Below are 55983 nucleotides of genomic sequence, written 5' to 3' on the forward strand. Positions count from 1 at the left end.
CCCTGTCGTAGGATCTTGACAACAGGTCTTCTTTGGTGAAGGAACGATGCATGAACACAAGCGGCCCGATGCGGTAAAACTCCTTGAAAGGCTTATGCTCCATCCTGCATGACTACTCGCAGATGTCCTCGATCTTCAGATCGGTGATGATGTAGGTCGGCATGGCATCTCACGATTCATACATGTATGGCCGGGCCCGAGAATACAGGGTCGCCGTAGAACACATGGGCGGGATATTGTGTCTTTGTGTGAAGTACATGATGGCAATGCGAAAATCCGATGCTGTCATGACTGTCATGCCGAATGAATCCGCCAGACACATCTACACATATGCCTCTTGCAGAAGATTCTAACTTTGTATAAACATTCATCATGCTCAATTTCTCATAAGGATTTGAAACGATCATCTTAGCAAGATTGTAATCGATCGGCGATATTGAAATGTATATCTCGTTTTCAACTGGCATGCATGCGAAATATTATCTTCCGTTTTCTTTGTCCTTGTAATTAACATCGCTCATGTTGATGAGTTTTATCTCCTGACCGCCGTACCCGTCGACCGGCAGGCGGAGGATCATTTCGGTCCCGTCATCCCGGATTATGTGCGGTGTCGACAGATCGTCCTCGGCCTCATCGCGCAGCTCCTGCAGGAGCTTGGCGAACTCCATGATGTCGTATGCCAGAAGGCCCACGCGTATGATGGCGGTGGCCCACCCTATGAACGGAATGGCGCTGAGGGCGGTCGCCTTGAGGACCTTCTTCACGATCTCATTGGCCAGGGCCTTCTTGATCTTCTCCTTGAGCACCGAGGAGGAGATCTTGTCGACCACTTTCTTCAGATACTTCACGTTGCTGTTGATGTTCTTGACCGCGTCCACGGTGGCATTGCCGATGAGGACGGGCCCGTCGGCATCCGAAACGAAGATGCCGTCATAATAGTAGGCGGAATCCCTGTCGAACTCCTCTTCGGAGATGTTGTCGGAGAAGCTCATGACCTCTTTCCCGCCGCTGTAGATATGGGCATCTATGGAGACCGAACGCCGGCTGTCATCGACTGCCGCGGTCGCGTAGATGTACGCATACTCGCCGCAGTCTTCGAACAGAAGGTCGATACCGAGTTCTGAAGAGAGGATCGTTCTCTCGAATTCGAAGAACCTGTCGCCGTCGGAACGCTTCATGGAGTCGAACTCGAAATCCGCCGAAGCAAGGGTCTGTTCAGGCGCTCCGGCGTCGTTCCTCCTGTCGTCCAGCATGAACAATACGGAGGAAGATACCAACAGAATGATTGCAATGACTGCGAATATGGCGTTTTTTATGCGTCATTAATCTAACAATAATAATCTATGTAATATATTAAATGAACATATACAAATAATTTAAACATTCTTCCTCTTATAAAAAACCATACGAGCCACATGGTTCACAAAGTGAAGTCCCAGACACTGGAAAAGAGAAAGCGCCTCTGCAATCCAGAAACGTTCGATACGGCCGTCCGAAAGCTGTTGAGCAGCGGCAGAAAGGATCGCATGCAGTATAAGCAGAGAGCACCGGGGCAAACAGGGACAATAAACATCGGGACCGCACGTAGATTCAGCCTACCTCATGGCCATCGGATTATGCATGAATGTGGCGATAAAGCAGGGATCGTGCAGACGGGCCGCGATCGGAACCTCGGTGGGATCTCCCCCGTAGGAGCCTTCTTTTACGAGCAGACCGTAAGGGCCGCCATGGAATCCACGAGCAGAGGGGCCCTTGGAAAAGCCCTCGCCATATATACTGCGGGAGAAGATTATGCCAAGGACTCAGAGGCCCTGAAATTGTTCGAGCAGGCCTCGGCCGAAGGGAACGCTAAGGCGGACTACTATCTGGGACAGATGTATGAAAAGCCAGGGCACCGAACAGGACTTCGATAAAGCGTTCGAATGCTATTCAAAGGCCGCGGATGCCGGCGACTCCGATGCGGTCTTCTCTATCGGCCTCCAGCACTACTACGGCCATCATGTGCCACAGAGCTATCGGGAGGCGCTTAGGTGGTTCATGAAAGCGGCCGAGATGGGGAACGCCAAAGGATGGTTCAATGCCGGAGTCATGTACGAGCAGGGGCTCGGGACGGATTCGGACATCCGGAAAGCGATCGACTGCTATACGAGGTCGTCGGAACTCGGCTATGACAAGGCGGACTACAACCTCGGGATGCTTTACAGGACCGGCAAGGGCGTGGAGAAGGATGATGCAGAGGCGTTCAGATGGTTCATGAAAGCAGCAGAACTCGGCATGACCAAGGGCATCTTCAATGTCGGCCTGTCATACTACCGCGGCCAGGGCGTTCCTCAGAGCGATTCCGAGGCCATGAAGTGGTTCATGAAGGGCGCGGAACTGGGCCACACCAAAAGCGAGAACATGGTGAAGATCCTCCGCAATCAGCACAAGATCATCAGCATAGGCCTCAGCTGAGCCCTGCTTGTAAAGTTTTGAAAGAAGACGGAGGGCCTGAGGCCCTCCGCCCCTTTCACTGGAACATCGAATCGTCGACGCTCTCGTTCTGGAAGTAGTAGTCAGAGGACTGCTGCTTCTGGGCCTCGGAGATGTCGCTCTTGATCCCCTGCTGGAACGAGCCGTACCTCTCCTTGATCTGGTCCTCGATGGGCTTGGAGCGGGCGAGGGCGCGCTTGACCTGGTCGGCGGTGATGAGGTCGGTCTTCTCCATGACGGCGATGTCGCCCGCCGCGCGGATGAGCCCTCCGAGCTCCCTCAGCCTCAGCGTCAGGGCGTTCTGCTTCCCGTCCTTGGCCGCCCTCCTCTTGCCTTCGGCGATGATCTCCTCGACCGCACCGATGGAGGCATCGGGTATGTGGCCGTCCATGGCGATCTCCTGGGCCACGAACTGGGCGTACTTGGCGCGGTTGTGGCTGGTGTAAGGCATGGTGGTGTCCACCAGGACCTCGTAGCCGTTGCCGATGATCCTCGACCTGAGCGGGGAGAGGATGTTCTGTAGGTCCTGCATGTTGCAGGCCGCCACCAGGATGAAGTCGCAGGGGACGGCGTCGACCTTGACGCTCGCTCCGGACGACTGGGGGTTCCTGCCGGTGATGGGGAACTTCTTGTCCTGCATGGCGGTGAGGATGAAATGCTGCAGAGGCCCGAGATGGGAGATCTCATCGACGAACAGGACTCCCTCGTGGGCTTCATGTATGGCCCCGGGGATCACCCTCTGGTAAGCGGGCTCGCCGATCTTGGCGTTCCCGCCGTAAGGATCGTGGCGGACATCGCCGAGGAGCTCGGTCTCTGATGCGCCGGTGGCGAGGACGAACGGGTCCCTGTCGAGCTTGACCAGGACCTTGGTCTTGGACTTGCTCTGGAGGTTCTTCCTCTTCTCGAGCGCCTTCTGGTCGAGGATGCGGATCTGGTCGTCGCCCGCCCTCTCGAACACGACGGTCTCCTCGGAGCCGTCGGCCAGCTGACGGGTGGTGTTCACCCGCTCCTTCCCGGCGGTCATCTCCGGCATGGCGGACCCCAGCATGTCGAAGATGCCTCCGAACATGTTGTTCCCGGTATGCTCGATCTTGGTCCTGCCGCAGTTGGGGCAGTTGATCTCGCTCGGGGAAGAGTACGATCCGCAGGCCTGGCAGTAGTAACCGAGCCTCTGGGCGACGTTCTTGGGGGCGTCCTCGCGCGCGATGAGCTCCCCACGGACTCCTTCCTGGTCTTCTCCTCCGCCCTGACGGTCTTCTCATCGAGGACGTCAGGAACGGCCTCTCCGGGTTCTCGGGGTTCTGCGCCACGCGGATCTCCTGGGTGGGCTTGGGAAGGTTGAGGGCAATCGCATGGGCGATCATCGATTTCCCGGTGCCCGGAGGCCCGACGAGGAGGAGGTTCCTCCTCTGGACCGCGGCGATCTTGGCGAGGGATATGGCCTCCTCCTGCCCCAGGACCTGTCCAGGGGATCGGAGGGAATGAGCACCTCGGCGGTGCTCTCCATGCTCTCGACGTCCTCCCATACCTCGACGGGACGTTTGGTCTTGGCGACTGCTGATGACGTCATCGCCAAACCTCAGACGAGGTCCTCCCTGGTCCAGACGGTGACGTCTGTCGGGAGCTTGGAGATCCTGCCCTTGCGCTTGCAGACCAGCACGGGGATGCCCTTGCCGGAGGCGATGTCGATGAGGTTCTGCGAGACCACTCCGTCGTAGACTATCGAGGCCACGCCGGCGACGTCGTTCCCTTTGAGATAGTCCGCGAGCTCCTTCACCGTGACCTTCTTGACCTCGTTGCCCTCGGCGTCGAGGAGGACGGAGTTCTTGGTGCCGGTGATGTCGGTCAGTATGTCCCTGAGCTTCTCCTGCTCAGGAGTGAGGACCTTCTCCGCCTTCCTGGAGCTCTTCCTCGGGCGGAGTTTTCTGGGCTCCTCCGGCTCAGGCTCGGCGGCGGGCTCGGGTTCGGCCTCGGGCGCTCCGCAGGGGCCTCCTCTGTCTCTCCGGCAGGCTTCTCCGCCTCCGCTTCGGATGCTTCCTCGATGCTGTCTTCTTTGTCCTCTGCGGGAGCAGGCTCCTCTTTCGGGACCTCTTCCGCAGCGGGGGCCGCCGCGTCCGCGTCGGACGCATCGGTCGCGCCGACGGTCTCACCGTTCTCGGCGGAAACGATCTCCACGGGGATCTCCTTCTCGGGGACGTAGGGCTCGGTGTCGGGGGCCTCCTCGGTCAGCTTCCTCTTGGCGGGGAGGGTGTCGACGGTCATGCCGGCGACCTGCTCCTCCTCGTCCCTCCTCTTCCTGTACCTGTCGGCGGCGTCGGCATCGAACCTGTCGCCGTTCCTCGCGCGGCGGGAGCGGCCGTCGTCCTCGTAGCCGCGGTGCCTGCGGTCGCGGCGCCCTTTCCTGCGGCCGTCGTCCTCGTCCTGCTGGGCGGGCTCATCGGGCTCCTCCGAGGACTCGATCTCCTTCTCGGCCTCCTCGGAGAGCTCCTTCTCCTCGTAGTTGAGGCCGTTGATCTCCATGTACTCGTCGCCGGGCACCTTGTTGCGCAGGCACTTGACGAGCTGCTTGGGGGACAGCTCCTCGACCTCGTGGGCCCTGGGGGCCCTGGCGACATAATCGATCTCCGAGGTCTGGAAGAGCTCGCGGAGGATGAGCTCCCCTCCCCTGTCCCCGTCCACGAAGGCGGTGGTGACCCTCTCCCTGGAGAGGTCCTGCACCGATTTCGGGATGTTGGTGCCCTCGACGGCCACGGTGTTCTTGATGCCTGCCCTGAGCAGGTTGAGGACGTCCGACCTGCCCTCGACGATGATTATGGCATCGGAATCCTTCAGAGAGGGGCCTGCGGGCAGGCGCTCCTTGCCGAAGGTGGTGATGTCCTGCATCTGCACGCTCTCGCGGATGCTCTTGGTGAGGTCGTCGCTGGTGCCCTTGGCCTGCTCGACCAGGTCCGCCAGCAGCTCCTTGGCCCTCTCGACGATCTGCTCCCTCTTGGTGACGCGGACGTCCTCTATGCTGAGGACCTTCACGTTCGCCTTGCAGGGGCCGACGCGCTCGATGGTCTCGAGCGCGGCCGCAAGGAGCGCGGTCTCCACCTGGTCGAGGCTGGTGGACATGGTGAGCACTCCCTCGGACTTGCCACCTTTGGAGGCCACCTCCACTTCTATCCTGCCTATCCTTCCCGATTTCTGGAGGTCCCTGAGGTCGAGGTCGTCGCCCAGCAGGCCCTCCGTCTGGCCGAAGATGGCGCCGACCACGTCGGGCTTGTCGACGATGCCGTCGGCGTTCACCTTCGCCTTCACCATGTATTTAGTTGCATTGGGGTCCAATCCGTACATTGAAACCGCTCCGGTACCGATGCAAAACCCCGGATCCCCTCCTTACCGGCGGTACGCCTGCCTCATGCGGCCTTGCGGCGTCCGCGCGCGCCCTCATTCGGCCGATACCGGGCCTTCGGGCGCCTGATTCAATCCCGTTCGGATTGTGGATTATGCCCCTCTTCCCGGCGCTCGGCTCGGGTAAGGGGCGGCTGCACGGGAGCGTATCTCCGTGCGGTTCTAGTGACAGTGACAGTGAGCGGGGAACAGGGTTCCCTCGGTTGTGAGGGGGAACGCTGTCAGCCCATTTATATTTAATCGGAGGGCCCTGCAGGGGCCTTCCCGGGGCCCCCGAGGACGACCTTGGAGGCCCCAGCGGCGGCCAGGTCGGCGGCCGCCGAAGGGTCGCAGGTGAAGTAGATCACCTGCATGCGGTCCGCCAGGGAGGCGAGGGCCCTGCAGGCCCCGCGGCGCCTGTCGGGATCGAAGGTGGCCATCACGTCGTCGAGCAGGAGCGGGGGGCGCTCGGAGCACATCCCGAGGGCGACGGCGGCCTTCAGCGAGAGGAGGACCTGGTCCCTGAGGCCGGAGCTCCACATCGTCGAATCCTTCACGGCCCCGGTCCGGGTGTCCTCTATCGTTATCTTCCCGTTCCCGATGTCCCCGTGCAGGCGGTAGCGGCCGCCGGTCATCAGCGACATGAGCCTGTCTGCCTCGGAGAGCACCGCGGGACGGTGCTCCGAGAACATCCTCTCGGAGGCGCGGTCGAGGATCTCCTGCTCGAACCTCAGGACGCCCCAGCGGCGGACCGCCTCGTAGAGCCTGTTCTCGGCCTCGGAGCGGGCGGTGATGGCGTCCTCGGTGCGGACGGCGCCCTCGATGTCCCTGATTGCCTGCTCGACCTGCCCGCGCTCCCGGCTGAGCCTGACCAGGTCCTCCGCGGCGGAGCCCGAGGCAGGGGCGGATACCTCTGCGGGAGCGGCCTCCGGCCCGACGGCCGCCTCGAGGGCGGATGCCTGCTGCCTCACAGAATCCAGCTCCGCCAGGTCCTTCCGGGCCTTCGCATAGCCTTCCTCCCCGCCGAACCCGGAGTAGAACAGCTCGGCGGACATCTCCGCCTCCTTCAGCCTTTGGAGCATCCCGCGGCGGCGGTGCGGGCGGCCGAGAACGCCTCGGCGTCCGAGAGCAGGGACCTCAGGCGGGCGATGTCCGCCCGGCGGTCGGACGTCCTGACCATGCCGATGCCGGACGCGACCGAGTCGAGGAGGGGATCGGCCCCGGGGCGGGGACCCGATGCGGAACTGTACGCGGGGCGCAAGGGCCTTTTCCTGAGGCCGATGAGGAGGAGGACCGCACCGACGGCGGCGGCGCCCGCCGGATAGATCTCCCCCGTAACGGCCGCCAGCAGGGCCCCGGCGGCCATCAGGACGGCGCCGAGGGCCATGAGCGCCGTCCCCGTCTTCTTCCCGGCACTGCGGGCGGCGGGAGCGGGCTCGGGAGGGCGGTACGCCGCCAGGTTCTCTATGTCCCTGGCCCTGGCGAGGACAGCGTCCGGATCGACGGCTCCCATGCTCCTCCGGCAGGAATCAAGCTTCCTGCCGGCCTCCTCCGAGGCCGCGCGGGCCCTTTCCAGGTCGCTCCTGAGCACGCTGTCGTCCTTCCCGCGGCACCTCTCCGCATATGCGAGCTCAGACTCCCTCTTCCTGAGCTCGGCGAGCTTCGCGCGGGAATCGGCCTTGGACTTCTCCACGGCGGCGGCCTCCGACGCTTTCTTCTCTGCATCGGCGGCGGTCTCGGCCTCTGAAATCTCCTTCTCGAGCTCCTTCCTGCGGGCTATGAGGCCGTTGTACGCCCCGTCGCCGTCCGCCGCGTTCTTCAGGGCCTCGGCGCGGGCGGCCTTCTCGGCGAGATCGGCCTCCAGGACCGCGATCTTGGAGTTCCTGCTCCGCCGGAGGTCCGGGATGTACTCCGTCCTCTCCTCCTCCAGGGCGGAGCGCACCTCGGGGAGGGCCCTGCCGCCGGGGACGGTCAGGAACCTGTCCCTGATCCCGCCGTCCAGCAGGGGGCGGTCGTCCCTCAGGCTCTCGCTGTCCACCGAGTAGACCGAGACGTAATCCTTCCCGGAGATCCCGAAGACGCTGTCGAACGTCCCCGCGGTCTTCTTCCCGTCGCGCTCCGCCGTCCTTCCGGTGCCGTCCGACAGTGTGACCAGCAGTTTCCCGGAATCGGAGGCCTTCTTCTCCGGATACTTCATTGGGTTCTTATCGAACAGGCAGTCGGTGATGAACGAGCGGAGGGTGGACTTCCCGGCCTCGTTGGGCCCGGTCACGACCGTCAGCGGGCCGAACGATATGTCCTCGTCCTTCAGCGACCCGTAGGAGCGGATGAGCACGCGGTCGATCCTCATCAGGCTCCCTCCAGACGGCCGGCGAGCTCGGCCAGGGCCTCGTCGAGCATGCTCCTCAGCTCCCCCTTGTCCCGGAAGTACGCCATCCTCCCTGCGGCGTCGGCCGCCGGGCCCGAGCCGCAGAGGATGCCCATCAGGTCGTCGTCCAAGAGGGAGGAGAGGTCGTTCTTCGCGCGGACCGCCTCGGAGAGCATGGTGCCTCCCGATCCGCTGCTGAGGTCGACGTCCGGCATGACGGAGACCTCCCTGAGGTCGGTCCCGCAGCCGGCACGCTCCGAGAGCATCTTCGCGATCCCCTCCGGATCGGAGCGCACCGCCCTGAACAGAGGCCCGCGCCCGGTGAGGTGCAGGCAGGCGATCCCGCCGCGGGGGCACTGCGGGACGGCGGAGTCCAGGAGCTGCCTGAGGTCGGTCTTCCCGGTGATGTCGGCAGTGACATCTTTCCAGAGCACCTCCTGCGTCGGGACGAACTCGGCCGACGGCGTCCCGGCGCTGACGGAAACGAGGTAGCATCCTTTCTCCCCCGTCTCCCTCGGGTTCCTTCCCTGTATGTTCCCCGGGTAGACGGCCATGGGGGAGGAGGCCCTGACGACCTGGCGCTTATGGATGTGCCCCAGGGCCCAGTAGTCGACGTTCCTGCCCGCGAGGTCCGCGGACGAGCACGGAGCGTACGAATAATCCTCGGCGAAACCGTCCACTGAGCAATGAACGATGCCGATGGTGAACATCTCGGGCGTCCCGCGGACGGCCGTGGCGAGGTTGCGGGACTCGTGCTGCTCCGAGTAGCTGGCGCCGACGACCTCGACATCGTGCCCGCGGATGCTCATCCTGAACCTGCTCCCGTTCGGGCCGAGGACGTGCACGTTCGGAGGATAGGCGATGCTCGAATCCCATGTCGAGGCGAAATCATGGTTCCCGCGGACGACGAAGCAGGGCTTCCCGAGCCTCTCCATCTCGGAGGCGAAGAACAGCCTCGTGCGGAGGGTCTCGCAGACGTCGTCGTAGACGTCGCCGGCGATGACCATGAAGTCCGCCCTGCCGGCGGCGAGGTCGACGATCCTCCGGAACGAGGAGAACACCGCCTCGTACAGCCTTCCGCCGAGCTCCGGCGAGGCCGAGGTGAGCGCATCGAACCTGCTCCCCAGGTGCAGGTCGGCGCAGTGCACGAAAGTGAAGTCGCATCCCATGGCGGAACATTCGAGGTCGCATCATAAAAAACATGCGATTTTGCATAACTTTTTAATGTTATGTTTTGAAACCTGTTCGATGATCCTGCCGCTGCCCAGGAGGAGTGAACTTCCAGAATCTGGAATTCGATCCGATCCCCCTGGAATTTCATGGCAGTGCCCAGTGAGGCCGCCTCATTATTTTGATGGGGAGCGATCAAGCAAGGTTCCGTATTCTGATAAACGGATATACAGTTCCGGATTCATTTTGCGGTATGTATCAGGATCATAAGGGTACATGAAGAACCATAGATGATACCCCTCGATCTGCCCCAGATTCCTCGCCTCGTCGGCGGTTATGGTTTCCCCCACTTCGGTCTGACCGGCCACAGGTTCGCCGTCCCTTTCCGGATCGAACGGCCTTACAGCCACTATAGCACGGAAATCCGAACCGATCCTCTCCAGGAGATCGCCGGCGGTCATCTTCTCCTTCGGGACCGTCCAGAGATCCCATCCGCTCTTTACGGGAGTGCCGCGGCACATCTCGTCGAAGATGCGGGCGAGGAACTCATACGTCCCGCCTTCGCGCCTGAATATGAACATCGCGTCCATGTCCATCAGGCCGGACTGGAGGTTCCTGATGCCATTCGGGGACACAGAGATATCGATTGTGGGATGGTAATGCGAATCCCATCCGTCGTCGTCCATGTGTATCGCGATGTATCTCCCATCTCTCAGGTACCTGCAGATGAACGGCAGCAGGAAACAGCATCTGTGCATGCTGTCATAGATGGTGGAAACGGCCCGGCCCGTTCTATCGTACTCTGTCGCGGCACACATGTAGACATGAAGATCCGCCGTGTCGATGCCGAAGTCTACCTTATCGAACTCTTTTGCAAGCATGCCGTTCTTCATGCTGTCGTAGCACCTGAAGATCAGCGGACCCCAGCGATATAACGGATTATCCCCCTTCTGAGCGAATTTCAAAGGGAGGAGTTCACAGTGGCCCTCGATCTTCCTGTCTGTGAATATCAGCGCAGCCATGTTATGACACAATTTGTTTAGAATTTGACAGGATAAAACTATTTTTACGTCGAAACTGCTCGCCTTGATTCTGCTGAAAGGCCTCCCGGATCTTCTTGAAACCGCTGAATGATGAGAGGATCGGGCCTGCGGAAACCTCCGCCGAAGATCAGCAGAACAGGCAGTTCATAGGATTTTTCCGCTGTCTGCAACGGTGCGGATAATCAATCCAATGATTAGATGTTCAGATAACACTAATATTCTTCATCCATTCCTGTTCCTTGATGGATTGCATCAAGGCTCAGATCGCGAAGGAGCTGGCGGCCGGGAACATCGGCTCCAACAGGGAGTGCCCTTATCACCCGTGCCATTTCACCGGACAGAACTGCTCCTTCTGCTACTGCCCCTTCTATCCATGCGAGGACCCCGACCTCGGCTATTCCGTGAAGGACCGCCGCGGGCGCGACGTATGGTCCTGTGAGGACTGCCTCTTCATCCACCGGAACGTCGTCGCCGCCTTCACGATGCAGAAGGCCAAGGAGCTCGGCCTGGAGGCCGGGGACCCCCGCTTCCGCACCGAGATCCTCCCGGAGGCCAAGAAGAGGTTCTTCCGGATGGGCAGGGCGATCATGGTGGTGGGCGCGACATCCGATGCCGGCAAGTCGGTGACCGTGGCCGCCATCTGCCGGATCCTGCACCGGAGAGGGTACATCGTCGCCCCGTTCAAGTCGCAGAACATGAGCCTGAACTCCAAGGTCACTCCCAAGGGCGCGGAGATCGCCATGATCCAGGTCCTGCAGGCGCAGGCGGCCGGCCTGAAGAACGCCAACGAGCACATGAACCCGATATTGATGAAGCCCAAGGGGAACTCGATCTCCCAGGTGATCGTCGAAGGGAAGCCCGTCGGCGACTTCACAGCGTCGGATTACTATTCTGTGTTCATACCGGGCGAAGGGACCGAGGCTGTCAGGAGGAACGTCGGGTTCCTGAAGAAGCGCTGCGACTACGTGGTCATGGAAGGCGCCGGCTCCCCTGCGGAGATCAACATCTACGACCGCGAGATCGCCAACATGAAGGCCGCTGAGATCGCCGATGCCGACTGCATCCTGGTGGTCAACGTGAAGTGGGGCGGGTCCTTCGCATACGCGCTCGGCACGGTGAAGCTGATCCCCGAAGAGGACAGGGAGAGGATCAAGGGGATCATCCTGAACAACATCGAAGGCAGGACCGACAGCTTCCGCAGAGGCGCGGAACAGCTGGAGGATCTGTGCGGGATACCGGTCATCGGCATAATCCCGCACCTCGACGTCGCCCTGCCCTCCGAGGATTCCGAAGCGTTCCGTTCCGGCGGGTCCCGCGGGCACGGCAGCGCCGTTATCGCGGTCATCAAGTTCCCCAGGATCGCTAATTTTACCGATATCGACCCCCTGTGCGCCGAGGATGCTACCGTCATCTTCGCGGAAACCCCCCGCTGAGGTGCTCTCCGCTGATGCGGTCATCCTCCCGGGGACGAAGAACACCGTGGACGACCTGCAGTGGATGAAGGACGACGGCATCTTCGATGCCCTGAAGCAGGTCAGAGGGAAGGTCCCCATCCTGGGCATCTGCGGCGGCTACCAGATGATGGGCAGGATGCTGCACGACCCCAACGGCATCGAGGGGAAGAAGGCAGGTGATTGGGAAGGCCTCGGGTTCTTCGGCAACGAATCCTATTGGAAGGACTACGCCAAGGTCGTTCGCAGGGACCGCGCCGAGATCATCGGCGGCGGAGGGGATGTGGAAGGGTACGAGATCCACATGGGCCTCACCAATGTGAAGGAGCAGCCCCTGTTCGAGATAACATCGCGCGGGCGCGAGGGCGAGACGGAAGGCTCTGTCAGGAAGGACGAGATGCTGTTCGGGACATACCTGCACGGCGTCCTCGACCGCCCGGCCTTCCGGAGGATGTTCATGTCCCTCATCAGGCATGACGGGAAGAAGCCGGCCGATGAGCCCGCCGTGGAATATAACGACATCATCGAGCAGAGCATCGAGAAGCTGGCCGACGGTTTCGAGGCGAACATGGACATGGATAAGTTCCTGGAGTTCGCGGGGGCGAAGAGGCGATGGCCGGCAAGTCCGTTCTTTTCATAGGCACCTCTTCCGACTGCGGGAAGACCACCTCCGACGCCCTGTTCTGCCGGTGGCTGATCCGGAAAGGCGTGAAGGCTGCGCCGTTCAAAGCGTCCAACCTCTCGCTGAACAGCTGCGTCACCGAGGACGGGAAGGAGATCGGCATGGGGCAGGCGTTCCAGGCATGGGCGTGCGGGATCGAGCCTCGGCCGACATGAACCCGTTGCTCCTGAAGCCGGCCGGGAACGGCAGGATGCAGATCATGCTCAGGGGAGAGCCCTACAGGGACGTGAGCTGGAGCGACGACCTTCACAAAGAGCTCATGCCGAAGGTATGCGAGTCCTACGACAGGCTGATGTCCGAGTACGAAGCGGTGGTGTGCGAGGGCTCAGGTTCCCCGGCGGAGATCAACCTCATGAGCAGAGACATCGCCAATACCGGTATGATGAGAGCGCGGAGGATCCCGTCGGTGCTCGTAGGCGACATCGACAGGGGAGGCGTGTTCGCCGCAATCTACGGAACATGGCTGCTGATGCCGGAGGAACTGAAGCCCCTGATGAAAGGGTTCCTGATCAACCGCTTCCGCGGGGACGGGTCCCTGCTTGGTCCCGGGATCGAGAAGATCGAGGAGCTCACCGGCATGAAGTTCCTGGGCACGATCCCTTACAAGCCGCTTAGGTTCCCGGAAGAGGACAGCCTGTCGAAGACGAAGGGGACCATAGGCAGGGGCGACGTCCATCAGGAGTTCCTGCGGAACCTCGACTCGCTGCTCGATGAAGCGATCGAGGCAGGAGTGGACTTCGAAGGGATCTGGAATTCAATCTGATAGCATTGAAGTACGCATTGATTATCTGTATGAACGCCTTTATGGAAATTAATGATCATTTACAACGACAGCGTATAGAATTTCCTGAGGGATTGCCCGCCTAACAGTTAGCCCAACAAGAAATTCGGTCAAGAAATCCTTGACTGCTGTCTTAATCGCGGCCTTGCCGGTGAAACAAGCATCGAACGGAGCTGGGAAAATTCCCTCCCGGCAATTGCAGACGCCGTCCAGCGCTCCGGACTCGATCCGGAATGCGGCATAGCCATAGAATATAGAATCAAAGGCCGTCGCAACCAGGTAGACTTCATCGTCTACGGTCTCGATGCTGATGAAGAGGAATCGGCCATCATTGTCGAACTCAAACAGTGGAGCGAAGCCACTAAAAGCAAGCTGCCTAATCACGTAGTGACCAATCCCGGAGGGAACAGCGGAGATCAGGACTGCTGGCACCCTTCCTATCAGGCGCTGAACTATGCCAACCTTCTGCAATGTTACAACTACTACATACAGGACAAGGGAGTGAGGATCTCCGCCTGTTCCTATTTGCACAACATGCCGGAGAGACGTTCGGTCTTTCTTCAAAATGAGGATATTTTCCCGTTGGTGAAAAGTTGCCCCGCATTCCTATAGGGAGATGTCGATAAACTCATCGCTTTCATGAGGGCCCATGTCAGGTACAAAGCCCCAGAACTGCTGTACAATATAGAGGCGAGCCGTATCCTTCCGAGCCCCCAGTTATCGAATATGCTAAAGGATTCTCTGGACGGGAACGGGTTCTTCAGTTACGATGATGCACAAGCAAAATCGGTGGCGACCATAGTCAGTATGGCCCGTGAGTCTCTGCAGGACAATTCCTTTCGGACGATCATCATCAAAGGCGGACCTGGGACGGGAAAGTCTATTGTCGCTATGAATGCCCTCGGAGAGCTCATACATCCGAAAAACGGACTTCCGGTCGTCAATGCGGCCTATGTAACGGCCAATGCAGCGCCCAGAATCATGATGTATCAGGAATTGGTCGGGAAAGACCATGAGTACACTCGTTCTGCTCTGAAGAACTTATTTCTGTACCCGACCTCGCTCGCCAAAGGAAGAGCATTGGAATATGATTGCGTTCTTTTCGATGAGGCCCACCGCCTGTTCGACTTCAAAGGGGGCGTCGGCATCGGAAAAGATACACATGTGCTCGAGAGATGCATCAGAAGCACGCGTGTCGCCGTGTTCTTCATAGATGAAGACCAAGCCGTTACCAAAGATGATTTTGCAACAGTCGAACGCATCAGGGCAATCTCCAAAGACAATGATTATCTGATCATTGAAGGGAAGGACTTGGAACTCACAAACCAGTTCCGCGTGCTCGGCGGATGGGACTATATGGAGTTCATCCGCGGGTTCCTGGGGTACTCGCGGCCTGTACACTACAAAATAGACCGCCAGTACGATTTCCGCGTGTTCGATAGCGCCTCGGAGATGCGCGACCTCATCAGAGAAAAAGATGAGGAGGAAAGGAAGAGGATCGCCGCCGAGAAACATCTTCTGCCGGGAGCCGCGCCTGTATCAGGAAAGTGCCGTCTCGTAGCGGGCTACACCTACGAATGGGTGTCCAAGGGAAAGGATCGCAGCAAGGATGTCTGGGACATCGTCCTCGATGACGGGAAGTTCAAAGCGAAATGGAACCTGCGCAATGCATCGACAGACAGCGATTATTCATGGCTCAACGATGAATCGTCCGTCGACGAAGTCGGATGCATCCACACCTGCCAGGGGCTGGATATGAACTACTGCGGAGTCATCATCGGAAAGGACATGCGCTATGTGGACGGCCATATTGTTTACGACCGCACGAAGAACGCTAAATCGGACCGCAACAGCGGGATCCACATGAAGTCTGTCGATGACGCGACGGCCGTGAGGCTCATCCGCAACACATACAACGTTCTCCTGACCCGCGGGATGAAGGGAACGTACGTTTACTGCGAGGACAAAGCACTGGGCGAATATCTCAGATCGCTTATCAATCCCGGGCGTGACACTTACCGGCCGAACCATTGACATGATACGAGGACCCGCGCCCTGCGCAATCCGGCTTGCTGCCGATATCGTAAAGCAGTTTCTGGCATTGAAAGCATCGAATAGGCAAATCGAAACAATCGCAAAGCAGCGGATGCTGGGTCAATCTGTTTTCATATATGCAGCACTCGGTCTGATATACAGTTCCGGATTCATTTTGCGGTATGTATCAGGATCGTAAGGGTGCATAAAGAACCATAGATGATATCCATCGATCTGCCCCAAATCCCTTGCCTCATCGGCGGTTATGGTTTCCCCCACTTCGGTCTGACCGTTCACAGGTTCGCCGTCCCTCTCAGGATCGAACGGCCTTACAGCCACTATATCGCGGAAATCCGAACCGATCCTCTCCAGCAACTCGCCGGCGGTCATCCTATCCTTCGGGACAGTCCAGGTTCTCCATCCTTCCCTTACGGAGGTACCGCAGCACATCTCGTCAAAGATGCGGGCGAGGAACTCATAAGTCCCGCCTTCGCGCCGGAATATGAACATCGCGTCCATGTCCAGCAGGCCGGACTGAAGATTCCTGATACCATTTTGGGACACAGAGATGTCGATCGTAGGGTGGTAATGCGAATCCCATCCGTCGTCGCCCATGTGTATCGCGATATATTCCCCGTCCCTCAGGTATCTGCAGATGAACGGCAGCAGGAAACAGCATCTTTGCATTCTGTCATAGGTGATAGAAACGACCCGGCCCGTTCTATCGTACTCTATCGCGGCACACATGTAGACATGAAGATCCGCCGTATCGATGCCGAAGTCTACCTTATCGAACTCCTTGGCGAGCGTGCCGTCCTTCATGCTGTCGCAGCATCTGAAGACCAGCGGACCCCAGCGGTAGAAGGGATTCTCCCTTTTCTGAGCGAATCTCGAAGGGAGAAGTTCACAGCGGCCCTCAATCTCCCTGTCTGTGAATATCAATGCCATATGCAATCGAAAGAATCAGTAGATGTCAGAATATATCGGCTCTCCGAAGAACACATGTGCAGGATAATTTACACTATCGTGAAGACCGTGATGCGTATGGTAGAAACCAGGATTGCCCTTGTGAGCAGAAAGATGAACCATCCATTCTGCACCCATCATACGATAAATCGAGATCGCAGATGATTCCAACAAGGTGCATAGATTCATCTCCTTAAGTCCTGGGCCTGGATTCCCGGCTATCTTCATAGCCAGCTCAAGTTCAAGCTTCACAGATGAAATGAATATTTTATAGCCATTATCTTCTGACATGTACGCGAAATAATAGTCTCCTATGTTTTTCTCGCTATAGTTCACATTGTTCGCATCCGTGAGGTCCAATTCCAATCCGCCATACCCATTCACGGGCAGGCGGTACCTCATGTTGGTCCCGTCATTCCAGAGCACGTGCGGCGTCGATAGGTCCCTATCGGCTTCGTCGCGCAGCTCCTGCAGGAGCTTGGCGAACTCCATGATGTCGTACGCCAGGAGGCCCACGCGTATGACGGCGGTGGCCCATCCTATGAACGGGATGGCGCTGAGGGCGGCCGCCTTGAGGACCTTCTTCACGATCTCGTTGGCCAGGGCCTTCTTGATCTTCTCCTTGAGCACCGAGGAGGAGATCTTGTCGACCACCTTTTTCAGATACTTCACGTTGCTGTTGATGTTCTTGACCGCGTCCACGGTGGCATTGCCGATGAGGACGGGCCCGTCGGCATCCGAAACGAAGATGCCGTCATAATAGTAGGCGGAATCCCTGTCGAACTCCTCTTCGGAGATGTTGTCGGAGAAGCTCATGACCTCCTTCCCGCCGCTGTAGACATGGGCGTCTATGGAGACCGAACGCCGGCTGTCATCGACTGCCGCGGTCGCGTAGATGTACGCATACTCGCCGCAGTCTTCGAACAGCAGGTCCAATCCCAGCTCCGAGGAGAGGATGGTCTTCCCGAACACGAAGAACCTGTCGCCGTCGGAACGCTTCATGGAGTCGAACTCGAAATCCGCCGAAGCAAGGGTCTGTTCAGGCCCTTCGGTATCTGAACTCCTGTTATCCAGTACGAAAAAGGTGGAGGAAGAAACCAACAGAAGGACTGATATGATTACTGTAATTTCATTTCTTCTTTTCATAATGACTTATTAATACAACGACGCAGAATGTATATTATAACATGCCTCTCGCGGCCTATCTGCTTCGTTTATTCAATATTCCCTTGAAACCCTGAAAAGCATCGAATCAGGGCTCAGGGCGATAATCCCGGGCGGCCGTCAGCAGTCAGAATGACCTGTCCGGCAGTACGCCAAGTGCTTAGACTTGAGGATCCAGAGCTGAAGCCCATCATCGAAACGATGACTTACGAGTCCATTGTGAGGGAGTTCCCGGAATGAGTGATAATTTCGATTCCAGGGCACCGAGAAAGATGGCGATCAAGCAGGATTCCGCAATCTGATGAACAGGTACGGGCTCATGCTCCGGTACACATCGGGATCATAGGGGTACATCGAGAATGACAGAAAGTATCCCTCGATCTGCCCCAGATCCCTTGCCTCATCGACGGTCATGACATCCATTTTCCAATCTGACCGTCCGCAGGTTCGCCGACCCTCTCGGAATCGAACGGTCTTACAGCCATTACGCTGCAGAAGTCCGAGCCGACCCTCTCCAGCAGCTCGCTCGCGGTCATCCTCTCGTTCGGGACCGTCCAGAGATCCCATCCATCTCTTACGGGGATACTGCGGCACATCTCGTCGAAAATGCGGGCGAATGGCTCATAGGTCCCGCCTTCGCGCCTGAATATGAACATCGCATCCATATCCAGCAGACCGCACTGGAGGTTCCTGATTCCCTTCGGGGACACAGAGATATCGATCGTAGCGTGGTAATGCGGATGCCAGGCGTCTTCATCCATGTGGATTGCGATGAATTCCCCGTCCCTCAGGTATCTGCAGATGAACGGCAGCAGAAAATAGCATGTGCGCATTCCGTCATCAATGGTGGAGACGACCCTGCCTGATTCGTCACACTCGAGCGCACTGCACCAATAGAGATGAAGGCCGGCCGTATCAATGCCGAAGTCCACTCTGTCGAACTTCTTGGCAAGCATGCCGTCCTTCATGCTGTCAAAACATCTGAAGATCAGCGGACCCCAGCGGTAGATCGGGTTGTCCCTCTCCTGAGCGAATCTCGAAGGGTGAAGTTCACACTGGCTCTCGATCGTCCTGTCTGTGAATATCAATGCCGCCATATCCGATCGAGAGAGTCAGTCGATGTCAGAATATATTGGTTCTCCGAAAACACATATGCAGAAGGATTTCCGCCGTCATGAAGACAAGTGCTCATCCGCCCGAGGCGACCTTCATCGCTTTGACGGTCTGCCCGTCCTCGATCGGAGCGTCCATAGGGACAGGCACGCCCGAGACCAGGAAAAGGTACGCATCGGGCAGTATGCCGGCCGTGCGGGCCGCATCCGAGACCGCTGTTCCGGGCATGACCTCCGTGAGCTTCCCGGAGACCTCGATGTAAGAAGCCATGCCATCCCGATCGCTTCGAAACATATATTATCTGTCCCGATGCCGTGAAAGAAACACATGACGGATTTCCCGTCTGAAACTGCGGAGGATGCATTGACTGCAATCGGCCGGCCGAGTCAATCCTCGAAACGTTTCACGATAGGTACAGTTCCTTCTTCCCTTCCAGGAAATCTGCGAGGCTGATGTGTGTTATCCCGTCCCTCGACATATCGAACGGGTCCATCGAGATCACATACTTGGGCGATGCGTCCCTCACCGAGGAGAACGCTCCGAACTCTCTTTCCACCATGGCCCCGTCGGCCAGGATGTACGCTACCTGGATGAAGCATTTCTTCCCGTCCTTCACCGCCACGAAGTCGATCTCCCCGTTGTATTTCCTGCCGACGTACACCTTGTACCCTCTTCCCAGGAGCTCCAGGTACACCAGGTTCTCGAGGAAATACCCGTTCTGTATGTCAACAGTATTGGTCATGATGTACCTCAGCCCGTTATCCAATGCGTAGTTCTTGGGCTTAGAGGACATCACGGCCTTGCCGCTTATGTCGTAGATGCTGACCCTCTTCAGGAGGTAGGCCTCCTCCATGAGATCGAGGTAGCTGTGCACGGATTGGACGGAGACTTCAAACCCTTCTTTCTTCCTAAGGCAATCCGAGACGCTCTTGGCGGAGAAATCGTTGCCGCAGTTGGCGAGGGCATAGGCCGCCACCCTCCCGAACTTGTCCATTGGTTCTGCCAAGCGTTATTTTTGAATCTGGCACTTGCGAATGAAATATAGTTCGCATCTTTTCTTGCAGCAGATCCGCGCCTTGTACTGTCTGCCCTTTTCCTCCTCCGAGGAAAGGCTGAAAATCAGCATGGAAATGTGCTTTGATAAAATCAGAAAAATTCCTGATTTATCAAAGTCAGTTTCCCTTCCGCACCCTTTCGCTCCCTCACAGCAAATCCGCCAGGAACCTCGACAGGAACGTCTTGAACCTCTGGATCAGGTTCCTGCTCCTGTACATCTCCATCGTGTACAGGGTGCATCTCTCCAGGTCCTTCTCGAACGCCTTCTCCATATCGGCGGCCATCTCCTCCGAGTAGACCATCGCGTTGCATTCAAAGTTCAGGTTCATGCTGCGGGGGTCCATGTTGGCCGAGCCCACGGAGCACCAGTACCCGTCTCCGACGGCGGTCTTGGCATGGATGAACCCGTTGTGATACTCGTAGACCTTCACCCCGGCGTCCATCAGCCTGCTGGCCGAGAAACGGTTCCCCCAGTAGACGAACATGTGGTCGCCGATGTCCGGGATTATGACCCTGACGTCGGCGCCTTCCAGCGCCCTCAGGCGCAGCAGGTATACGAGGGGCTCGCTCGGCCCGAGATAAGGCGTGGTGATCCATATCCTCCGGCGGCAGGCGTCCGCGATCGAGACGTACTGCATATGGATGGAGTTGGTCCCGGGCGCATCCGGCCCCCCGCTGGTGAGCTGCACGGTGACATTCCCCGCCTTCTCCCCGCGGTAGAAGGATTCGTCGCATACCAGGTCCTCGCGCGAAGCATACCTCCAATCCTGGAGCACAACGCGCGTGTAGAAGTCCGCCGCCGGGCCCCGGATCCTGACGGCGGCATCCCTCCAGTATCCGAACTTCCCCTTCCCGAGGTACTCGTCGCCGATGTTGTACCCGCTCACGAACACGGTCTCCCCGTCGATGACCGCGATCTTCCGGTGGTTGCGGTTGTTCTTCTTGGCGCTCAGCAGGAGGGTGATGATCCGATGGAAGGTCGCTACCTTCCCGCCGGCCGCCCTGAGCTCCTTCACCAAGTCGCGCGGGAGGTTGCGGGTGCCGATCTCGTCTACCAGCAGGCGGACGGCCAGGCCCGCCCTGGCGCGGTCGATGAGGATCTGCAGGAGCTTCCTCCCGGTCCCGTCCTTCCTCACGATGTAGTACTCGGCGAGGATGCTCTTCTCCGCGCCTTCCATGCTGCGGAAGAGGTCGTTGAAGAACTCCTCCGACTCGGAATAGTAATTGACAGCGTTCCCGCCGACCGCCGGGGCGCCTCCGGACCGGCGGAGCGCTTCCGACACCCGCAGCGCCTCTCCTTCCAGGCCGCTGCCGTAGTCGGCGACATCCTCCCTTTCCTTGGCCTCGATGTCCCTCTTGCGCCGGAAGGCCCAGCGGGAATAGAACGTCTGCCCGAACATGAGGTACAGGACGAAACCGGCCAGCGGGACCGCGGCCATCAGCACCGCCCAGAGGACGAGGGCCTGGGGATTGTAGCGTTCGGCGTACATCGCGGAGATTATGAAGATCGCGTTGAGCGCCGTGACGATCAGGAGCCACTCCATAGAAATCGGTAGTGGAAGGACGGAACGGACGTAAAATCATTGCCGACAGGCAAGGACTGACATCAGAGCCTGATAATACATTCCGGCAGCCAATCTAATCCATAGGTCGCCGTTTTATTACATATTTCTATGTATTTTATTTCGGAACCACTTATAGACGATGGCGATTATACATATCACACGATGAGGGACGTCCTCTCTGAGATCGGCAGGCTCAGGGGGTCGGAGGGGTTCCGCGCCTACTCCGACATCCGGGCCGTGGAATCGTACTTCAGAATGACCCAGGAGAAATGCCGTGCGCTCATCCGCGAGCTTGACGATGTCTCCTCCCGCCCGCCCGAATGGTGGAGGAGCTACGAGATCGTGGAGGAAGAGTCCCTCGAGCTGTCCCAGGCCCTGACGGACTTCCTGTCCCGCATGTACTTCTGCAAGAACCATGCCTCGGCCTGCGCCGGCCGCTACAAGCTGGAAAGCGAATACCGCGCTATCAGGAAGAAGTATTTCGGCGAGGAGGCGGCCGTCATCATCGGCCTGCGGAACTACACGGTCCATGTGGACATGGCCCCGCTCGTTGTAGGCCCCGGCGGGAGGCCGGTGTTCACCGACCGGTGCCGCAAGAACCCCATCTGGAGCGCGAAGGAAAGAAAGATCCTGAAGAAGGCCGACCCCAGGGAGCTCATCGAGACGTACGGGGAGCAGATGGAATGCGTTTACTCCGAGTTCGGCGAGGCCCTTGCCGAGGCGATCAGGCCCAAGATGAAGGAATGCCGGCGGGAGATCAGGGGCTTCAACAGCTGGGCAGGGTCCGAGAGATGGTCCGCTACGAATCACCTTGGGGCACCGGAAGGCCGCGAAGAGTGCCTCACACTCGACACCGCGATGCCCTAGGAAGGATTATCCGTCCCCTCTGCGATTCATCTTCATGGACCGGGAGGAGGCCTACGGGCTGCTATCGGCCGCCGCGGACGCGCGGAGAGATCAGAGGAGAACCGCATCCCCGGATCGTGGGAGCGGATGTTCGAGCGCCCCGTCTTCGCCTTCGGAAGCGCGGACGATCCCCTTTTCGATGCGCTGAAGGACCCGAAGTGCGTCGGGCCGGAGCACATGTCCCCGAAAGAATGGATGCCGGGCGCGAAGACCGTCATCGTCATGTTCTTCCCCATGTCCGACAAGGTGAGGGAGAGCAACGCTTCCGGGGATTTCCCGTCGCGCGAATGGGCGTGCGCCCGCAGGGAAGGGCAGGCGTTCATCGCGAAAGCGGCCGCGGGCCTGGTATCGGACATCAAAAAAGCAGGCTACAGCGCCATGTCCCCCGAGCAGGACCCGAGGTTCAGATGGACCGCGCCGACGGTGTCCAACTGGTCGCTGAGGCACTGCGCGTACATATGCGGCCTGGGAACCTTCGGGATGTCCAAGAACCTCATCACCGAAGCAGGGTGCGCCGGGCGCCTGTGCAGCGTCCTGACGGATGCGGAGATCCCGCCGACGCCCCGCCGCTATTCCGGCCTGTACGATTGGTGCATCAAATGCGGGGCGTGCGCCCGCGCCTGCCCCGTGTCGGCCATCGATCCAAAGGCCCCTATGGGGAAGAACAAAAATGACGCTGTCTGCAGTGCCCGTCTGAAAGAGGCGCAGATCGCCTGCGGAAGCCCCTCGGAAGTCGGATGCGGGAAGTGCCAGACCGGCGTTCCCTGCTCGCGCGGAAGGCCCCGGCGCTGATAGCAGGCATCCATCGAGTGCACCGCTAAGACCCCGTTCGGAATATAAACGGAAAAGTTAGCGCGAAACATAGAACTTAGGTACGAAGCCATCAGATTGAAACAGACTGTCTTCCGGTGTTGCGCCTCTGGGCCGAATACTGCATCTAATAAGTTTATTTATTAATCTCATTGTGAATTCATTGTAGGAAATGGCCAAGATTCCGAGAACAAGAGACGATTTCATCCTATTACTGGATTCGACATTCAGAGAAACCTCTGCCTCGGATTTCAGACACAGCACTCTCAAGGCATATTATGTTGAGAGCAACCTGAACCCGAACATTCCCCCTGCCATGGGCTCCTCTTTCTCAGAATGGAGACTTTTGGAAGGCAGTTGGTATATCTGTTCAGATGCCCGCGGGAACTGGATCATCATCGATACGTACGACAAGCGCGTCTGGGTCTTATATTCGCTATCAATTGTTGATATTGCAGACAGGGCCATCTCCAAATGGATCAGTAACAACGTCGGTCTGGATAATTGCTGGTTCTCGAAGAGAAATCTGGAATCAATAGGAAAGATCAACGGATTGAAAGAACGCGGCATCGGACTGAAATACCGCAATATAGCAAGCCAGGCCGAAGATCCCTTCGGATTCAGCCTGAAGGCATGGTACGGTAACGGCGCTAATAAGGACATAGAGGATCTTTTCGATAAGCTGAAACGTGATTTCTCCACGAAAAGTATCCGCTGGAGTTGCATCGAAAACGGCAACACCTCGATGAAACTGGAATGGTACAATTACGGTAAGGTTACCGTCAATTACCTAGAAGACGCAGAAGATACGCTTCATCTAATTTCATCTACCCTTGAAAAATATCATTCTGCGCTGAAAGATGGAGAGAAGGCGAGAGACGAACACAAGTATGCATTCGAGTTTACTTTTACCCAGAAGATCGATCTAGAAGGATATTCCGCTGCCCTCTCGAAAGGAAACTCGAAACTGAAACTTTGGATGACGGAAATTGATTCACAACCGGACTTCAAACGGTTCGCAGGAATCGATCTTCATAACCTCGACCGCGTCATTCTGGATATGGGCGAAAAATACGCGTACATGAACGTCCCGGGAAAAGGATGTGTCAATGCGGCGCCCAGGTTCGCAGCTGTTCAGGGAGAGAACGCCTGCGGCAATGTCGATATCATGTATGAGGGGAGGGAGATCTTTGACCTCAGACAATATTGAAAGCGTCAATGATCTCGAGAAGATGAAACTTTGGCAAAGGACGCTCTATTTATTTGGAAAATATCAAAATTTTGAAGGACCCTTTTACAAGGCCGGATATTCTGAGTATAAAATTTGCCAGCGCATAATGCGGAAGAAGGAAATCTATTGTGCTCCGGACATCATCGCTCATACTGATGATAAAAAATGGCTGGTTATGGAACTCACAACCGATCCTAACGCAGACAAGATTTCTCAGGTGAAAAAATACGAGAACATCACTTCAGATGATGTCGGACATCTTGCTATGAATGTTGATGGTAAACAGAGCATCATTGTCTCGAGTTACCATGAACTGGATGTTACATGCGCCCAGATTGTTGTTTCTGATAATCTGTTGACAAAAAACACTGATTCAATAACAGATAGAAAACTTGCCGAAAATCTGGATTCAGCGAAAGGCATTGATTTAACCAAAACTCCTTCCAGTTCTTTCCTAATTCTCCCAGAATCCAGTCAGTTCGAGATCAGAACGTCTCTATTAGTATCGATTCAACAGATGCTGATGGAAAAAGGCAGTCACAAATCTGTTGAGTCACTCATTGAAGAAGGGCTCGATTTTATCTCCGGTTCTGTGTCAGCAGTAGAGAAGAAGAGTTTGGCATCTAATGTCAGAATTGCTCTGAAAGACCTTGGTAAAGAATTGCGTGAGTATGTATCATTCGAAAATGACATTCTTACCGTTAACAAAAACACCTCAAATGCCCTCGAATCGATTATGAAAAAACTAAAGACATGGCAACACAACACTAAAAACTCAAAGCAGACAACATTGCAGGTCGATTGAGTTTCAATTCAACTTAAATGTCCGCAATAATCGGACCATATCCAGCTGTTGCTCTTCTTTCGTCCTTCTCCAAACCGCCTTAAAGAGCGGGGATACCGTCCCCGCTCCGGGCCTCAGGCCCAGCTGAAGTTTGATTTCCCGGCGCCGAGCTCGAAGTCTACCTTGGCGATCCCGGTATCTATCTCGGAGAACATGCCGCCGGAGGGCTTCGCCAGGACCTTCCCGCTCTCTTTCAGCTCGAAGAAGAAGTTCTGCTTGTTCATGGCAGTGGGCGCCTTCATGGCCGCCTCCACTCCGTCTTTGAACCACTGGGGGGAATCCGCGGAAAGATTGGAGACCTTCTCGGCTAGTTTGGATTTGTGGTCCTCGCCGCTCTCCGCCCCGTGGCCGATGACGACGGTAAGGCCGTACTTCATGCCATCGGGGACATGCTTGAGCACTTCCTTCTTGTTGACCATGGCCGCCCAGCAGGTGTTGAGGCCGATTGACTGAGCATAGAGGACCAGCCTCTCTCCCCAGTACCCGCAGTCCGACTCGAGCGTCCCGCTCTCCTTCCCGGCGAGGACGATATAATCGGTCGCGCCGCCGAAGTGGCCTTTCATACCGAACTTCTGTATCCCGGCAGGGTCGCCGGCGACCAGGACGAAGGAAAGCCCTGTCTCGGAGTTGATCTCAGCGATCGCATCCCCGATCTTCTTCCTGTCCTCTTCATTGAGGCCGGAAGAATATTTCCTGACTGAATGGCGCTCAGGAACCATCGCTTTAAGCTGCGCATCGTCGAAAACCGACATGAAATTTGAACTGTTATAACTTCTATAATATATTTTCTATAAGGCAAAAATAGGTGCAATAGGAAGGATTGAGCCGTGCGCCCGCTGCAGGCTGCGTTGTCCGCAGTCTGCGGCAGCCGCTCAGTACCTGTTGTCGAAGATCCTGTGGGACTTCTTCTCGCTCCTCGGCAAGTCCCCGATCCTCACCGCCTTGGGCGTGATCGTCGGGCCGACAACGGCCTTGAACCTCTCGAGGACCTGCTTCTCGACCTCAGGCCATTTCTCCTGGGGCAGAGGGGTCTCGAAGAACAGGGTGAGGATGTCCTTTCCGTTCAGGTGGTCGATCATGACCTGATACTCCGAGCTCGCATCGGGCACCGAGGCGAGGACCTCCTCGAACTGCGCGGGGAACATGTTGACGCCCTTGACCTTGATCATGTCGTCGGTCCTGCCGGTAATGATGTCGATCCTCGGATAGCGGGAACCGCAGGGGCAGGGCCCGGTGAGGATCCTGGTTAGGTCGTGGGTGCGGTAGCGGATGAGCGGCGCTCCCTCTTTCCTGAGGGTGGTTATGACCAGTTCCCCCACGGTTCCGTCCGGTACGTTCTTCAGCGTCTTCGGGTCGATGACCTCGAAGTAGAGGTAATCGTCCCACATGTGAATGCCGTTCTTGTAGGAGCAGCTGATGCCTATCCCGGGGCCGTAGATCTCGGTCAGGCCGTAGACGTCGTAGAGCTCCAGGCCGAGGGTGTCGGCGATGCGGTCGCGCATCTTGTCACCCCAGCGCTCGGACCCGATGATGCCCTTCCTGAGGCATATCTTGTTCTTCAGGTTCCTCTGGGCGACCTGCTCGGCGAGGAGAAGCGCATAGGACGAGGTGGCGCAGAGGACGGTAGTCTTCAGGTCCTGCATCATGCGGAGCTGCTTCTCGGTGTTCCCGGGCCCCATGGGGACGACCATGGCCCCGAGCCTCTCGCTCCCGCCTGGAATCCGATGCCTGCGGTCCACAGGCCGTACCCTGGGGTGATCTGCACCCTGTCCATCTCTGTGACCCCGGCCATGCGGTAGCAGCGCTCGAACATGGTCGCCCAGTCCTCGACGTCCTTCCTGGTGTAGGGTATGATCACCGGGGTCCCGGTGGTGCCGGATGAGGAATGGATCCTGACGATTTCCTTCTCCGGAACGGCCATAAGGCCGAGCGGGTAGGCCTCGCGCAGATCCCCCTTGTCAGTGAACGGGAGGGTCTCGAAATCCTCCTGGGTCTTGATCTTGGTCAGGTCGATGTCCTTGAACTTGCGAGCGTAGAAGGGGCTCTTCTCTTTGATGGTAGAGAGCTCGCGGGAGATCACCTCGGCCTGATAATCAGTCATCCTCATGACAGCACGTTCCTATATGCCAGTGAGGCTCACGACATATATATGTTTAAGCAAAAACAAGCAAGAATGAATTTTTTAGCACATAGGAAAAACAGAACCGATGCTCCGGCACCTGCTGCGGACCGGGATCTCCATCGAATTCAGAGGCTGCTATGCCCTCGGAACAGCAGCATCAGCGGCCTATCCGTTGAATAATAACACAGAAAACGGCAGACATAACGCAGCGGTGCCCAAACCTCATCAAAACCCACTGCGAACCGTCGCCTGGCACATCAAGAAAATATCTATGCCCGGCGCATCCTGGAGCGCGGATCAGATCTTCTCGAGAATTTCCTTGGCCTCGGCGTTCCCGCGCATGGAGGCCTTCTTCAGCCATTTCCTGGCGTTGTTCTGGCTCTTCACCATCCCCTCTCCCGAGAGGGACAGCTTGCCGAGCCACAGGAGGGCCTTGTCGTCGTTGTCCTTGGAGGCCCGGAAGAACAGCTTGGCCGCCCTGTCCGGGTTCTTCGGCATCCCCCGCCCTTCGTAGGCCATGATCCCCAGCCTGACCAGGGCCGGATCATAATCCTTGCCAGCGCATTTCTCGTACAGTTCCAGCGCCTTGGGGAGGTTCTGCTCCGTCCCTCTCCCTTCCTCGTAGATCACTCCGAGCCGGTACGCCGCCGGGACGCTCCCGCCCTCGTACGCTTTCGTATACCAGAGGATCGCCTTCCCCCAGTCCTGCTCCACGCCGAGCCCGTCGGAGTACATGTGGGCAAGGTTGAACATCGATTGGACCCATCCGCTCTCAGCGGAATGGGTGTACATGCGCACCGCCTCGTCGAGATTGGCGTTGGTGCCCTCGGCGTGCACCAGCATGTAGGCCGCGTTGCATTCGCCCTCGGGATCCCCCAGCCCCGCGGCCATGTCGAACCATTGGAAGGCGCGGTCGAGGTCGCGGTTGACCCCGTCGCCCTTGTAGTAATAATAGCCCATGGCGCACTGGGCCCTCGGGTCCCCCGAGGACGCCCTGTCCATGACCTCCCTCAGTCCCATTAGCGCACCACCCTCTGGGTCATGTGCACGTACCTCTCCGGGTGGTCCATATAGGGGCTGAGGTAGTAATATCCCAGCAGGTTGCCCCCCGGCGGCCGCGGCCGCGAAGCATTTGATGGCCTCGTTGCGGTCGGCCTCGCGGCCCTTCCCGGACTCGTAGCTCCTGCCCAGGAACAGCTGAGCGTCCGGGGACCCGCTGAGCGACGCCCTCATGAGGTAATCGAAAGCGAGGGCGTCGTCCCTGCGGACCGCCGTCCCCTCATGGTAGAGCATCGCCAGCATAAACATGGCCTCGGCGTTCCCCAGGTCCGCGGACTCCTGGTACTTCGAGATGGCGAGATCGGTCTCGCGACCTCCATGAACTGGTCGGCCTCCTTCAGGCTCCTCTTCCTCCTGTCCTCCTCGGCGGCCGAGGGGGTCATGGAGAGGATCCTCCTGCGCTCCATGAAGCTGTCCTTGTGGCCGCCGGCCATGGCCGCCTTGCAGCGCTTGAGGCTAACGTAGCAGCGGTCGTGGCCCATCCTGGCCCCCAGGCGGTAGTACTCGCAGGCCCTGTCGGGCCTGGGAGGGCAGCCCTCGAGGCCGAACTCGAGATCCTTGCCGACCTTGAAGAACAGGTCGCGTCGGCCTCCGTCTCGAACTTGCGGTAATATGCGTTCGCTGCGTCGAGGTCGCGCCGGCAGCCGAGTCCGGACTCCAGGGATGCTGCGTAGCGGAACTCGGAGAGCGGGTCGCCGGTCTCCGCCGCCTTCTTGATCCACTGCACCGCCAAACGGTCGTTCCTGGGGACGAGCCTGCCGTAGAAGTACGCGGACGACAGGTCCCTCATCGCCTCCGGTATGCCGGATTCGGCAGCCGCCCGCAGCCATTTGACGTACTGCGTGCGTTGGGCATCGTCGGGAAGCTCGCCGTTGCGGTACATCTTGGCGAGCTCCCATTCGCGCGGGGGCACCCGGCGGAGGCCGAGCGCTCGTACCAATCCGCGGCCTTGACGGGGTCGGGGTCCGAGCCCTTGCCGGTCTGGTACATATAGGCCACACCGAGCATGGCGTATATGTTGCCGCCTCTCGCCCCCCTCAGGAACCTCGGATCCGTGACCTTCTGCCTCCTTCTTCCAAACTCCGGCCGGGCCCGGCGGGCCTCAGCGCTTCTTCATCATGCTCTTGAGCTTCTCCAGCAGCTTCTCCGCATCGGGGTCCCCCTGGCGGGCGGCCAGGGAGAGCATCCTCTTCGCGTAGGGCAGGTCCTGCTCCACGTACTCCCCCTCCATGTACAGCTTGCCAAGGTAGAACTGCGCCTCGTAGTAGCCGGACTTGGCGGCCTCGGACAGCATGTCGAGGCCTCCCTGGATGTCCTGCTCCACCTCTTTCCCGGTGATCTTGAACATCGCCAGGAACGACATGGCGCCGGGATGCCCCTGGCCCGCAGCCTCGGAGAACCATTCCGCCGCCTTCTTGGCGTTCTTCTCCACCCCGCGGCCCTCGTAGTAGAAGCAGCCGAGGGCGTACTGCGAGTTGGGCTCCCCGCCCTCGGCGGCCTCCCTGAACCACTTGGCGGCCTCCGCATCGTCCTTCTTGAAGTAGATGCCGTTGCCGTAGAAGCATCCGAGGGCGTACTGGGCGATGCCGTCGTACTGCTCGGCGGCCTTGGTGAACCATTTCGCGGACTTGGCGAGGTCCTGGGGCACCGCCTGCCCTTCGAAGAGCATGTTCGCATAGTCGGTCATGGCCTGCAGGACACCACCCTCGCAGGCCTTCTCGAGGTAGGCTTCAGCTTTCGCGGGGTCGCGCCTGACCCCCTTCCCGCCGTAGGCGAGGCGGAGGCCCAGCTGATGCTCGGCATCGTGCTGCCCCTGGTCAGCCGCCTTGACCAGCAGCTTCTCGGCCCTCTGCGCGTCGTAGTAGGGGCTGTCCTCCATGAACAGTATGCCCGCGAGGGCGTACTGCGAATCGGCGTAGCCCATGTCCGCCGCCTTCGTGTACCACTCGACGGCCTTGTCGAGATCGGGGTCCGAGAAGTTCTGCCCCGTGTCGTACATGACGGCGATCCTGTGCGCCGCCTGGGCGCACCCGTGGTCCGCCGCCTCCTTCAGGAGCTTCAGCGCCAGGTCCCTGTCCTTCTGGACCCCCTTCCCCATGAGGTACATGTAGCCAATGATGTTCTGGGCCTCGGTATCCCCCGCATCGGCGCAGGGCATGTAGAGCCTCACGGCCTCCGCATGGTCCTTCTTCACAATGGCCTTCGTCCCGTCGGGGTTCTTCCCCGTGTCGTACAGCCCGAAGATCTTCCTGCAGGCGACGGTGTCCCTGCACTCGGCGCGGAGCCTCAGGTCCATGATCTGGGACTCGGCCTCCTCCGGGTTTGCGGATATCTCGGACGACACGATGGCGGCAGGGCCGTAACCCTTCGCGGCAGCTTCGGAGAACAGCTCCGCGGCGGACCTCCTGTCCTCCGCGGTCCCCTTCCCGGTGTATTTGAACAGGCCCAGGAGATAGGCGCACTCAGGATCGGACTCCCCTGCCTCGGCGAGGGCGCATGCTTTCTGCATGTCCCTGCCGGAAACGGCATCCATGGCGGCGCGGACGGCCGCCGCCTGGCCTTCGGAATTGGATGGAACCTCTTCACTCATTATGCTCATCCCATAGCGACGCACCTATAAAATGTGCGTGCGCACGAACATTTAGGCTGACCCATGCAACAACTTTTTAAGAGGTTTTGGCTCTGGGTATGGGCAAGATGGCCGCAGAGGGGGTCAGCATGGATGCCTGCGAATGGGCGAAGACGGTCGTCCGCACCTGCGACGAACGCAATTACGCGTCAGCAGTGGACATCCTGTCGTCCGCGCCGGGAAAGGAGATGCGGCGTGCGAGCTGTATGTCGGACTGATGTACGCCCGCGGGCAGGGGGTCCCCCGGGATTTCAAGAAAGCGCGCTACTGGCTCACCGAATCTTCCGAGGGCGGCAACCCCAACGCCATGTACTTCCTGGCGAAGATCTACCTCCGCGGCTACGGTACCGAGCCGGACCCGGCTAAGGCGGCCGACCTCCTCAGGATCCCGTCGGAGAACGGCGACCCCAGGGCCCAGTACGAACTGGGGCTGATGTACCTCGACGGGAACGGCGTCAAACGCGATCTGGCACATACGTTCTCGCTGATGATGTCCTCCGCCAGGGGCGGGGATGTGGAGGCCATGTTCGTCCTCGGGCAGCTCTACAAGAACGGAGCAGGGACGGATAAAAGCCTCAGGGAATGCGTGAGGTGGCTGGCCTCGGCCGCGGTCAACGGCCACAAGGGGGCGCAGGTCCTCCTCGGGGACATGTACGAGACCGGCGACGGCGTCGATACCGACCATGACGAAGCGAAACGCTGGTACGATATGGCCGACGGGGCCCGCCGAGGGAAAGGGCAGGCCCGAGTTTTTCTGTGAGGTTTTGAAGAAAAGAAGGCAGAGACAGGGGCAAAGGCCCCCGCCCGCCCCGCTCGGTTCAGTGGAGCCCTACGATCTTCCCTTCGTCCGTCAGGTCGATGTGGAGCGCCGCAGGGTCCTTCGACAGGCCCGGCATGAGCATGATCGATCCGCAGACGGGGACGATGAACCCTGCTCCTGCGGAGAGGTTGACCTCCCTCACGTTCAGGGTCCATCCGGTGGGGGCCCCGAGCAGCTCGGCCTTGTCGGACAGGGAGTACTGGGTCTTCGCGATGCACACCGGGAGCTCCCCGTATCCCTGGTCGATTATGGCCTGGATGGACTTCTCGGCGGCAGGGCTGTACTCTACATCCTTGGCCCCGTAGATCTTCTTGGCGACGGCCTCGATCTTCTCCTTGACGGAGGTCCTGTCGGCGTAGCAGAACTTGAACCTGGGCCTGTTGTCCGGGTCGGCGATGACCTCGACGACCTTCTTGGCGAGCTCCTCGGCGCCCTCCCCGCCCCTGAGGAAGCCGTCGTTCACGGCGCAGTACGCCCCGATGCCGCGGCAGTGCCTCTTGACGGTCTCGATGTCCTCTTCCTTATCGGTGTAGAAGTGGTTGATCGAGACGACCACCGGGACGCCGTAGGACTTCATGTTGGCGACGTGCTTGTCGAGGTTGGCGAACCCCTTTTTGAGGGCCGCGGTGGTCATGGAGGCCGGGTCCTTCAGGTCCGCTCCGCCGTGCATCATGAGGGCGCGGATCGAGGCCACCACGACGACGCAGTTGGGCCTGATCCCCGACTGCCTGCAGACGATGTCCATGAACTTCTCCCCGCCGAGGTCGGCCGCGAAACCTCCCTCGGTGACAGCGTAGTCCCCGAGAGAGACCGCGGCTTGGTGGCTATGACGGAGTTGTTCCCGTGGGCGATGTTCGCGAAGGGGAACCCGTGGATGAACACAGGCTGGCCCTCGAGGGTCTGCACGAGGTTGGGCATGAGCGCCTCCCTGAGGAGGACCATCATGGAACCGACGCATCCGAGCTGCCCGGCGGTGACCGGCTTGCCGTCGTAGGTGTAGGCGACGACGATCCTCTCCAGCCTCTTCCTGAGGTCGGCATAGTCCGTCGCGAGCGCCAGGATCGCGGAGATCTCGGAGGCGGATGTGATGAGGAACCCGCTCTCGTGGGTCACTCCGCCGTTGATCTTCGAGTCGCCGAGGCCGACGACGATGTGCCTGAGCTCCCTCATGTTCATGTCGACGGTCTTCTTCCACACGATCCTCGAGGGATCGATGTTCAGGGGGTTGTCCCTGACCAGGTTGTTCTCCAGCACAGCGGAGAGCAGGTTGTGGGCGGCCGCGACCGCGTGGATGTCGCCGGTGAACTCGAGGTCGATCTTCCACATGGGGTAGACCTGGGCGTTGCCTCCGCCGGTGGCCCCTCCCTTGATCCCGAAGGTCGGGCCCATGGACGGCTCCCTGAGCGCGCCGACGACCTTCTTCCCGATCTTGGCCAGCCCCTGGATGAGGCTGATGGTGGTGACGGTCTTCCCCTCGCCCGCCTTGGTCGGCGTTACCGCCGTGACGAGGATGAGCTTGCCCTTCTTCGATTTCTCTTTCCTGGCCAGAACGTCCAGGGGCACCTTGGCGATGTACTTGCCGTACTGCTCCAGGTCCTCCGGTCCGAGTCCGATCTTCGCCGCAATGTCCGCGATATTCTGAACTTTCGCTCCTTCGGCGATCTCGATGTCGGTTTTCATGGTGATATTTCGATTTTGATGTACGTTTATAAAACTCTCCGTTAAGACGTCCTGCGGCGGTTCAGGCAGCCGAAAAACGATTTAAACGCAGTAGGCATTGAGGTAAGAAAATCCGGGCCTTGGGGCGATCGGGGCGCGCGCTTTTGATGTACAAAAACTATATATTCGGATTCGGGAGGACGCTGGCGGACCTGACGCGCGGATACCGTCTGGCATACTCGCAGGCGTTCCGCAGCTTCGGGATCCCCTATGAGCCTTCCAAAGAGGAGGAGTACTTCTCCACCCCCATCTACGACCTCTTCTCCAAGTACCGCACCGGATGCGCCTGCGTGTTCAGGGACTTCATGACCCAGCTCATCACCGTGTACGACCGCAACGTCATGCAGACCTCTTCCGTGTACCCGGACGTCTCCCCCGTGCATCAGGAAGCTGTACGCGAAAGGGTGCAGGATGGGCATCGTCACTGACTCCTACGAGCAGCACGTGCACCAGATACTCGCCGAGTTCGGCCTGGACCGGATGATCCCCTCGGTCGTCGGGATCGACAGGATGGCGGTCGAGCGCCCCCACCCGTACTCGGTCAATCTCTGCATGCGCGAGCTTGGTGGGAGCGAGGGGGACACCGTCCTCGTGAGCTCCGACCCGAAGGACATCATGGCCGGCGGGAACGCCGGGATCGACACTGTCCTGCTCGACAGGGACGGCACATCGGTGCCCGGGAGCTGCTCCCCGACGCACGTCATCTCTTCCCTGCTGGATCTTCCCGGGATCTGAGGGCCGCATCATTCCCGGGAGGGCTGTTCTCCCCTGACTTTCACGCGGGCCGCTGCCATGTCCGTTCGATGAGCCAGGCACATTCTGCGCGGAACAAAATTAAGTTAGTCTAAATCGGTTTTTTCAGATTAGGAATATCTAAATATCTCCACACGCTGAACCATATCAATGAATCTTATGTCAGGACTCAGAGGAGGCCGCCTAAGCAACGGCTTCCAGGGAATAAAAGGCCCAGGTCCATGCTCCCCGAGGGGGAGCGTTGAACCGTCGGGCAGGTCCCGGTGGTCGCTTTGATGCTATCGGATATGAAACGCGGCGAGACCGCGACGGTTGTATGCGTGAACGGGGAAGGACAGGTGCGCAAGCGCGTCCTCGACCTGGGGCTCACGCGCGGGGCCAAGGTCACCCTCATCAGGAGGGCGCCTCTCGGAGACCCCGTGGAGATCGAGCTGAGGGGATACCGCCTCACCCTGAGGCAGGGAGAAGCCCATATCGTCGAGCTCGAGAAGTGCCAGAACGGCTCGGATAACAATTCGGAGGGGGCCGCCCGATGATCACGGCGGCATTGATAGGGAACCCGAACAGCGGGAAGACCACGGTCTTCAACAAGCTGACGGGGAGCGTTCAGCACGTCGGGAACTGGCCCGGCGTCACGGTCGACAGGAAGCAGGGGTTCGTGAGGAACTTCAACGAGGAGAGCATCCTCGTCGTGGACCTCCCGGGGATCTACTCCCTTTCGCCGTATTCTCCCGAGGAGATCGTCTCCAGGGATTACCTGCTCGGCAACAACGAGGCCAAGCCGGACGTCGCGATCAACATCATAGACGCCTCGAACATCGAGCGCGCCATCTACCTGATGATGCAGGTCGTCGACCTCGGCATGCCGATGGTCATCGTCCTCAACATGGTCGATGTCGCCGAGAAGAACGGGATGCGCATTAACAAGGACAAGCTCGAGGAGATCCTCGGCATCGAGGTCCTCGAGACCGTCGGAGTCAAGGGCGAGGGCATCACCGCCATCGGGGCCGCCATCAAGCGCGCCCACGAGGAGAACAAGGTGCCCAAGAAGATCGCCTACGGCACCGACATCGAGAGCGCGGTAGAGAAGATATCGGAGGTCCTGAAGCCCGTCGTCAAGGAAGGGTTCGAGAGATGGACCGCCATCAAGGTCATCGAGAACGACAGGATGATCGTGGACGACCTCGGCGAGGAGACCGTCGCTCAGTGCAAGCCGTTCGTCGACGAGCTCTGCCGGAAATCCGGGACCGACGGCCTCGAGACCGTCGCCACCGCCAGGTACGACGCCGCCGAGAAGATCAAGACCCAGGTCATCACCTTCTACGACACCGGCAAGGAGACCGAGTCCAAGAAATCGGATAAGATCGACAATGTCCTGCTGAACAAGTGGGTCGCGATACCCATCTTCATCGTCGTCATGTACCTCGTCTACTTCGTGTCGATCCAGACCATCGGCACGATGGGGACCGACTGGATCAACGACACCCTCACCGCAGACCTTTCCGACGCGGTCTCGACATGGTGCGAGGACAACGAGGTCGCCGATGCGCTCAGCGGCCTGGTCGTCGACGGTATCATCTCGGGAGTGATGGCCGTCATCGGCTTCCTGCCGCAGATCATAGTTCTGTTCCTGTGCCTGGCCATACTCGAGGAGTGCGGCTACATGGCGCGCGTCGCGTACATGCTCGACCGCGTGTTCTACCACTTCGGGCTTTCCGGGAAGAACGTCATCCCCATGGTCATCGGCGTCGGATGCGGCGTCCCCGGGATCATGGGCACAAGGACCATCGAGGACGAGCAGAACAGGCGCATCTCGGCCATGACCACCACGTTCATGCCCTGCAGCGCCAAGCTGCCCATCATCACCTGCGTCGCCGCCGCCTTCTTCCACGATTCGGCCATCGTCGCCCTCGCGATGTACCTGCTCGGCATCATCGTGATCCTCATGTCCGGCGTCATCCTGAAGAAGTTCAGCGGGCTCACCGGGAAGCCGTCCCCCTTCGTGATGGAGCTCCCCGTGTACCACATCCCCACCTGCCGCAACGTTCTCCTCGACACCGCCCAGAAGTCCTGGGCGTTCGTCAGGAAGGCCGGGACCCTCATACTGCTGTCCGCCGTGCTCATCTGGGCTCTCAGCTCCTACGACTGGGGCCTCAGCTACCTCGGCAGCAACACCACCGAGGGGTCCGCGCTGTCCGACATCGGCCACGCGCTCAACCCGATCTTCGCATGGAGCGGGTTCGGCGACCACTGGGAGATCACCGTCGCTTCGATCACCGGCCTGCTGGCCAAGGAGAACCTGCTCGGAACCCTCGCCGTCCTGCTCGGGGACCCCGGGGATGCAGAGGGATTCATCACCGCGGACGCCCTGGCGGCCTACTGCTCGTCGAACACCGCGATGGCGTTCCTCGTGTTCAACTGCATCTGCGCGCCCTGCTTCGCGGCCATCGGTGCTATGCACAGGGAGCTCGGAACCTGGAAGGACACCGGCTACGCGGTCGCCTACCAGTGCATACTCGCCTGGGGGCTGTCCATCGTCACCTACCAGTTCCTGGAACTGTTCGGAGGCGAGGTGCATGCGGGCATAATAGTGGCCATCCTGGTCATCATCGCGATCGGCTACTTCCTGTTCGCCAAGGACCCGGTCGGGGCCATCAAGAGGAGGGCCAAGAGCCTGGAGCGCAAGGAAGGCGATGCCGCATGACCACAGGCACCGCAGTGGTCCTGGTCTTCGTCATCGCCCTGGTGGCGTGGCTGTCGGTCCGCACCTATCTAATGGCGAAGAAGGACCTGAAGCACGGATGCTGCGGCGACTGCGCGAAGTGCAGGAACCCCATCAACTGCAGACTGGAGGACAGAAAGCAATGAGCAACGGAACGATGATCGTGAGCGTGATCGTCATCCTCCTCATCGTCATAGCCCTGGTGTACAGCTACAGGACCATGTTCGGGAGGAAGGACTGCTGCGGAGGGGACAAGACGTCCCTGAAGGACAGACCACACGCCTCGGTCAGGAAGGAACGCTGAAACCGCGCGGGGCCGGGAACGGCCCTGCAAACAACTTATGCGGCGGCACCGCCGCAATTCTTTTATCGCGGGTCGTCGGAATCCGCCTGCATGAACAGTGCAACCGCTGAGATGCTCGCGGTCGTCCTCGCCGTCGTCATCCTGGCGGCCGTAGGGACCTGGCGCCAGCTCCGCACGCCCAAGAACAACGCCCCGAAGGAGAGGCCCCGCTCCGGGAACGAGCATGCCACCGTCAGAAAGGACGGAATCTACGGAGGGAAGCCTCCGGAGAGGAGATGAGGGCGGCCGTCACCTTCTCCCTTTATCTGTTTTATCCCCGTCGATATGGATCAGCTGGGCGTTCTGGGCCCTCCTCAGCCCTTCGACGAGCTGCTTGGCCTCCGGGCTCCCCGCGCGGGCGGCCTTCCCCATCCAGCGGAAACCCTCTTCGGCGTTCTGCTCCACGCCGACCCCGTCGATGAGCATTCTGCCCGCCTGGAACATCGCATCGGCATCTCCCTTCCCGCAAGGCCGAGGAAGATCCTGTAAGCTCCGGCCGGGTCCTTATCGGTCCCCTCGCCGGACAGCATCATGCAGGCCAGGTTGAACTCGGCGACCGAGTATTCCCCCGAGCACGCCCTGTACCATCCCGCGGCGGCCTTCTTCCCTTCCGGGGTCCCTTTGTCGTATTCGAGGGCGGCCATCCTGAACTGCGCCTCAGGGAGGCCGGCCCTGGCGGCGCGCAGGAAGCACTTCTCCGCCGCGGCCGGATCCTTATCGACACCGATTCCCGATTCATGCATGCATCCGAGCTTGAACAGGCAGACGGCGTTCCCGGAGTCCGCGCCTTTCCTGTACCATACGGCGGCCTCCGCCGGGTCCGCAGGAGTCCCCCGTCCGTAATAGTGGGCGTCGCCCATGCCGTCGTAGGCGGGGGCGAACCCCGCATCGCAGCATTGCCTCAGGCACTCGAAGCAGCGGGGAAGGTCCTCCCTCGGTCCCTCCCAATAATAATGTGCCAGGCGGTAGGCGGCCGGCACGCTCCCGAGGGACATCGCCTTCTCGTAGAGGTCCACTGCCGCATCCTCGTCGCGGGGGACCCCGTTCCCGGAGGCCGTGAGCTCGGCGAGCCCGAAGTACCCCTCGGCACGGCCCGAATCCGCGACAACGCGGAAGATCGCCGCGGCGCCCTCCGGATCCTTGGGACAGCCCGTCCCGGATGCCATGCAGGCCGCCTGCATGCACAGTTTCCCGGCTTCCTCCGCGTCCATGGCCGCATCAGCGGCTCCGGCATATAAAACGGTATTTTTCGAGGCGCTCCGAACGCATCACACATGCTGGAGTTGGACAGATGTTCCATGATGGATTGATTAAATGGTTATTTATGGGATGACTTAATACGTAACACGAATAGGTTGTGTTCGTAACAACACGGCCTTCGGATATAGGTTGTGAGTTCATTGGGCGAAGAGGAAGAGTACTGCTCCTCATGCTATGCCGAGGAGGAAGAGCTCGAGGAGAGCATCAGCGGGCACCTGGGAGTCAGGATCGCCATCGGACTGTGCTTCGTGGCGCTGGGCCTTTACACTGAATATATCGATGATTTCGGCCTCAGCGGGACCGCGCTACGCGTGATATTCCTCATCGGCCTCCTCATCGTCGGCTGGGACGTCATCGCCGAGGGCGTCCGCAATGTCTGCGGGCACCTGTCCCTGGACGAGAAGATGCTGATGTCGATCGCGGCCTTAGCGGCCCTGTGCATCGGCTACTGGACCGAATCGGTGGCCGTCATGACCTTCTATCAGATAGGGGAGGTCTTCGAAGGGGCCGCCGTGGGGCGCAGCCGCACCAGCGTCAAAGCGCTCCTGGCACTGAAGGCCCCCTACGCCAATGTCATCCGCGGGGACGAAGTGATCAAGGCCGCCCCCGAGGACGTCGGGATCGGGGAGACCGTCCTCGTGAAGCCGGGGGAGATGATTCCCATCGACGGCACCATCGTCGACGGTTCAGGATACATAGATTCCAAGGCCATGACCGGCGAGTCGGTCCCCAGGCACGCCGGCCCGGGAGACAGCGTCCTGTCGGGATGCATAAGCATCGACGGCGCGCTCAGGATCAGGACCTCCTGCGCATATAGCGACTCAGCTTCCGCTAGGGTCCTGAAGCTCATCGGGGAATCTTCTGCCAGGAAATCGAGGCCCGAGAAGTTCATCACCCGCTTCGCCAAGTGGTACACGCCTGCCGTCGTCGCCCTGGCAGCGCTGGTGGCCGTCATCGAATCGGCCGCCGACCCCGGCAACTGGGACGACTGGGTCTATAGGGCCGTGCTCTGCCTCGTGGTCTCATGCCCCTGCGCGCTCGTCGTCTCCATACCCCTCACCTACTACTGCGGGATAGGCCGTGCCTCGAGAGAGGGCATCCTCCTCAAGGGGAGCTCGTACATCGAGTCCATCGCCAAGACGGAGAAGGTCGTGTTCGACAAGACCGGGACGCTCACCGAGGGCGTGTTCGAGGTCGTCAGCGTCAGGCCGGCCGAGGGTTTCACCGCCGAGGAGCTCATCTCCCTCGCAGCGTCGGCCGAGAGCCTCTCTGACCACCCGATCGCCAAGTCCATCGTTTCCTATGCAGGCGGCGCCGAGGGCCTGCCGGAAGCGACCGAGGGATCCGCTGTCCCCGGCATGGGAGTGTCCGCAGTTGTAGACGGCAGGAAGATCTCCGCCGGGAACGCGGCCATGATGAGGCAGGAGGGCATCGCCGTTCCTTCCGCGGACGAATCCAAGACGAACGTCTTCGTGGCGGCCGGCGGCGTTTACGCCGGGCTCATCGTCATCTCCGACCGCATCAAGGCCGATTCGGCGCAGGCGGTCTCGGAACTGCGCTCGATGGGGATCTCGTCGTACATGTTCACCGGGGACTCCGAGAAGGCCGCTTCCGGGCTCGCATCGGAACTGGGTCTCGAAGGGTACAGGGCGGACATGCTCCCGCAGGACAAGACCTACGCGCTCGAGGACCTCATGAAGGACACGGACGGCACTGTATGCTTTGTCGGCGACGGCATCAATGACTCGCCCTCGCTCGCCCGCGTCGATGCCGGCATCGCCATGGGCGGGATCGGATCGGATTCCGCCGTGGAGGCGGCAGACGCCGTCATCATGGATGACAGGCCCTCCAAGGTCCCGGCCGCGGTAAGGATATCGAGGCATACCCAGAGGATCGTACTGGAGAACATCGCGGTCTCCCTGCTCATCAAGTTCACCATCCTGACGCTCACCCCGACCACGGACCTGGTCAACATGTGGGTGGCCATCTTCGGAGATGTCGGGGTGCTGATCATCGCTGTCTGCAACTCCTTCCGCGCCCTCGGATTCTCCAGGAAGAAGGACATCGAGGCCCTGGAGCACGCCAGGGACCGGACGCCTTCGTCCGAGTGACCCGGCCGGCCTCACCGGGATCCCGGGCCTCCCTCATCCGCATTTTCTGCGGATGAGGTCACCGGCTCGCTTTTTCCTCCGCCAAACTATATATCGCACTTCGGTTGTTCACTTGAACAATTGAACAATCATTCAAGTGATACGATGGGCGACGAAATCTGCGACTGCGAGACCGACGAGTTCGTCGGGAAGATCCGCCGGGGGATGCTGGACGACGATACGATCTTCGATATTGCCGATCTTTTCAAAGTGTTCGCGGACAGCACCCGCGTGAGGATCATGTGGGCCCTCCACGAGAGCGAGATGTGCGTCAGGGGGATCTCCAAATCCCTGAACATCTCGATGTCCGCGGCCTCCCACCAGCTGAAGACGCTGAAGGATGCTGACCTCGTGGCCTCGAGGAGGAGCGGGAAGCAGGTCTATTACTCCCTCTGCGACGAGCATATCGAGATGCTGCTCAGCACAGCCCTCGCCCACATCAAGGAGGAGAAGCGATGGAGCGCATCTTCGAGATCGAGGTGGACTGCCCTCACTGCGCCGAGAAGGTAGAGAAGGCCGTTTCCGAGGTCTCCGGGATATCGCATGCTTCGGTGGATTTCGAGACCCAGACGATGCGCATAGAAGTGGACGATTCCCTCAGGGGCAGATATCCTGAGGTCCTCGCCGCTGTGAGCGAGGCCGCCTCCGCTGCCGAGCCCGATTTCAAGCTCAGCGATGTCACCGAAAGGGTCGCGGACGAAAGAGCCAGACGCCATGTTTTCGATATCGGCGCCTGCAGCCCCGAATGCGCGGACAGGGCCGAGGCCGCGGTAAACGAGCTCGACGAGGTCGAGGATGCCAGGACCGACGGCGCACGCAGAAGGATGTATGTCACCCTGAGGAGCGAGTTCGACGGCATCGGCGGGGATGTTCTGGAGAAGGTCGCGGAAACCGCGGTCGATGCCGCCGACGGCTTCTCCATGAAGGAGATCGAGGACGACGGCGCGGACCCTGAATGCCCTGCGCTTCCCCCGAAAGGCGCGCCCGCAAAGCATGATGGGCATGGACATGAGCATGGACATGAGCATGAGGACAGTTGTGCATGCTCATGCGGCGCCCATCATGAGCATGCCGCAGTGGACGAGCATGAGAACACCGGGTCCGTCCAGCACACGTTCGTGATCGATGTGGATTGCCCCAACTGCGCCATGAAGGTGGAGAACGCCATCGCCGCCATGGACGAGGTCGAGTCCGTTAGGATCGACTTCGTCGGGAAGAGGATGCGCCTCCGCCTGAAGCCGGAGTTCGAGAAGGATTATCCGAAGATCATCGGAAAGGTGGAGGAGACCGCCCGCGGGGCCGAGGACGAGTTCTCCATGAAGGAGACCGTTCCGGGGAAGCGCCCGGCCGAGGAAGAGGAGGAAGAGAGCGGGAAGGGCATGATGCCCCTCCGCATAGCCGCCGCGGCCGTGTTCATAGCCTTCGGCATCTGGCTCGAGTACATCGACGATTACTCCCTGACCCACGACAGCGCTGTGCTGGCCATCGTATTCGGGGCCGGCCTCGCCGTCATCGGGTACGATGTCATCATCGGGGGCATCAGAAACCTCCTGAAAGCAGGCTTCCTGGACGAGAAGTTCCTGATGACGGTCGCTACCGTCGGGGCCCTGGCCGTCAGCTGCCTGGACCCGGATTCGGATTACTGGACGGAATCCGTCGCTGTGATGGCGTTCTATCAGATCGGGGAGTATTTCGAGGACCGCGCGGTGAGCCGCAGCAGGTCCAACGTCAAGGCCCTGATGGCGCTGAAGGCCCCGTTCGCGACGGTCGTCGAGGACGGGAAGGCCGTAAGGAAGGACCCGGAGGAGGTGGCCCCGGGGAGCGAGCTCATCATCGCCCCCGGAGAAATGGTGCCGATAGACTGCATAGTCATCAAAGGGGAGAGCTACGCGGACACCAAGGCCATGACCGGCGAGTCGGTACCCAGACGCATCGGGCCGGGCGACGAGCTGCTTTCCGGGTACATCGTGACAGAGTCCGCAGTCAGCGTCCGCACCGTCCGCAGGTACGAGGACTCGGCGGCGGCCAAGGTCCTGAACCTGATCGAGGAGTCGTCCGCCAGGAAGTCGTCCTCGGAGAAGTTCATCACCCGCTTCGCCCGCTGGTACACCCCTGCCGTGGTCGGCTGCGCCCTCGCCATCGCCGCCGGCGGGGCCCTCCTCACCGACGACCCGTCCGGCTGGGTCATCAAGGCCCTGATCTTCCTGGTGGTCTCCTGCCCGTGCGCTCTCGTGGTCTCCGTCCCGCTCACCTACTTCTGCGGTATCGGCCGGGCCTCGAGGGAGAACATCCTCATCAAGGGCAGCTCCTACATCGAGATGCTCGCCAAGACGGACAGGGCGGTGTTCGACAAGACCGGGACGCTCACCGAGGGCGTCTTCGGGGTGACCGCCGTCAAGCCGACGGAAGGGTTCTCGGCCGAGGAGATCGCGGACGCCGCCGCCTGCGCCGAGTCCTACTCCAGCCACCCCATCGGGAGGTCGATAGTCTCGTACGCCGGGGGCGGCATCGATCCCTCCAGGATCTCCGACTCCAAGAACCTGCCCGGGCTGGGCGTGAGCGCGCTGGTCGACGGCAGGGCGGTCTACGTCGGGAGCAGGGGGCTGATGGCCGCGAGGGCATCGCCGTGCCGGACGAGCAGGATTCCGGAGGGGCAGACGTCTGCATAGCCATCGACGGGAAGTACGCCGGGCGCATCGAGATATCTGACTCTCTCAAGGAGGATGCGGCGTCCGCGGTGGCCGAGCTGCACGCGATGGGCATCGAATCCTTCATGTTCACCGGGGACCGCGAGCGGACGGCCGAGCATGTCGCCGTGGAGCTGGGCATGGACGGGTACAGCGCCGAGCTGCTCCCCCAGGACAAGACACGCCGCCTGGAGGAGGTCATGGCCGGGACCCGCGGCAGGACCTGCTTCGTGGGCGACGGGATAAACGACTCCCCCTCGCTCGCGAGGGCGGACACCGGCATCGCCATGGGCGGGATCGGATCGGATTCCGCCGTGGAGGCGGCGGACGCCGTCATCATGGACGACAGGCCTTCCAAAGTCGCCGAGGCGATCAGGATATCGAGGAAGACCCAGAGGATCGTGGCGGAGAACATCGCCATGGCCCTGGCGGTGAAGTTCGCCATCCTGATACTCACCCCGACCACCGACCTGGTCACGATGTGGGTGGCCATCTTCGGGGATGTGGGCGTGCTCATCCTGGCGGTCTGCAACTCCGTCCGCGCCCTCGGGTTCGGGAAGAAGGCCCGCGGCAGGGGCGCCGCGGCCTCCGCCTGACCTCCCTGGAGGGGCGGGGAGCCCCCGCGCCTCCAATCATTTAATTAGAGGACCGCCGTATCACCGTTCGGGATGCACAATGGGAGAGGGTTCCGGCAGCGCCGGCAAAGGCGATGTGCGCATCGGGATCGATCTCGGCACAACTTACTGCGCGGTGGCGGTGTTCGACGCCATCACCTCGAAGGCCGATATCGTCCCGAACGGGCTGGGGAAGGAGATGACCCCCAGCGTGATATGCTTCGACGGCGGGGAGACAGCGATCGGCGACAGCGCCAAGGAGATGCAGTCCGAGGGCAGGGGCGCCGTGGCCGCGTTCTTCAAGCGCCATATGGGGGAGACGGACCCGATCTTCGAGTACATGGGGAAGCAGTACACCGCCGAGGACCTCTCAGCCATACTGCTCAGGCGCCTGGTCGAGGACGCCGAGAAGAGCCTCGGGCGCCATGTGGCCGGCGCCGTCGTCACCGTGCCGGCGTACTTCAACGATATCCAGAGGAGGGCCACCATCCGCGCGGCGGGCGCCGCCGGGATCAGCGTGATGAAGATCGTCAACGAGCCCACGGCGGCCGCCGTCCATTACGGGTACAACCATGCGGGCAAGAAGCGCCTGCTGGTCTACGACCTGGGGGGCGGGACCTTCGACGCCTCCGTCGTCGATGCGACGGCGATGACATCAGCGTGCTCGGCACCAAAGGCATGCACACCCTCGGCGGGAAGGACTGGGACGACATCCTCATCAACATGGTCTGCAACAGGTTCCAGCAGCAGTTCGACATGGACCCGCGCAGCGACGGGGCGGAGCTGGAGAAGCTCAGCGTGCTCTGCGAGGACTACAAGAAGATGCTCACCGACGAGGAGAGCATCAGCGCCCGCATCGAGTGCTTCGGCAAGAGCGGAGGGGAGAACGGCTCCGGGTACACCATAACCAGGAGCGAGTTCGAGACCGAGTCCCGCTGGCTGCTGGAGGAGACCGGCGACATCGTGAACGAGCTGCTGAAGGACCTCGGGCTCAAACCCTCCGACATAGACGACGCCATCCTCGTGGGCGGGTCCTCGCGCATGCCGATGGTCAGGGACTACGTCGCCTCCATGGGCCCATGGAAGGTCGTCGTCCGCCGGGACGCGGAGACCGCGGTCGCCAAAGGGGCCGCCGTGCTCGCCGACATGTACTCCGAGAGGCCGAGGAGCTCGGTCCCCAACTTCTCCGAGGTCACCTCGCACAGCCTCGGCGTGCTCGCCGCCGACCCCGAGGGGAACCGCTACGTGAACGACGTGGTGATTCCCATCTACTCCAACATACCGTGCACCGGCCGGCGCTCGCTCAGGATAGAGCCCAAGAACCGCACCGACGTCATCGAGGTGTACACCCTGCAGGGGGAGAGCGACATACCCCTGGACTGCGCCGTGACCGCGCGCTACGAGATCCGCGGCTTCGAGAACTACGGCGATTCGGCCGTGATAGACCTCGAATACTCCTACAGCAAGGAGGGTACCGTGCAGGTCTCGGCCATGCAGAACGATAAAAAGCTGGTCGTCACCCCCAGGCCCGCTCCCGCCGCCGACGAGATCGGATGGATGGGCGAGGCCCCCGGGAACCGCACCGTCGACGTCCCGATCGATTCCGGGATCGTCATCTGCATCGACCTGTCCCGCAGCATGGAAGGGAACCTGCAGGAGGTCAAGGAGGCCGTCAGGGACTTCGTGAACAAGGTGACCGGGCCGAGGACCAGGGTCGGGCTGGTGGGCTTCGCCGACAGGGTCCGCACCTACATCGAGATGTCCTCCAACACCGCGCCCATCTCCTCCGCGCTCGCCGACATGAAGATCGGGAAACTGGGCAGGGGGACCGATGCCAGCCCCCTGCCGGTGGCAGAGGACATGCTGTTCGGCACCGAGGGCAGCAGGACCGTGATCATCCTCACCGACGGGAGATGGGGGCACAGGGACCGCGCCGTCGAGGAGGCGGAGGAATGCAGGAGCAACGGCATCAGGGTGCTGGCCATCGGGTTCGGGGAGTCCGACCTCTCGTTCCTGAAGCAGATAGCGTCGCTCTCCGACGCCGAGAAGCTGGCGTCCCTCGGGGACCTGAGGCGCAGGTTCAGCACCATCGCGACGCAGATGGCGGCCGACAGCGACGGGCTGCGCGAGGAGGCGAGCTGACGGACGGCCGGAGGGAGAACTACTGCAGGCTCCTGGGGCTCAACCCGTTCGAGGAGGACAAGTACACCGACGAATCGATCTCCAAGAGGATCGACGCCGCGGCCGCCAGATGGAAGAAGGACTGCGAGCACCCGAACTTCCGCACCGAGGTCGAGGCCTCTCACCACCTGGAGGACCTCCCGGCGATCCGCACGACCATGATGAACAAGACCCTGAGGCACGGGGAGTTCGAGTCGGCGAAGAAGCTCCTGTCCGCCTACGCATCGGCGCTCAAGCGCTACGCCGTCACCCTCAAGGACGGTAGCACGTACATCCCGGAGGGAGCGGTCGGGGACCTCACGAGGGCCATAAACTGGGGCGACGACGTCACCGCCTTCACGGTGAGGCAGGCCTCGGGCCTGAAGGAGGCCGAGATACCCAAGCTGGAGGACCCGGACATCGTCTCGGCGTACGAGACCCTCCGGGACCTCGGCCTGTACACGCCGATGGAGCTGGTGAACACCCTCATCATGATGCCCGAGATGGGCCTCAGGAACGCTCTGCTCGACTCCGGTTCCAGCCCTGCCGACCTGAGGAACGCCTTCGGGAGCGCCAAGGCCCGCATGAGGAACATCCAGAGGGACTTCCCCCGGAAGAACGCCTACCTGACGGCCATACGCAAGACCGCGCTGGTCATATCGCCCGACGAGAAGCTGGAGAGGGCCACCCGCTTCGGCGAGTCCATGAGGATCATGGAGCCGGCCGTGGAGGCCCTGGACCGCAACCGGTGGCAGCGCATGGACCGGAACTTCATCTACGGGCTGATATCGCATTACGTCGCGGGGGAGGCGGCCGACACCGACCTCGCCATCAGGGTGCTCGAGGTGCGCTGCTGCGAGCGCGGCTATGCGGCGGACTTCTCGGGCTCCGGCCCGGAGCTCAGGTTCTGCCCCGGCTGCGGCGGGCTCATCGACATGCGCCAGGACACCAACTTCTGCCCCATATGCGGCCGCGAGATCCGCAGGATCTGCCCCAAGTGCGGGAACGTCGAGCTCGCGGGCAACAAATGCTCCCGCTGCGGGCGCGTCTTCGCCGACGAGGACCGCCGGATAAACGCCGAGGCGAAGGAGATCTCCGAGATGATCGAGCTCGGGAACATCCCCACGGCGGAGAAGATGTTCAGCAAGCTGAAGCTCGACTACCCGCACTGCAGCCTCGGCTCCCTCGAGAGCTCCCTCGGGGCCGCCTCGGCGGACTACCGGAGGACGGTCTCCAGGATCGAGGAGGACTACAAGCGCCGCAACCTCAACGCTGTGAAAAGGGGCATAGAGAGGGCCAAGAGGAAGTACCCGGGCATCAGGGACGAGGGGACCCTCGGCGATTACTACGACGAGGCATGCGAGAAGGTCGCCGAGGCGAGCGCCCTCTGCACCCGCGCGCAGAACGAGGAGCCGGCGGCGGCCATGAAGACGTACATCCTCGCGTCGGACGTCTGCCCCGACCACCCCATGGCGGTGAGGAGGCTCAAGGACTTCCCGCCCGACGGCCCGGACGGCGGCGAATGCGAGATCGCCGAGGACCGCGTGAGGATCAGCTTCCGCGTCCCGGCCGAGAGGGAGGGCATGACGTTCTGCATCTACAGGGGCAACGGGACGCTGCCGGAGGTGGACGCCAACACCGTCCCCCTGTCGGAGATCGCCGGGAGCGTCTACGTCGACTCGGCGGTGAGCCCGGGCGCGGAATACTACTACAAGATCTACTCGAAGCGCTGGGGAGTTCTGTCGAGGCATTACACCATATGCGGCCCCGCTGTCGTCGTCTTCGAGGTCACCGACGCGTCCGCCGAGCCGATCGAGGACGGCCTGAGGATCACCTACTCCCGGCCGTCGGGATGCTCCCGCGTCCGCGTCTTCCGGAAGCTCAAGGGCGCGGCAGGAGAGAAGGAGCTCGTCGGAGGGGCGGGCGCCATCGAGGACCGCGGGCTGAAGGGCGGGAGGACGTACGAGTACCTCTTCGTGGCGGAATACGATGTCGCCGGGAGGACCGAGCGCTCCTACGGCACGACCATCGAGGCCGTATCGCCCGAATACCCCTCGCCCGTGTCCGAGCTCGGGCTGGAATGGATGCGCAGCGAGAACGGCAACAAGGCCACCTGGGCATCTTCCGTCCCGGTGGAGCTCTACACCTCCCGCAGCGCCGCCCCGAGGTACGGGGAGATCATGCCGCTGAAGGCCCTTGAGGGCATCGCGGAGAAGATCGTCCCGGAGCGCACGTTCGAGGGCGGGTGCATATTCGGGGAGCTCCCTGGAGCGGTGAACTTCGTCACCGCCGTGTCGGTCATAGGGGAGACCGCCGTCATCGGGGCCTCGCAGAGGGTCGTCAACCTCAGGCCGTTCAGCGGCATAAGGAAGAAAGGGGACGAGGGAGCGTGCATCATAAGGGCCGAATGGCCGGACGATGCGGAGTCAGCCGCCCTGATCTGCCGCGACGCCGAGACGGGGGAGGAGAGCGAGCCGATCAGCGTCTCCCGCGCCGCATACGAGCGCGAGGGCGCGATCGCCATGTCCATGGGATCCTCCGAGATGATGGAGGTGTCCATGTACGCAGTCTACCGCATCGACGGGCACGAGGTCAGGTCGGCCCCGAGGATGTTCACGGCCTATTCCGGGCGCGACGTGAAGGTGAGGTACAAGGTCAGGACCGAGAAGGACCGCGGGCACGGCATGGTGCGGATCGTACTGGACATCAGGTGCCCGATGAAGGAGGACGGCGACGGCAGCATCCCCCGCGTGATCATGGTCCTCGCCAAGGAGGGCATCCCCCTGAGGTCCGACGACGGGGACATGATCTGGGACTCCGAACGCCCGGTGAACCTCGACCGCGGGCGCGCCGAGATCAGCTTCCAGGCGGCCAAGGAGGACGCCGACCTGAAGAGGATGAGGCTGTTCTTCTACGACACGGACGAGTACTGGCACCATAAGATCGTGCATCCTCTGTACGGGAGGTCCGCCGGCAATGCCTGACAAGAAGAGGCCCTATGTGTGCCCGTTCTGCTTCCATGAGATCGACCTCGGGAGGATCCATTACGTCTGCTCCGACCCGCTGTGCACCTCGAAGTTCCTGGCCATGCCCAGCAGCAGGCAGTTCCGCTCCGAGTTCAGGCCGAACGAGGAGATCGACCTGGAGAGGACCAGGTACCTGCACAAGGACAGGAACTCCCCGGACGCGGAGACGACCAAGCACCATATCATAAGGTCGTCCCCGGACGGCAGGTGCGAGATCTGCGGCAGGAGGTCCAAGGTCCGCCTGTGCCCCGAGTGCCACAACCCCATCTCCGGCTCGGCGGAGGAGAACGGGAGCCTGATCTTCGTCGTCCTCGGCGCGGACGGGGCCGGGAAGAGCCATTACATGGCCGCCCTCATCGACACCCTGGCCGGGAGGTTCTCCGAGGAGTTCGGGACCGAGTTCGTCCCGGCGACCGCCAGGACCGAGAACAGGTACGAGGACGTCTACCGCCGCCCCCTGTTCGTGGAGAACAGGACGATCGATCCCACCCTCCCCTACGAGGAGGACAGGGGCGGCCACGAATCGCTGGTCTATTACCTCACCTTCCCGACGGCCGACGGCGGCAGGACGTACACGGTGGCGTTCTTCGACACCTCCGGGTACGACATGGACGCACGCCGCGGCAAGATCGACCCGGACCTCCTGGCGGCCATAAGGAACGCCAGCGGCATACTGCTGCTGGTGGACCCGCTGCAGATGCCGCCGGTGGCCGAGGCCCTGGGCATGGAGCCGGACAGCGAGGACGCCGCCGACACGCTCACATACATCATCGAGCTGGTCCGCGGGCGCCCGCTGAGGTCCAGGGAGAAGATAGACAAGCCGCTGGCGGTGGCGCTGTCCAAGGCCGACCTGATCATGCGCGACCCGAAGGAAGGGGAGAGGAAGGACCTCTTCATCGGCCCCGAATCGTCCCTGAGGGTGGCGCGCGTGAGGGGTCGCGCCGACCCGGTCTGCCTGGCGGAGGCCGGGACCGAGGTGGAGGAGTACTTCAGGAGGAACGCCTCCCAGAGGTTCATCTCCGCCGTCGGCGGCTTCAGGAAACACGAGTATTTCGCCGTCTCGGCGCTAGGATCGGAGCCGTCCGGGAGCGGGACAATTAAGGACGTAAAGCCTTTCAGGGCCGAGGACCCGTTCATCTGGCTCTTCACGGCCTGCGGAGGGAGGATCTGAATCATGACAGAAGGAAACAACGAGATCGAGCTTGCTAAGTCAGCTGACAAACCGGCGAAGACCAGGAAGAAGGCGGCGGACGGAACCAAGAAGACGGCCTCGTCCAGGGTGACCGTCAAGATGGTGGACGAGAAGTTCGACAGGATCCTGGCGGAGATCTCCGCATCCGGCGGCCGCGGGACGAGCTCCGAGACCGAGCGCAGGGTCCAGGACATCTACTTCATGTCCGCCGACCTGGTGGAGAGGGTCAGGGCCCTGGAGAGCAGGCCGGTTCAGCCGGCCCAGGGCGCGCGCGCCGGGGAGCCCTACGTCACCTCGAGGGAGCAGTTCGAGGCCTATTCCAAACTGGTCTCGCGCAGGGAAGGGGAACTGGCCGACAGCAAGTTCATGCTGCTCCTCTACAACATGTGCCAGATGAGGGAGGACATCAAGGAGATGCTTGCGAACATGGAGCGCAACAAGGACAACCTCTCCATAGACGACATCCTAGACTCCTTCGAGACCTACGAGATCGACCTGGAGAACATGCTCACCGATGCCGGCGTCGTCATCGGCCCCTACGGCAAGGACGGGGACAGGGTGGACACTGTGCATCAGAGGATCTCCGGCACCGTTCCGACGGACGACCCGGAACTCTCCGGGAAAGTGGCCGAGAGGCTGTCCGATGGTTACGAGTACAGCGGCCGCGCGGTCGTCAAAGAGAGGGTCACTGTTTACAAGAAAGCAGGCCAGCGAGACTGAGCCCGCACGGTTCATACAGCACTATCATCGATACAGCACAAGTACAGCACAGGTGAGAAGGGATGGATAACAGCAGCTTGAAGGTCGGGATCGACCTAGGAACAACATATTCGTGCATCGCGTATCTGAACAACGAAGGGAAACCTGAGGTATGCAAGAACCTCTACGGCAGCGATACCACGCCGTCGGTGGTCTACTTCAGGGAGGACGGCGACGTGCTGGTCGGGGAGACGGCCGTGGATGAATCGGTCGCCTTCGATCCGGAAAGGGCCTCCAGGTGGGTCAAGAGCCACATGGGGACCGATTGGAAGTTCTCCGTCGACGGGAAGGACTACACTCCGGTCAACATCTCCACGGTCATCCTGAAAAGGCTCATCGAGGACATAGATGAGCTGCAGGCCACCCATGTGAAGCGGGCGGTCATCACCTGCCCCGCGTACTTCGGGCAGAGGGAGAGGGACGCCACCAAGGAGGCGGGGCTCGAGGCAGGGCTCGAGGATGTCAAGATCCTGAACGAGCCCACGGCGGCCGCCATCTCGTTCGGCTTCGGGCACGAAGGAGACGGAAAGAAGAGGGTCCTGGTTTACGACCTCGGCGGAGGCACGTTCGATGTCACCGTCCTCGACATCGATGGCAACCGGTTCACGGCCGTGGCCACCGACGGGGAGATGAGGCTCGGGGGCATGATGTGGGATGAGGAGCTCTATAATCTGATCACCAAGAAGATCGCATCATCCTACGGCCTCAGCGCCGACGAGCTCTCGCTCAATCCGAAAGATTCCGGCAGGCTCCTGTACGATGCCGAGAGGCACAAGAAGAGACTGTCTTCCAACGTCTCCGTCCGCGGTGCGTTCAATATGGAAGACGGCCGGCGCGGCTCGTATTCAGTCACCAGGAAGGAGTTCGAGGACGCTACCCGCCCCCTCATAACGACCACCGTCGATATCGTGAAACGCGCCCTGGAGACGAAGAACATCGACCCGGCAACGATCGACGCGTTCCTGCTCGTGGGCGGGTCATCCAAGATGCCGCAGGTCAAAGCGGCCCTCTCCGAGGCCTTCCCGAACAACAGCATCCAGGTCTTCGATCCGGACCAGTCCATCGCCAAGGGCGCGGCGCTGTTCAGCAGCTACTGCTTCGATGCCCCCGAACCTGAGATCATCCCCGTTCCCGCGCCGGCCCCGGCGGCCGCCCCCTCCGCGGCGGCCCGTCCGCCGCGGAGGTGCCCCCTGTCAGCCGTTCCGAGCCCCAGACGGTCAGGGAGAGCGGCATCGAGGTCATCGAGGAGCCCGAGCCCGTCGCGAAGGACGCCAACAGGATCATCGTCCACAACGTCCTCTCCAAGACGTTCGGCATCAGGGTCACCGACGAGAAGAAGAACGAGTACATCTCCAACCTGATCTTCAGGAACGAGGTCCTGCCGATCAGCAAGACGAAGATCTATTACCCGGTCGATGAGGGGCAGAAGGTGGTCAAGGTCTCCATCTACGAGAACCTGGCGGACACCGGCACCGACAGGACCGAGATCGTCGAGAGCACCCCGGTCGGCGAGTTCCTGGTCAACCTCCCGGAGGGCGTCGACCGCAGGACCGAGGTATCGGTCAGGTTCAAGGCGTCCGACGAGGGCATACTGACCGCCTCCGCCGACTGCCTCGGCACCCACAAGGAGTACGAGATCAAGTGCTCGTTCCAGACCACCGAGGAGGAGAAGGAGCTCTCCAAGGGCCTGATAGAGAGGATGGTCCTGTGATCGGAGGGGGCTCCGGCCCCCTCAGTCCTTCTCTTCCAGACGGCTCTCGGCCAGCATCTTTTGGAGGATCTCGCGCTCGGACCTGGAGATGTCCCGGTACCGCCCGGGCTTCAGATCCCCCAGCTCGATGTTCATCACCCTGACGCGCACGAGCCTCACCACGCCGTATCCGAAATAGGCGCACATCCTCCTGATCTGCCTGTTGAGGCCCTGCCTGAGCACTATCCTGAGCACCCTCGGGCCTTCGGCCGATACCTTGCAGCGGCGGGTCACGACGCCGTCCCCGAGCGGGACGCCCCCGGCCATCCCCTCCAGAAACTCGGGCACGATGTCGCGGTCCACGGTGACCACGTATTCCTTCTCATGGCCGTACCTGGAGCGCATGATCCTGTTAGCCAGCTCGCCGTCGTTGGTGAGCAGCAGCAGGCCCTCCGAATCCTTGTCGAGCCTCCCCACCGTGAAGATCCTCTTGGGGTACCCGATGTACTTTATGACGGAGTCCTCGTTCCCGCGGTCCGAGGTGCATTCCAGGCCCCTCGGCTTGTTGAACGCGAGGATCACGGCAGGCCCCCGTTCCTTCGCTATCTTCCTGCCGTCGATGCGCACATCGTCCGCGGAGGAGACCTTCTCCCCCATCTCGGCAGGCCTCCCGTTGACCGTGACGCGGCCCGCATCGATGATGCGGTCGGCCTCCCTGCGGGAAGCGACGCCTGCCTCCGCGATGAACCTGTTGAGGCGAACCCGTTCCTCCATATGCTGATGAATCGGGATCCCGTTATTAACGCTGACGATAAACCATAAACCGCCTGCGCGATATCCTGCGCATGAGTCTATTCGGAAGGTCCCGCAGCGGCCCCGTCATCCGCGAGCAGAAGGCCGAGATGAACTGGGACACTGAGGACCCGTTCATCTTCGCGTCGCACCACAGCGACGACTATCCCTCCGGGAACCGCCAGCAGGCCCCTCCCCTGGAGGAGATAAAGAGGCGCCAGCTCGGGAACGATTTCACCAAGGAGCTGGGATACCGCATGTACCGCGGGAAGGTCGCCCCCGGGTTCCCGCTCCACCCGCATTGGGGGTACGAGACGGTCACGATATGCACCGAAGGCTACATCGACCATTTCGACAGCCTCGGCAACCAGGGCAGGTTCGGGTACGGAGACATGCAGTGGATCACCGCAGGCGGCATGTACGCCCATGACGAGATGTACCCCCTCGCCTTCGCCGACAGGAAGAACCCCCACTCGGTGACCCAGATCATGATCAACCTCCCGCTGAGGATGAAGAAGGGCCCCGCAGAGGTCAGCGATGTCTGGGCGGAGGACATCCCGACGGCCGAGGGGGAAGGATGGAAAGCGTGGATCTACGCCGGCGCCATGTTCGGGAAGACCGCCGAGGTGCCGAACAAAGGGAGCTGGGCGGCCGACCCGTCCCACCATGTGAGGATCGTCAGGTTCTCCGCCGAGCCGGGAGCATCGTTCAGCCTGGAACCCATCGGCAGCGGCACCGGGCGCAGCATCTACTGCGAGAAGCCCGTCACGGTGGCCGGGAAATCCTACATCAGGGAGACCAGGCTGAAGCTCCGCCCCGACACGGAGTGCACCGTGGAGAACGGGAGCGAAAAGAACGAGATCTGGCTCCTCGAGGGGGACCCCATCGGCGAGAAGCAGCGCTCCTGGGGGCCGGTCGTCCTGGGGACCGATGCCGAGGTCCGTGAGGCCAACAACGAGATCCGCAGGAAGATGCTCTCGGAGTGGCCCTGGGACTACGTCAACAAGACCCAGCCTGTCGCCACGGACCGTTTCATCCGCTATGCGGACGGCACCGAGAAGCGCCCGAAACAGAAGGACCCGAGGGAGCTTCCGCCGGCCAGGCCGTTCACCGAGGAGGACATCGCCAGGGAGCGGGAGATCGACGCGAAGCAGAAGAAAAAGGAACGCTTCGCGGACCGGTGGAACGAAGACGACTGAGCCAGATGCCGGGCCTCCGCTCCCGGAGGCCCGCTCTGTGCAGGAACGACAGGAAATCCGTCCGTTGCTGGAACATCTTTAATATCCGCATCACGGTGCAAGTATCATGGTCAAAGAGGTTCATGCGGCGCATATACTCGTCAAGGACGAGGCGAAGGCGAAGGATCTGATGGCACAGGTCCAGGCCGGAAAGAATTTCGGCGAACTCGCCAGGAAGTACTCCGTGTGCCCTTCCAAGAAGAAGGGGGGCGACCTCGGCTGGTTCAGGCGCGGCCAGATGGTCAAGCCTTTCGAGGATGGGGCGTTCTCCGCGAAGAAGGGGGATGTCGTCGGTCCCGTGAAGACCGAGTTCGGCTGGCACGTGATCAAGATCCTCGAACAGAGATGAAACAGGACCATAACCGATCGGAGGACATATCTACATGGCTACAGCAAGTGCGAAGAAGGAATCGGCCAAGCCTGCGGCTAAGAAGGCCGCCCCCAAGAAGGAGACCGTGAAGGCCGCGTCCGAGACCAAGAAGGTCTGGCACATCACCAAGAGGACCGACGACAACCTGTGGCAGGTCAAGGCCGAGGGCGCCCAGAAGGCCACCAGGACCTTCACCACCAAGAAGGAAGCGGAAGAGTTCGTCAAGACCCTCAAGTCCAACAACGAAGGGTCCAGGGTCGTCTCCCACAAGAAGGACGGGTCCTTCCAGAAGAAGTGAAGAACCGCGCTATCATTTGGTATAGTGCTAACAGTCAAATAGCCGGCAGGTGTGAGGGAGTACTATGAGCGTGGAACCGCGTTACGATTGCGCGATAGACGCCGCCATGTCAGTCATAGAAGGCAGGTGGAAGACCGTCATCATGTGCAAGCTGGCGCACGCCGGGAAGCCGATGAGGTACAACCAGCTCATGAACTCCATAAACGGGATCTCCCCCAGGATATTCACGATACAGCTGAAGGAGATGGAGAATGACGGCATCATCTTCCGCAACGTCATCTCAGAGAGGCCGAAGATCGTGGAGTACTCCCTTACCGAGAGAGGGCTCAGCCTGCTGCCCATACTCAAGGACCTTGCGGAATGGGGCCTCAGGAACATGTTCCCCAACATGGTCGAGTTCCCGAACGACATGACGGTCCCGGATGACAGCGAGATCAGGAAAGCAGTCGCTGCCAACTAAAACTTTTATACACCATCTCTATCTAGAGTTTTGGTCAGACGGCCACAGCAGAGGGGTTCACCCGGTCCCATCTCGAACCCGGAAGTTAAGCC

Annotated in this window: 56 protein-coding genes, 1 rRNA gene and 5 pseudogenes (1 of these 62 only partly in view); 35 read left to right on the forward strand and 27 right to left on the reverse strand. The window is 60.7% G+C overall.

The genetic code is table 11. The features are described from left to right. Positions 1-479: 479 nt before the first annotated feature. Positions 480-1253: a hypothetical protein gene (locus AUQ37_RS01510; protein ID WP_058747120.1), complete on the reverse strand. Its 774-nt coding sequence runs from the start codon at positions 1251-1253 to the stop codon at positions 480-482. A 162-nt stretch (positions 1254-1415) separates the two neighbouring features. Here AUQ37_RS01510 and AUQ37_RS01515 point away from each other — a divergent pair, with 162 nt between their 5' ends. Continuing rightward, complete coding sequence (locus AUQ37_RS01515; protein WP_058747121.1) at positions 1416-1913, forward strand: sel1 repeat family protein; 498 nt, start codon at positions 1416-1418, stop codon at positions 1911-1913. Then, positions 1879-2454 (forward strand): tetratricopeptide repeat protein, encoded by a 576-nt coding sequence (locus AUQ37_RS01520; RefSeq protein ID WP_058747122.1) that lies wholly within the window; start codon positions 1879-1881, stop codon positions 2452-2454. Before AUQ37_RS01515 ends, AUQ37_RS01520 begins: the two co-directional genes overlap by 35 nt. A gap of 55 nt (positions 2455-2509) precedes the next feature. Here the strand turns inward: AUQ37_RS01520 and AUQ37_RS01525 are convergent, their stop codons facing one another. The 9 genes from AUQ37_RS01525 to AUQ37_RS01555 form a co-directional block, all read right to left on the reverse strand. Beyond that, positions 2510-3208: a Lon-insertion domain-containing protein gene (locus tag AUQ37_RS01525; protein ID WP_320408839.1), complete on the reverse strand. Its 699-nt coding sequence runs from the start codon at positions 3206-3208 to the stop codon at positions 2510-2512. Then, positions 3186-3929, reverse strand: a complete 744-nt coding sequence (locus tag AUQ37_RS13220; RefSeq protein ID WP_235584796.1) for an ATP-binding protein — start codon at positions 3927-3929, stop codon at positions 3186-3188. The genes AUQ37_RS01525 and AUQ37_RS13220 overlap by 23 nt, the downstream gene beginning before the upstream one ends. Then, the gene (locus AUQ37_RS10535; RefSeq protein WP_201013629.1) at positions 3833-4042 is read right to left on the reverse strand and encodes a hypothetical protein; all 210 of its coding nucleotides are present in this window, start codon (positions 4040-4042) and stop codon (positions 3833-3835) included. Before AUQ37_RS10535 ends, AUQ37_RS13220 begins: the two co-directional genes overlap by 97 nt. 9 nt (positions 4043-4051) lie before the next feature. Further along, positions 4052-4249 carry a hypothetical protein gene (locus AUQ37_RS01530; protein WP_058747123.1) on the reverse strand — a complete coding sequence of 66 codons (198 nt, stop codon included), beginning with the start codon at positions 4247-4249 and terminating at the stop codon, positions 4052-4054. A gap of 68 nt (positions 4250-4317) precedes the next feature. Then, positions 4318-5808 carry a DNA primase DnaG gene (gene dnaG / locus AUQ37_RS01535; protein ID WP_082662337.1) on the reverse strand — a complete coding sequence of 497 codons (1491 nt, stop codon included), beginning with the start codon at positions 5806-5808 and terminating at the stop codon, positions 4318-4320. Positions 5809-6101: 293 nt separating this feature from the next. Further along, complete coding sequence (locus AUQ37_RS01540) at positions 6102-6926, reverse strand: ATP-binding protein (RefSeq protein WP_058747125.1); 825 nt, start codon at positions 6924-6926, stop codon at positions 6102-6104. Then, complete coding sequence (locus AUQ37_RS01545; protein ID WP_058747126.1) at positions 6911-8194, reverse strand: ATP-binding protein; 1284 nt, start codon at positions 8192-8194, stop codon at positions 6911-6913. Before AUQ37_RS01545 ends, AUQ37_RS01540 begins: the two co-directional genes overlap by 16 nt. Next, positions 8194-9381 carry a DNA repair exonuclease gene (locus AUQ37_RS01550; RefSeq protein WP_058747127.1) on the reverse strand — a complete coding sequence of 396 codons (1188 nt, stop codon included), beginning with the start codon at positions 9379-9381 and terminating at the stop codon, positions 8194-8196. Before AUQ37_RS01550 ends, AUQ37_RS01545 begins: the two co-directional genes overlap by 1 nt. A gap of 177 nt (positions 9382-9558) precedes the next feature. After that, a complete protein-coding gene (locus AUQ37_RS01555) occupies positions 9559-10404 on the reverse strand; it encodes a hypothetical protein (RefSeq protein ID WP_058747128.1) in 846 nt (281 codons plus the stop codon). A 263-nt stretch (positions 10405-10667) separates the two neighbouring features. On the opposite strand from AUQ37_RS01555, the gene cobQ reads away from it, so the two are divergent. The 4 genes from cobQ to AUQ37_RS01565 are packed head-to-tail and all read left to right on the forward strand — an operon-like array spanning position 10668 to position 13321. Next, on the forward strand, positions 10668-11858 hold the full coding sequence (cobQ, locus tag AUQ37_RS10540; protein WP_201013630.1) for a cobyric acid synthase CobQ: 1191 nt from the start codon (positions 10668-10670) through the stop codon (positions 11856-11858). Position 11859: 1 nt separating this feature from the next. After that, positions 11860-12516: a hypothetical protein gene (locus AUQ37_RS10545; RefSeq protein WP_201013631.1), complete on the forward strand. Its 657-nt coding sequence runs from the start codon at positions 11860-11862 to the stop codon at positions 12514-12516. After that, the gene (locus tag AUQ37_RS10550) at positions 12489-12713 is read left to right on the forward strand and encodes a hypothetical protein (RefSeq protein WP_201013632.1); all 225 of its coding nucleotides are present in this window, start codon (positions 12489-12491) and stop codon (positions 12711-12713) included. The genes AUQ37_RS10545 and AUQ37_RS10550 overlap by 28 nt, the downstream gene beginning before the upstream one ends. Further along, a complete protein-coding gene (locus AUQ37_RS01565) occupies positions 12710-13321 on the forward strand; it encodes an AAA family ATPase (protein WP_201013633.1) in 612 nt (203 codons plus the stop codon). Before AUQ37_RS10550 ends, AUQ37_RS01565 begins: the two co-directional genes overlap by 4 nt. A gap of 48 nt (positions 13322-13369) precedes the next feature. Here the strand turns inward: AUQ37_RS01565 and AUQ37_RS01570 are convergent, their stop codons facing one another. Beyond that, positions 13370-13903 (reverse strand): hypothetical protein, encoded by a 534-nt coding sequence (locus AUQ37_RS01570; protein WP_157844242.1) that lies wholly within the window; start codon positions 13901-13903, stop codon positions 13370-13372. Between the two features lie 243 nt (positions 13904-14146). Here AUQ37_RS01570 and AUQ37_RS01580 point away from each other — a divergent pair, with 243 nt between their 5' ends. Continuing rightward, the gene (locus AUQ37_RS01580) at positions 14147-15373 is read left to right on the forward strand and encodes a DUF2075 domain-containing protein (RefSeq protein ID WP_157844243.1); all 1227 of its coding nucleotides are present in this window, start codon (positions 14147-14149) and stop codon (positions 15371-15373) included. A 120-nt stretch (positions 15374-15493) separates the two neighbouring features. Here the strand turns inward: AUQ37_RS01580 and AUQ37_RS01585 are convergent, their stop codons facing one another. The 6 genes from AUQ37_RS01585 to cls all read right to left on the reverse strand — a co-directional run bounded on the left by AUQ37_RS01585 (position 15494) and on the right by cls (position 21216). Next, the gene (locus AUQ37_RS01585; protein WP_058747132.1) at positions 15494-16321 is read right to left on the reverse strand and encodes a hypothetical protein; all 828 of its coding nucleotides are present in this window, start codon (positions 16319-16321) and stop codon (positions 15494-15496) included. A gap of 15 nt (positions 16322-16336) precedes the next feature. Further along, the gene (locus tag AUQ37_RS01590) at positions 16337-17341 is read right to left on the reverse strand and encodes a hypothetical protein (RefSeq protein ID WP_157844244.1); all 1005 of its coding nucleotides are present in this window, start codon (positions 17339-17341) and stop codon (positions 16337-16339) included. A gap of 572 nt (positions 17342-17913) precedes the next feature. Beyond that, complete coding sequence (locus tag AUQ37_RS01595; protein ID WP_058747134.1) at positions 17914-18600, reverse strand: hypothetical protein; 687 nt, start codon at positions 18598-18600, stop codon at positions 17914-17916. Between the two features lie 91 nt (positions 18601-18691). Continuing rightward, positions 18692-18886 carry a hypothetical protein gene (locus tag AUQ37_RS01600; RefSeq protein ID WP_235584792.1) on the reverse strand — a complete coding sequence of 65 codons (195 nt, stop codon included), beginning with the start codon at positions 18884-18886 and terminating at the stop codon, positions 18692-18694. Positions 18887-19019: 133 nt separating this feature from the next. Next, on the reverse strand, positions 19020-19610 hold the full coding sequence (locus AUQ37_RS01605; RefSeq protein ID WP_058747136.1) for an ATP-binding protein: 591 nt from the start codon (positions 19608-19610) through the stop codon (positions 19020-19022). Positions 19611-19818: 208 nt separating this feature from the next. Further along, the gene (gene cls, locus AUQ37_RS01610) at positions 19819-21216 is read right to left on the reverse strand and encodes a cardiolipin synthase (protein WP_058747137.1); all 1398 of its coding nucleotides are present in this window, start codon (positions 21214-21216) and stop codon (positions 19819-19821) included. 183 nt (positions 21217-21399) lie between these two features. On the opposite strand from cls, the gene AUQ37_RS01615 reads away from it, so the two are divergent. From AUQ37_RS01615 to AUQ37_RS01630, 4 genes are all read left to right on the forward strand, one after another. Continuing rightward, positions 21400-22104 carry a hypothetical protein gene (locus tag AUQ37_RS01615; protein WP_058747138.1) on the forward strand — a complete coding sequence of 235 codons (705 nt, stop codon included), beginning with the start codon at positions 21400-21402 and terminating at the stop codon, positions 22102-22104. A gap of 126 nt (positions 22105-22230) precedes the next feature. Beyond that, entirely contained in the window at positions 22231-22935 is a 705-nt protein-coding gene (locus AUQ37_RS01620) for a 4Fe-4S binding protein (RefSeq protein WP_058747139.1), read from the forward strand. Positions 22936-23125: 190 nt separating this feature from the next. Continuing rightward, a complete protein-coding gene (locus tag AUQ37_RS01625; RefSeq protein ID WP_058747140.1) occupies positions 23126-24163 on the forward strand; it encodes a hypothetical protein in 1038 nt (345 codons plus the stop codon). Then, positions 24144-24989 (forward strand): hypothetical protein, encoded by an 846-nt coding sequence (locus AUQ37_RS01630; protein ID WP_058747141.1) that lies wholly within the window; start codon positions 24144-24146, stop codon positions 24987-24989. The genes AUQ37_RS01625 and AUQ37_RS01630 overlap by 20 nt, the downstream gene beginning before the upstream one ends. Positions 24990-25102: 113 nt before the next feature. Here AUQ37_RS01630 and AUQ37_RS01635 read toward each other — a convergent pair whose 3' ends face one another. The 6 genes and pseudogenes from AUQ37_RS01635 to AUQ37_RS01655 form a co-directional block, all read right to left on the reverse strand. Then, the gene (locus tag AUQ37_RS01635; RefSeq protein ID WP_058747142.1) at positions 25103-25780 is read right to left on the reverse strand and encodes a nitroreductase family protein; all 678 of its coding nucleotides are present in this window, start codon (positions 25778-25780) and stop codon (positions 25103-25105) included. Between the two features lie 120 nt (positions 25781-25900). After that, positions 25901-27135: pseudogene (locus AUQ37_RS01640) on the reverse strand (phenylacetate--CoA ligase family protein). 312 nt (positions 27136-27447) lie between these two features. Continuing rightward, a complete protein-coding gene (locus tag AUQ37_RS01645; RefSeq protein WP_082662339.1) occupies positions 27448-28458 on the reverse strand; it encodes a tetratricopeptide repeat protein in 1011 nt (336 codons plus the stop codon). Between the two features lie 130 nt (positions 28459-28588). Then, positions 28589-29149, reverse strand: coding sequence for a tetratricopeptide repeat protein (locus tag AUQ37_RS09335; RefSeq protein WP_235584793.1), 561 nt, complete (start codon positions 29147-29149; stop codon positions 28589-28591). A 20-nt stretch (positions 29150-29169) separates the two neighbouring features. Further along, a pseudogene (locus tag AUQ37_RS13365) lies at positions 29170-29217 on the reverse strand (hypothetical protein); the annotation flags it as partial. A 94-nt stretch (positions 29218-29311) separates the two neighbouring features. Further along, positions 29312-30799 carry a tetratricopeptide repeat protein gene (locus tag AUQ37_RS01655; protein ID WP_058747145.1) on the reverse strand — a complete coding sequence of 496 codons (1488 nt, stop codon included), beginning with the start codon at positions 30797-30799 and terminating at the stop codon, positions 29312-29314. A gap of 107 nt (positions 30800-30906) precedes the next feature. Between AUQ37_RS01655 and AUQ37_RS10560 the strand changes: the two genes are divergently transcribed. Together AUQ37_RS10560 and AUQ37_RS01660 are read left to right on the forward strand one after the other, a co-directional pair. Continuing rightward, positions 30907-31056, forward strand: coding sequence for a hypothetical protein (locus AUQ37_RS10560; protein ID WP_201013636.1), 150 nt, complete (start codon positions 30907-30909; stop codon positions 31054-31056). Then, the gene (locus AUQ37_RS01660) at positions 31056-31598 is read left to right on the forward strand and encodes a tetratricopeptide repeat protein (protein WP_201013637.1); all 543 of its coding nucleotides are present in this window, start codon (positions 31056-31058) and stop codon (positions 31596-31598) included. The genes AUQ37_RS10560 and AUQ37_RS01660 overlap by 1 nt, the downstream gene beginning before the upstream one ends. A 58-nt stretch (positions 31599-31656) precedes the next feature. Here the strand turns inward: AUQ37_RS01660 and AUQ37_RS13370 are convergent. Continuing rightward, positions 31657-33338: pseudogene (locus tag AUQ37_RS13370) on the reverse strand (formate--tetrahydrofolate ligase). A 146-nt stretch (positions 33339-33484) separates the two neighbouring features. On the opposite strand from AUQ37_RS13370, the gene AUQ37_RS01670 reads away from it, so the two are divergent. The 7 genes from AUQ37_RS01670 (at position 33485) to AUQ37_RS01690 (ending at position 37435) form a co-directional block, all read left to right on the forward strand. Further along, complete coding sequence (locus tag AUQ37_RS01670; protein ID WP_058747146.1) at positions 33485-33805, forward strand: hypothetical protein; 321 nt, start codon at positions 33485-33487, stop codon at positions 33803-33805. Then, positions 33789-34112, forward strand: a complete 324-nt coding sequence (locus AUQ37_RS01675; protein WP_058747147.1) for an HAD family hydrolase — start codon at positions 33789-33791, stop codon at positions 34110-34112. Before AUQ37_RS01670 ends, AUQ37_RS01675 begins: the two co-directional genes overlap by 17 nt. Before the next feature lie 305 nt (positions 34113-34417). Continuing rightward, the gene (locus AUQ37_RS01680) at positions 34418-34666 is read left to right on the forward strand and encodes a ferrous iron transport protein A (protein WP_235584795.1); all 249 of its coding nucleotides are present in this window, start codon (positions 34418-34420) and stop codon (positions 34664-34666) included. Further along, positions 34663-36834 (forward strand): ferrous iron transport protein B, encoded by a 2172-nt coding sequence (feoB, locus tag AUQ37_RS01685; protein WP_058747149.1) that lies wholly within the window; start codon positions 34663-34665, stop codon positions 36832-36834. Before AUQ37_RS01680 ends, feoB begins: the two co-directional genes overlap by 4 nt. Beyond that, positions 36831-36998, forward strand: a complete 168-nt coding sequence (locus AUQ37_RS09845; RefSeq protein ID WP_157844246.1) for a FeoB-associated Cys-rich membrane protein — start codon at positions 36831-36833, stop codon at positions 36996-36998. The genes feoB and AUQ37_RS09845 overlap by 4 nt, the downstream gene beginning before the upstream one ends. Next, positions 36995-37156, forward strand: coding sequence for a hypothetical protein (locus tag AUQ37_RS09850; protein ID WP_157844247.1), 162 nt, complete (start codon positions 36995-36997; stop codon positions 37154-37156). Before AUQ37_RS09845 ends, AUQ37_RS09850 begins: the two co-directional genes overlap by 4 nt. 90 nt (positions 37157-37246) lie before the next feature. Beyond that, positions 37247-37435: a hypothetical protein gene (locus tag AUQ37_RS01690; RefSeq protein ID WP_058747150.1), complete on the forward strand. Its 189-nt coding sequence runs from the start codon at positions 37247-37249 to the stop codon at positions 37433-37435. 9 nt (positions 37436-37444) lie between these two features. Here the strand turns inward: AUQ37_RS01690 and AUQ37_RS13375 are convergent, their stop codons facing one another. Both AUQ37_RS13375 and AUQ37_RS13380 read right to left on the reverse strand, forming a co-directional pair. Next, complete coding sequence (locus AUQ37_RS13375; RefSeq protein WP_394325616.1) at positions 37445-37639, reverse strand: hypothetical protein; 195 nt, start codon at positions 37637-37639, stop codon at positions 37445-37447. Positions 37640-37908: 269 nt separating this feature from the next. Continuing rightward, positions 37909-38406, reverse strand: a pseudogene (locus AUQ37_RS13380) (tetratricopeptide repeat protein); the annotation flags it as partial. A gap of 180 nt (positions 38407-38586) precedes the next feature. Between AUQ37_RS13380 and AUQ37_RS01700 the strand changes: the two are divergent. From AUQ37_RS01700 to AUQ37_RS11865, 10 genes and pseudogenes are all read left to right on the forward strand, one after another. Beyond that, positions 38587-40566 (forward strand): heavy metal translocating P-type ATPase, encoded by a 1980-nt coding sequence (locus AUQ37_RS01700; RefSeq protein WP_157844248.1) that lies wholly within the window; start codon positions 38587-38589, stop codon positions 40564-40566. Positions 40567-40710: 144 nt separating this feature from the next. Then, complete coding sequence (locus tag AUQ37_RS01705; RefSeq protein WP_058747153.1) at positions 40711-41115, forward strand: helix-turn-helix transcriptional regulator; 405 nt, start codon at positions 40711-40713, stop codon at positions 41113-41115. Next, positions 41061-43274, forward strand: coding sequence for a heavy metal translocating P-type ATPase (locus AUQ37_RS09350; protein WP_058747154.1), 2214 nt, complete (start codon positions 41061-41063; stop codon positions 43272-43274). The genes AUQ37_RS01705 and AUQ37_RS09350 overlap by 55 nt, the downstream gene beginning before the upstream one ends. Then, entirely contained in the window at positions 43232-43888 is a 657-nt protein-coding gene (locus AUQ37_RS13385) for an HAD-IC family P-type ATPase (RefSeq protein WP_058747155.1), read from the forward strand. The genes AUQ37_RS09350 and AUQ37_RS13385 overlap by 43 nt, the downstream gene beginning before the upstream one ends. A 79-nt stretch (positions 43889-43967) precedes the next feature. After that, a pseudogene (locus AUQ37_RS12805) lies at positions 43968-44507 on the forward strand (Hsp70 family protein); the annotation flags it as partial. A 59-nt stretch (positions 44508-44566) separates the two neighbouring features. Then, a complete protein-coding gene (locus AUQ37_RS12810; protein ID WP_058747157.1) occupies positions 44567-46048 on the forward strand; it encodes an Hsp70 family protein in 1482 nt (493 codons plus the stop codon). Between the two features lie 2994 nt (positions 46049-49042). Beyond that, a complete protein-coding gene (locus tag AUQ37_RS01735) occupies positions 49043-50263 on the forward strand; it encodes a GTPase domain-containing protein (RefSeq protein ID WP_058747159.1) in 1221 nt (406 codons plus the stop codon). A gap of 3 nt (positions 50264-50266) precedes the next feature. Continuing rightward, positions 50267-51004, forward strand: a complete 738-nt coding sequence (locus AUQ37_RS01740; RefSeq protein ID WP_058747160.1) for a nucleotide exchange factor GrpE — start codon at positions 50267-50269, stop codon at positions 51002-51004. Between the two features lie 62 nt (positions 51005-51066). Continuing rightward, positions 51067-52404 carry an Hsp70 family protein gene (locus AUQ37_RS01745; protein ID WP_058747161.1) on the forward strand — a complete coding sequence of 446 codons (1338 nt, stop codon included), beginning with the start codon at positions 51067-51069 and terminating at the stop codon, positions 52402-52404. After that, a complete protein-coding gene (locus tag AUQ37_RS11865; protein WP_235584798.1) occupies positions 52359-52754 on the forward strand; it encodes an Hsp70 family protein in 396 nt (131 codons plus the stop codon). Before AUQ37_RS01745 ends, AUQ37_RS11865 begins: the two co-directional genes overlap by 46 nt. A gap of 21 nt (positions 52755-52775) precedes the next feature. Here the strand turns inward: AUQ37_RS11865 and AUQ37_RS01750 are convergent, their stop codons facing one another. Continuing rightward, positions 52776-53507: a pseudouridine synthase gene (locus AUQ37_RS01750; RefSeq protein ID WP_058747162.1), complete on the reverse strand. Its 732-nt coding sequence runs from the start codon at positions 53505-53507 to the stop codon at positions 52776-52778. Between the two features lie 71 nt (positions 53508-53578). Here AUQ37_RS01750 and AUQ37_RS01755 point away from each other — a divergent pair, with 71 nt between their 5' ends. The 5 genes from AUQ37_RS01755 to rrf form a co-directional block, all read left to right on the forward strand. Next, positions 53579-54724: a pirin family protein gene (locus AUQ37_RS01755; protein ID WP_082662344.1), complete on the forward strand. Its 1146-nt coding sequence runs from the start codon at positions 53579-53581 to the stop codon at positions 54722-54724. Positions 54725-54830: 106 nt separating this feature from the next. After that, positions 54831-55112, forward strand: a complete 282-nt coding sequence (locus AUQ37_RS01760; protein WP_058747163.1) for a peptidylprolyl isomerase — start codon at positions 54831-54833, stop codon at positions 55110-55112. Between the two features lie 34 nt (positions 55113-55146). Further along, positions 55147-55431 carry a DUF2188 domain-containing protein gene (locus tag AUQ37_RS01765; protein WP_058747164.1) on the forward strand — a complete coding sequence of 95 codons (285 nt, stop codon included), beginning with the start codon at positions 55147-55149 and terminating at the stop codon, positions 55429-55431. Positions 55432-55495: 64 nt separating this feature from the next. Then, positions 55496-55891, forward strand: a complete 396-nt coding sequence (locus AUQ37_RS01770) for a helix-turn-helix domain-containing protein (protein ID WP_058747165.1) — start codon at positions 55496-55498, stop codon at positions 55889-55891. A gap of 34 nt (positions 55892-55925) precedes the next feature. After that, positions 55926-55983: ribosomal RNA gene (rrf, locus tag AUQ37_RS01775) — 5S ribosomal RNA — on the forward strand (it continues 64 nt past the right edge of the window).

It is taken from the genome of Candidatus Methanomethylophilus sp. 1R26 (assembly GCF_001481295.1).
Lineage (GTDB): Archaea > Thermoplasmatota > Thermoplasmata > Methanomassiliicoccales > Methanomethylophilaceae > Methanomethylophilus.

Excerpts from the sequence above, each read along its gene's own strand:
- AUQ37_RS01510 (WP_058747120.1), bottom strand. The coding sequence starts at position 1,253 with ATGCTGGACGACAGGAGGAACGACGCCGGAGCGCCTGAACAGACCCTT.
- AUQ37_RS01515 (WP_058747121.1), top strand. The coding sequence starts at position 1,416 with ATGGTTCACAAAGTGAAGTCCCAGACACTGGAAAAGAGAAAGCGCCTC.
- AUQ37_RS01520 (WP_058747122.1), top strand. The coding sequence starts at position 1,879 with ATGAAAAGCCAGGGCACCGAACAGGACTTCGATAAAGCGTTCGAATGC.
- AUQ37_RS10535 (WP_201013629.1), bottom strand. The coding sequence starts at position 4,042 with ATGACGTCATCAGCAGTCGCCAAGACCAAACGTCCCGTCGAGGTATGG.
- dnaG (WP_082662337.1), bottom strand. The coding sequence starts at position 5,808 with ATGTACGGATTGGACCCCAATGCAACTAAATACATGGTGAAGGCGAAG.
- AUQ37_RS01540 (WP_058747125.1), bottom strand. The coding sequence starts at position 6,926 with ATGCTCCAAAGGCTGAAGGAGGCGGAGATGTCCGCCGAGCTGTTCTAC.
- AUQ37_RS01545 (WP_058747126.1), bottom strand. The coding sequence starts at position 8,194 with ATGAGGATCGACCGCGTGCTCATCCGCTCCTACGGGTCGCTGAAGGAC.
- AUQ37_RS01550 (WP_058747127.1), bottom strand. The coding sequence starts at position 9,381 with ATGGGATGCGACTTCACTTTCGTGCACTGCGCCGACCTGCACCTGGGG.
- AUQ37_RS01555 (WP_058747128.1), bottom strand. The coding sequence starts at position 10,404 with ATGGCTGCGCTGATATTCACAGACAGGAAGATCGAGGGCCACTGTGAA.
- cobQ (WP_201013630.1), top strand. The coding sequence starts at position 10,668 with ATGGATTGCATCAAGGCTCAGATCGCGAAGGAGCTGGCGGCCGGGAAC.
- AUQ37_RS10550 (WP_201013632.1), top strand. The coding sequence starts at position 12,489 with ATGGCCGGCAAGTCCGTTCTTTTCATAGGCACCTCTTCCGACTGCGGG.
- AUQ37_RS01565 (WP_201013633.1), top strand. The coding sequence starts at position 12,710 with ATGAACCCGTTGCTCCTGAAGCCGGCCGGGAACGGCAGGATGCAGATC.
- AUQ37_RS01580 (WP_157844243.1), top strand. The coding sequence starts at position 14,147 with ATGGCCCGTGAGTCTCTGCAGGACAATTCCTTTCGGACGATCATCATC.
- AUQ37_RS01585 (WP_058747132.1), bottom strand. The coding sequence starts at position 16,321 with ATGGCATTGATATTCACAGACAGGGAGATTGAGGGCCGCTGTGAACTT.
- AUQ37_RS01590 (WP_157844244.1), bottom strand. The coding sequence starts at position 17,341 with ATGAAGCGTTCCGACGGCGACAGGTTCTTCGTGTTCGGGAAGACCATC.
- AUQ37_RS01595 (WP_058747134.1), bottom strand. The coding sequence starts at position 18,600 with ATGGCGGCATTGATATTCACAGACAGGACGATCGAGAGCCAGTGTGAA.
- AUQ37_RS01600 (WP_235584792.1), bottom strand. The coding sequence starts at position 18,886 with ATGGCTTCTTACATCGAGGTCTCCGGGAAGCTCACGGAGGTCATGCCC.
- AUQ37_RS01605 (WP_058747136.1), bottom strand. The coding sequence starts at position 19,610 with ATGGACAAGTTCGGGAGGGTGGCGGCCTATGCCCTCGCCAACTGCGGC.
- cls (WP_058747137.1), bottom strand. The coding sequence starts at position 21,216 with ATGGAGTGGCTCCTGATCGTCACGGCGCTCAACGCGATCTTCATAATC.
- AUQ37_RS01615 (WP_058747138.1), top strand. The coding sequence starts at position 21,400 with ATGAGGGACGTCCTCTCTGAGATCGGCAGGCTCAGGGGGTCGGAGGGG.
- AUQ37_RS01620 (WP_058747139.1), top strand. The coding sequence starts at position 22,231 with ATGTTCGAGCGCCCCGTCTTCGCCTTCGGAAGCGCGGACGATCCCCTT.
- AUQ37_RS01625 (WP_058747140.1), top strand. The coding sequence starts at position 23,126 with ATGGCCAAGATTCCGAGAACAAGAGACGATTTCATCCTATTACTGGAT.
- AUQ37_RS01635 (WP_058747142.1), bottom strand. The coding sequence starts at position 25,780 with ATGTCGGTTTTCGACGATGCGCAGCTTAAAGCGATGGTTCCTGAGCGC.
- AUQ37_RS01645 (WP_082662339.1), bottom strand. The coding sequence starts at position 28,458 with ATGTTTATGCTGGCGATGCTCTACCATGAGGGGACGGCGGTCCGCAGG.
- AUQ37_RS01655 (WP_058747145.1), bottom strand. The coding sequence starts at position 30,799 with ATGAGTGAAGAGGTTCCATCCAATTCCGAAGGCCAGGCGGCGGCCGTC.
- AUQ37_RS10560 (WP_201013636.1), top strand. The coding sequence starts at position 30,907 with ATGGCCGCAGAGGGGGTCAGCATGGATGCCTGCGAATGGGCGAAGACG.
- AUQ37_RS01660 (WP_201013637.1), top strand. The coding sequence starts at position 31,056 with ATGTACGCCCGCGGGCAGGGGGTCCCCCGGGATTTCAAGAAAGCGCGC.
- AUQ37_RS01670 (WP_058747146.1), top strand. The coding sequence starts at position 33,485 with ATGTACAAAAACTATATATTCGGATTCGGGAGGACGCTGGCGGACCTG.
- AUQ37_RS01675 (WP_058747147.1), top strand. The coding sequence starts at position 33,789 with ATGGGCATCGTCACTGACTCCTACGAGCAGCACGTGCACCAGATACTC.
- AUQ37_RS01680 (WP_235584795.1), top strand. The coding sequence starts at position 34,418 with ATGAAACGCGGCGAGACCGCGACGGTTGTATGCGTGAACGGGGAAGGA.
- feoB (WP_058747149.1), top strand. The coding sequence starts at position 34,663 with ATGATCACGGCGGCATTGATAGGGAACCCGAACAGCGGGAAGACCACG.
- AUQ37_RS09845 (WP_157844246.1), top strand. The coding sequence starts at position 36,831 with ATGACCACAGGCACCGCAGTGGTCCTGGTCTTCGTCATCGCCCTGGTG.
- AUQ37_RS09850 (WP_157844247.1), top strand. The coding sequence starts at position 36,995 with ATGAGCAACGGAACGATGATCGTGAGCGTGATCGTCATCCTCCTCATC.
- AUQ37_RS01690 (WP_058747150.1), top strand. The coding sequence starts at position 37,247 with ATGAACAGTGCAACCGCTGAGATGCTCGCGGTCGTCCTCGCCGTCGTC.
- AUQ37_RS13375 (WP_394325616.1), bottom strand. The coding sequence starts at position 37,639 with ATGTTCCAGGCGGGCAGAATGCTCATCGACGGGGTCGGCGTGGAGCAG.
- AUQ37_RS01705 (WP_058747153.1), top strand. The coding sequence starts at position 40,711 with ATGGGCGACGAAATCTGCGACTGCGAGACCGACGAGTTCGTCGGGAAG.
- AUQ37_RS09350 (WP_058747154.1), top strand. The coding sequence starts at position 41,061 with ATGGAGCGCATCTTCGAGATCGAGGTGGACTGCCCTCACTGCGCCGAG.
- AUQ37_RS01735 (WP_058747159.1), top strand. The coding sequence starts at position 49,043 with ATGCCTGACAAGAAGAGGCCCTATGTGTGCCCGTTCTGCTTCCATGAG.
- AUQ37_RS01740 (WP_058747160.1), top strand. The coding sequence starts at position 50,267 with ATGACAGAAGGAAACAACGAGATCGAGCTTGCTAAGTCAGCTGACAAA.
- AUQ37_RS01745 (WP_058747161.1), top strand. The coding sequence starts at position 51,067 with ATGGATAACAGCAGCTTGAAGGTCGGGATCGACCTAGGAACAACATAT.
- AUQ37_RS01750 (WP_058747162.1), bottom strand. The coding sequence starts at position 53,507 with ATGGAGGAACGGGTTCGCCTCAACAGGTTCATCGCGGAGGCAGGCGTC.
- AUQ37_RS01755 (WP_082662344.1), top strand. The coding sequence starts at position 53,579 with ATGAGTCTATTCGGAAGGTCCCGCAGCGGCCCCGTCATCCGCGAGCAG.
- AUQ37_RS01760 (WP_058747163.1), top strand. The coding sequence starts at position 54,831 with ATGGTCAAAGAGGTTCATGCGGCGCATATACTCGTCAAGGACGAGGCG.
- AUQ37_RS01765 (WP_058747164.1), top strand. The coding sequence starts at position 55,147 with ATGGCTACAGCAAGTGCGAAGAAGGAATCGGCCAAGCCTGCGGCTAAG.
- AUQ37_RS01770 (WP_058747165.1), top strand. The coding sequence starts at position 55,496 with ATGAGCGTGGAACCGCGTTACGATTGCGCGATAGACGCCGCCATGTCA.